The following is a 42,486-nucleotide window of genomic DNA, read 5'->3' on the forward strand; positions in this document are numbered from 1 at the left end:
CCGCAGCAGCCACCACCTCCGTGATGATGATCGTGATCATGGTGTCCACCGCCACATCCACAACTATGACTTCCTGCAATAATGCCTGTTAAAATTTCATCTTCGCTAGCTGGTCTAACATCTACAATGTTAAGTGAAAAGAGTAAATCTCTTCCAGCATAAGGATGATTATAATCAACAACAACATCGTTTTCATTAATTTCTTTAACACTTACGCGAACGGTTTCACCATTTTCACCTTCACCAAAAAGTTCCATACCTATTTTCAAATCAATTCCGGCAAATTGCTCTTTAGGTAATGTTTGAATAGCGTTAGCATCGTATTCACCCAAACCCTTTTCTTTTTTAATTAAAACATCACTATTGCTTGGACAATCAAGCTTCATAATTTCTTCTTCTAAGCTTTCTAAAATCTGTCCTTTTCCGACTATAAAAGAAATAGGTTGAGCGTATAAATTTGATTCTAAAACTTCTTGAGTATTGGCATCTTTGAGTTCATAAAACATTGAAACAACATTATTTTTTTCTATTGACATTTTTTTCCTTTTTTATTTTCTATTTGGCGAAGCTTTTGCTTCAGGTGTATTTGGATAATTTTTCTTTAGAGCCTTGTAAAATCCATTGGCTGTTTTTGTATTACCTACTTTATCTAGTGAAATTGCAGTGTGGTATAAAAGCTTTGGAAAATAATCCCCCTTAGAGCTGATAGCAGAACTTTTTTTGTAAAAAGCAATGGCATTGTTATAATTTTTTTGTTTATATTCTACCTCTCCTAGCCAAAAATTTGCTCTTGCCGGTTTATATTTTTGTGCTATAAGATAGTTTAATTTGGTTTTGCATTCTTCATATAAATCTTTATGGAGATCTTGTATCGCTAAATCTAAAATTTCATTATTTTTCTTCTTTTTCCATGAATCATCTATAGTTTTATTTGCATCCTGAATTTGTATATTAGTTGTGATATTATCATCTTTTTTTTCATTTAAAGTATTATCAGTGTTTTTATGTGAAGTGTTTGATGAAATGTTATTTATGCTTAAATTTATATCTTTAAGTTCTTCTTTTGATACATAATTTGCATTAATAGAATCAACTAAAGAACTAAGTTCTGTTAAGATTTTTTTAAATTGCTTATTATTAGCTTCTTGAATTTTTCTACTTTCTTCAACATATTTTTTTAAATTTTGAATTTCTATGGTTAAGTTATTTTCTAGACTATCATTATTTGCTTCCAATTGGGTTAATCTAGAATTAGATTTAGCATATTGAGAATTAATACCTTCCAAAGTGCTTTGCAAACCTTCAATTCTTTCTTGCATTTCGTCAATTCTTGCGTTTGTTTGAGAATTGCTATTGCTTAAAGAATCAAGCTTTTCTTTGAGTAATCTTTCGCTTGAGCTTAGACCATAGGCACTATTGCTAGTTATATCTCCTGCACCAAAAGCCGAGTTTTCAGCATGAAGTAAAGTAGCTCCCATAAGAAGAGCTACTGAAAGTATTTTTTTCATAGATTATTTTGATAGTTTAAATTCAGCACGTCTGTTTTGTGCGTCGCAAGCTTTTGTTTTTTCTGTACAAACTGGATTTGTTTCACCATAGCTTTTAATAGAAATTCTATCTGAATTTACTCCTTGAGCCACTAAAGCTTCTTTAACAGCTTTTGCTCTTTTTAAACCTAAAGCTTGATTATATTCATCAGTTCCCCATTCATCGCAATTACCTTCAACTGTGATATTAACTCCACTTACTTCGGTATTAAAGATATTTGCGTTGTTATTGATAACATTTTGCATATCTGGGCGAATATTAAATTTATCAAAATCAAAATATACTTTATTTAAAGTATCATTAAGTTGAGAAATTCTTGAATCAATATCCCAATTATCTCTTCCGTTTGAACCTCTGTTAGAATCTACACTAGTATCGCTACTTACGCTAGTGCTTTTTGTGCTACATCCACTAATGATCACTGCAAATGCGGCAATCGAACTAAAAAGAATTTTTTTCATTTCCGACCTTTCCAATATGAATAGATTTGAGCGTATTATATCTAAATTTTTTATTAATTGCAACTCATAATGCTAACTTCACCAATCAATAGATTGAATTTTTCCAAGCTTTAAAGGAAAATAAAAAGTTTTGTTTGCATTGACTCTTATAACACCTAAAGCACTTTGTGCGCCGAGGTATTTAATAAAAACTATACTGCCTCCATCACTAGAAAATCTAGGGAATAAATTTTTTCCATTAGCTGTAAGCTGTCTTACATCATTGCCATTAATTGATGTTAAATAAATATTAAAAACTCCATATTGATTAGCCTCCCTACTAGAATACACTAAGAAATCCTTATAAGTAGAAACCGCTGAGTTATTTTTTCCATGAAAAACAGCTTGTTCAGCACCACTAGAACTATCTAAATTTTGTAAGAATATATTTGGATAGCCTAAACGATCGCTAACAAAAACCATCTTATCATCATTACTTCCTATAAAATTACCATTAACATCGATACCAGAATAATTTGTAAGTTGGGTTAATTTTTTACTGTTTAGATCATATAGATAAATATCAGGTTGATCTTTTGGAGCCATGGTAATAAGTAGTTTATTTCCATCTGAACTTACATCGCTAGCCACAACCATACCACCACTGGATAGAATTTTATAGGCTTTATTGGAATTTAAATTGTAGCGATAAAGTGTAGGCATATTGTTATCATAAGCTGTGTAATAAAATATAGTTTGTTCTTTATTGCCCCATTTTGGAAATAAATTTAAACCACCATCAATAAGAACTTTTTGGTACGTTAAAGTATAATCAGCCATGATAATTTGACTTCTTTTAGAACTTGAATTTCTAGCTATTAAAATTTTATGATCCATCCATTCAACTGGAGGTAAGCCTAAAGCATTAACAGAAGCTTTGATACTCTTATGTGCTAGAAAAGGATATTGTTCAATACTATTTAAAGTATAAGTTTGATTTGATTTTTCAATTCCTCCGGCTTTAATTTTAACATTTAAATTTAAGCTATTTCCATTTTGACTTAGAGTATATTCAAAAACATAATTACTTTTTTCAGCAGCATCACTTACAACATCAAAATTTGAACTCACTTTTAAATCATTGACGATTATATTATAAAAACTACGTTTTAAAGCGATATCGCTTATATTAGAATTATCTTTAACGATAATTTTTGGTAAAACTACACCTGAATTAACAACTGTAATCGTTGGATCTTCAGCCCAAAGGACACCCAAAAAGAGCAAGAAAATGGTAAAAAATTTTTTCATTTTTTCTCCTAAATTATTGTTGATTTTTTATTTCGTCTTTTAAATTCATAATTATACTTATGCTTTTATTTTGTGGAGGATAAGTTATAAATTTCCCTTTTTGACTTTCTAAAAATTCCGCCACTTTAGCATCGTATAAAGAATCACCACTTTTTTCCACTGAAGTATAACCAAATTTCCCATTTTCATCAATAAAGATTTTTACCTTTACACTGATTTCTTTATTATTAGGATAGTATTGTTTCCATCTTTGGGTAATAACACGCACAACTTTGCCTAAAAATTCATCATAAACACCCATTTTTTGAGTTTTAGTACTTTCACCTTGAGTGAGATTTTCTTCTTCTATCAAGCTATCATTAAGTTTTTTGATAAGTTCTGAAGCTTGAGGTTTAGGAGTTGTTGAACTTGCTGATTGAGCGTTTGCTTGTATTTTTGTTGTTTTTGCATCTTGTATTTCTTCTATATTGCCAAAAAGTTCATTAAAATTATTTGCTTGTTGATCTATATCTTCGGTTTTAACACTTTGGTTTGTTGTTTGTGCAAAAAGTTTATTGATATCAACTTGATCATTTGGTTTTTGTAAATTTTTTGGAGTATTTGGATTAACGGTTGTTTGTTTAGAAGGCTCTGAAAGTTCAATATCGATAAAACTATCTTTTAAATCTGTGTATTGTATGGCAGGGGCAACTTGAGTTACAAGTCTAAAAAAAACAAAAGCAATAACAATTAAATAAACCGCTAAAGCCAATAAGAAAGAATTTAAATTACTTAAGCCGTATTTTTTCATATTTTTATTCTGTTTGTAATGCAACTTTAGTAAAACCTAGGTTTTTAATACTTCTTAAGACATAAATAACATCATCATATTTTAAATTTTTATCAGCTCTGATAAAAACAGGTTCATCGGTATTAAATTGTGATTTTTTTTGTGCTAAATTATCAGCAAAACTTACAAAATTATATTTTTCTTGATTTAAGAAAATTTCTTTTTTAGAATTGATGCTTACAATTAAGCTTTTTACAGTCGGAGCACTTGTGGATTTTTGACTTCCCTGTGGAAGATTTATCTTTTCTTCATAGGTGATGCTTGGAGCTGTAACCATCAATATGGCAAGTAAAACAAGCATAATATCCACTAGAGGCGTAATATTAAGTTCTGGTTTGTGTTCTTCAAATAGCATTGTAAAGCCTTAGTGATTATTGGATAAAACTTTAATTTCACTATCAATAATGCTTAAAAGTTCAAAAGCTCTAGCTTTAATAATAAGATGAAAAGTATAAGCAGGAATAGCAACTAAAATTCCACAACCTGTTGCAACCAAAGCCTCGCTAATTTGTGGTGCAATAATGCTTAAAGAATTTTGATTTCCAAGACCTCCAAAGGTTTCTAATATAGAAATAACCGTCCCAAAAAGACCTATAAAAGGAGAAGTTGAAGCAACAATACTAAGCCAAGTCAAGCCACCTGAAGCGCGACGAGTGGCTAAATTTTTATAAATTTCTAAGTGATTAAGACTTGTGTCGGTGCATTTTCTTAAAATAGAATCTGTGCGACTTAAATCTTTTTCTCCTAAAAGCAAAGTTTCTAAACTTTCTTTTTCTTTATTTTTCCAAGTTGCTATATAGCTGATTCTTGAAAAAAAAATAGAAAATGAAAGAATGAAATACAAAGAAAGCCAAATAAGAACTACATAGGTAATAATACTCGAATTACCAAAAAAATTAAATATTGCTTCAAAATTCATTTATTAACCTTTTAGATTGTCTATTTTAGAAAAAGTGGCAGCTAAAGCAACGCTATCTGAACTCATTGATTTGATCAAGTCTTTAGCTTTAGAAAGGTTTTTTTCTATTTCACTTTCACTAGATCCTGAAATCCAAACCGCTCCTTTTGCCAAAACACTGGTTTTATCTTCATCTACTTTAACATGCCCTGCATCAATTGCAATTAATTCATGACTTAAATCTTCTTTTTCTATATCAATAATGCCTGATCTTAATGAAGAAACTAAGGCTGCATGATTTTTTAATACGCCAAATTCTCCTTCACTTCCTGGCAAAGTGACTGATTTTATATCACCTTCGTAAATTACACCCATAGGTGTGATAATTTCAATTTTAAATAAATTATCCATTATTAACCTTTGATTTTATCAGCCTTTGCAATTGCTTCTTCAATATTACCAACCATATAGAAAGCATTTTCTGGTAAATGATCATATTTACCTTCTAAAATTCCTTCAAAACCTGCTATGGTTTCTTCAAGAGAAATGTATTTTCCTGGGCTGCCAGTAAAGACTTCAGCAACGAAGAAAGGTTGAGATAAGAATTTTTCTATTTTTCTTGCTCTTTCAACGATAAGTTTATCTTCTTCGCTAAGTTCATCCATACCTAAAATAGCAATAATGTCTTGTAAATCTTTATATTTTTGAAGAACAGATTGTACTCCACGTGCTACTTTATAGTGTTTTTCTCCAATAATATTTGGATCAAGCATTCTTGAAGTAGAATCCAATGGATCAACCGCTGGATAAATCCCTTTTTCAGCAATAGCTCTATTTAAAACAGTTGTTGCATCTAAGTGAGCAAACACAGTAGCAGGAGCTGGATCGGTTAGGTCATCAGCTGGAACATATACAGCCTGTACTGAAGTAATAGAGCCTTTTTTGGTTGAGGTGATTCTTTCTTGAAATTTACCCATTTCACTTGCTAAGGTTGGTTGATAACCAACAGCTGAAGGAATTCTTCCTAAAAGAGCTGACATTTCAGAACCTGATTGAGAAAATCTAAAGATATTATCAATAAACATTAATACATCAAGTCCCATTTCATCTCTAAAATATTCTGCCATTGTAAGACCTGTTAAAGCGATACGATTTCTTGCCCCTGGTGGTTCATTCATTTGTCCGTAACACAAGGCAACTTTATCTAAAACGTTACTTTCTTTCATTTCATTATAAAGATCGTTTCCTTCACGAGTTCTTTCACCAACACCAGCAAAAACTGAATATCCGCTATGTTTAAAGGCAACATTGTGGATAAGTTCCATAATAATAACTGTTTTACCAACACCAGCACCGCCAAAAAGTCCTACTTTACCACCTTTTGCATAAGGAGCTAATAAATCAACAACTTTAATACCCGTTTCAAAAATTTCACTTTTAGTGCTTTGATCTTCAAAAGCTGGTGGATCTCTGTGAATTGCCCATTTTTTATCAAAAGCAACTTCTTCACCTTCGTCTATCAAATCACCTGTAACATTGAAAATTCTTCCTAAAACTTTTTCACCAACAGGTACGCTAATAGGAGTTCCTAAAGCTTGAGCTTCCATTCCTCTAACTAAACCATCTGTCATATCCATAGCGATGGTTCTAACTCTGTTATCTCCTAAATGTGCAGCTACTTCTAAAACAAGTTTATGTTTTTTTCCTTCGCTTTCAAAATTAACGACAATGGCTTCATTGATTTGAGGTAAATAGTTATTAAAATCTACATCAACAACCGGACCTAATATCTGTGAAATAAATCCTTGCATTATTAATACTCTCCTTAAAAATTTACTATTTCATTGATTCAACACCACTGATAATTTCTATAAGTTCAGTGGTAATGGATTCTTGTCTTGCCTTGTTGTAAGCAAGATTAAGCTGTTTTACTCTAGCTTTGGCATTATTGGTTGCATTATCCATCGCTTGCATTCTAGCACTATGTTCAGCTGCTAAAGAATCAATTAATGCATAATATATATTATATTCTAAATAAGTTTTCATTAAATCTTCTAGCAAACCAACATTATCCGGTTCAAGTTCTAAAAGAGAACTTGGTTCTGTTTCAATTTTTTCAGGTTCAACTGGAATAAGATGAGAAACTTTTAACTCTTGAGTGATCATATTTTTATATCCATTATGGATTAAGATAACTTCATCTGTAATTCCATCAACATAATCATTAACAGAAGAATGGATAATCGAACAAGCTTTTTCATAATTTGGCGTAGAGCTTAATCTAATATGTTTTTCAAATAATTCTATTCTTTGGAAACTAAAATATTCAATACCTGTTTTACCTATGGCTTTTAGACGCACATTAATATTTTTTGCTTTATAGTCTTTTAATAATTCATTGACAGCTTTTAAAGTTTTGATATTAAATCCGCCACATAATCCTTTATCCGCTGTAATAAAAATTAAATCAACATTTTGAATTTTATTTCTTTTATGAAATAAAGCAAATCTTGAATCATCTTCATTGTAAATGATTTTATTGATTTGAAATGAAATTTCACTTAGCATTTCATCAATTTTTTCAGCGTATATTTTTGATTTTCTAGCTGCTTCTTCAGCTTTTTTTAGTTTAGCTGTAGAAACAAGCTTCATAGCATTAGTCGTTTTTTGTGTGTTATAAACGCTTTTTATTTTTCTTTTAATTTCTTTTAAATTAGACATAAAAGACCTTATAGCTGATTTGATTTAAACTCATTAATGGCTTTAGTTAATTTTTCTTCTAATTCTGCATCTAGAGCTTTTTTGGAACGAATTTGTTCAAAAATATCTGGATATTTTGTTTCAATAAATGAATAAATTCCACTTTCAAATTCTTGAATTTTTGAAACAGGTATGTTGTCTAAATGTCCTTTAGCGCCAGCAAAAATTGAAACGATTTGTTTTTCTATGCTAATTGGTGCATAAGGAGGTTGTTTTAAAAGCTCTACCATTCTTTGACCGCGTTCAAGTTGTTTTCTACTTGCTTCATCAAGATCGCTAGCAAATTGGGCAAAAGCTTGGAGTTCTCTATATTGTGCAAGATCTAATCTTAGAGTTCCCGATACTTGTTTAGTTGCTTTAATTTGTGCAGCACCGCCAACCCTAGAAACTGATAAACCAACATTGATTGCAGGACGAATGCCAGAGTTAAATAAATCTGTTTCTAAGAAAATTTGTCCATCGGTAATGGAAATAACGTTGGTTGGAATATAAGCTGAAACGTCTCCCGCTTGTGTTTCTATAATCGGTAAAGCAGTAAGAGAGCCTGCGCCCAACTCATCACTTAATTTACTTGCTCTTTCTAGAAGTCTTGAGTGAAGATAAAATACATCACCAGGATAAGCTTCACGACCAGGAGGACGACGTAAAATCAAAGACATTTCACGATAAGCTACAGCATGTTTGCTTAGATCATCATAAACAATTAAAGCGTGTTTAGCATTGTCTCTAAAAAATTCTCCCATGGTAACACCAGTATAAGGTGCGATATATTGAAGAGATGCTGGATCACTTGCACCAGCATTAACTACTATAGTATAATCCATTGCCCCATGCTCCTCAAGTTTTTTTACAACTTGAGCAACTGTACTTTGTTTTTGTCCAATGGCAACATAAATACAAATAACATCTTGTCCTTTTTGAGCTATAATAGTATCAATAGCTACAGTAGTTTTTCCTGTTTGTCTATCACCGATAATAAGCTCTCTTTGACCGCGACCAATTGGAACAAGAGCGTCTATCGCTTTAATTCCGGTTTGTAAAGGTTCATGAACGCTTTTTCTTGCCATAATACCTTTAGCTTTTTCTTCTACGCAACGAAATTCATTGCTATCAATAGGACCTTTAGCGTCAATTGGTTCTCCTAGGGCATTGACGACTCTTCCAATTAAAGCATTACCTACTGGAACTTTAAGAAGTTTTTTTAAGCGTTTTACTGAAGAGCCTTCTTTTAAACCTTCACCTTTTCCAAGTATGATAATACCTACGCTACTTTCTTCAAGATTAAGAGCCATACCTTTATCGCCGTTTTCAAATTCGACCATTTCTCCGGCCATAATATTTTTCAATCCATAAGCTTTAGCAACTCCATCAGCTATGGAAATGATTTTTCCTGTTTCTTCAATTTCAAGATCTAAATCAAAATTTTCGATTTTTTCTTTTATAATAGAACTGATTTCATCAGCTTTAAAATTCATACATATTCTCCTTAAATAATTTTAAGTATATATTCACTTATTTTATTTTGAAAAGCTTTCATTGAAAAAGCAATTTCACAGCCTAATTCTTCTAAGTAAATTTTAACACCATCGTTTTGACCTATTTCATTTTTTAGTTTGATTTTTGTATTTAGTTTCAAATTAAGCTTATTTTCAAGTTCTTTTATTTTATCATCACTCAAGGCTTCTTTTGAATATACAACGCCTTGGCATATATTTTCTTTAAGAGCCTTTTGTCTTTGGAGTTCCTTGAAAATTTGCGGAATATAATCAAGTCTTGAATTTCTTAATAATATTTTTAAAAAATTGATGAAATTCGGATTTGCTTTTTCAAAAAAAGAATTCAATAAATCCAATTTTCTATCTTTTTGAATTTGGCTAGAATTGACAATATCCTTAAATTTAGGCATACAAAAAGCAGAATTTAAAACAGATAAACGATGGTAAAAATCTTCCATATCTGTTCTTTCAATGATAGCTTTTGCGTATTTTTTTGCAATTAAATTATCCATGTTAAGACACTTTCTTTGATATAATATCTATAATTTCATTTTGTTTTAAGCTTATATTTGGATCTTCAAAAATTTCTTGCAAGACAGATGAAACAACCTCTTTTTTCATTTTTCTTAATTCGTATTTTTTTTGTTCTTCAAAATTTTGCTCAAGTAAAGCAATTTCACTTTGAGCTTCTTCTTTGATTTTTTGAGCATGAGCATCTGCTTCTTTTTTAGCCATAGATATAGCTGCTACAGAATTAGCCTTTGCCTCTTCGATTTTTTTCATTATATCGATTTTTTTCGCTTTACTTTCTAAGAGATTTTTTTGAATTTCATCAATTTTAGAAGAAATTTTTATAATACGATTTTTATAAAAATTCTTAAAAAAATTTGCTGAAAAATAATATAAAATGGCTATAAAAATTAAAAAATTAATAGTTCTAGGAACAATATCATACTCAGTTGCAGCCATTGCATATATAGGGCTTAATAAAATGAGACTGTAAAAAATTTTCATTCTTTTATTCCTATTTTTTTAATATTGTTTTGCAAAGTTTGCTTTAAATCTGGCAAATATTGATCCAAATTTGCTTTAAATTCTTTTTTTTGATTTTCGAGTTCCAAATAAAAATTACTCATCCTTCGCTCTAATTCTTCTTTTTTGGCCTTAACAACTTGCTCCGCCTCTTCTTTAGCAGCATTGATAGCTTGCTGCTTGATCTTAAAAACTTCTTCTCTAGCATTAGCATAAATTGCTTCAACTTCATCATTTGCACTTGATATATCTTGAGAATATTGTTTTGCTTTATTTTCATCATTTTTAATAGAATCATTTCTTTCATCTATAGATTTTAAAAGAGGTTTATATAGCATAGTATTTAAAATGACTATCATAGCCAAAAAGATAGCCATAGTAGCAAACATTATAGATGGATGCATATCTTCAAACATAAAAATTTCCCTTTTTTGCTATAATTCCTAAAAAAACTTTTTATTCTAACATATAAAACATAAGAATTGCGTTAAATTAATTAAAAATTTTAATCAATTTATTAATTTCAGCGATATTTTCTAAATGAATAATAAAATTATTTTTCTTATGAGTGCAAGAGAAGCCAAATTTACCTAGAGTTTGCTTTAAATTTTGCATGGAATTTTCAAATTCCACATCTTCTTTTTCTTCGATTTTTTCTTTATTTTTTAACTTTTGAACAATTTTTTCTGTTTCTCTTACATTGAGTTTTTGACCTATGATGCTATCAACGAGCATTTTTTCATCTTTTTCATTTAAGCCAACTAAAACTTTAGCATGGCCTTGAGAGATTTTACCTTCAATGATAAGTTTTTGAGTTCGGCTGTCTAAATTTAAAAGTCTTAGAGTGTTGGTGATTTGCGTTCTGCTTTTATGAATGAGTTCGGCTAAATTTTCTTGAGTGATATTATGCACTTCGATTAAATCTCTATAAGAATGAGCAAGTTCTATAGGATTTAAATTCTCTCTTTGTATATTTTCTATAAGAGCAAGTTCTCTAAGTTTGATTTCATCTCTATCGGATACAAAAGCTAATATATTTTCTTCGCCTAAAATTTGAGTAGCCCTTAGTCTTCTTTCTCCTGCGACTAAAATAAATTTATCCTCTTTTTGTAATACAATAATAGGTTGTATTAATCCGTATTCTTTGATGGAATTTGCAAGTTCATTTAAAGCTGTTTCATCAAAAACTTTTCTTGGTTGGAAGGGATTTGGGATAATTTTTTCAATTTCGATAAGCTTGACCTGATTTTTATCAAGTCCAAGTTCTCTAGTATATACCTCTTCTACATTTCCCATAAGGCTTTTTAAGCCTCTGTCTTTATTTAATCCCATTTTTTATCCTAAAATTGAATAAGCTAAATTTTGATAAGCTAAAGATCCAGGCGATTTTATATCATAAAGTATGATAGGTTTGCCAAAACTAGGGCTTTCTGCCAATTTAACATTGCGTGGAATAACAATAAAATCATCTTCATTGCCATTGATTGTAAAAAGCTGTTTTTTGAAATTTTGCTTTAAATCCTCTACTACATCTTTAGAAAGATTGTTTTGAGAGCTATACATGGTTGGCAAGAAACCTCTTACTTTAAGTTTTGGATTGAGTGTTTTTTTGATGATTTTAATGGTGTTTAAAACCATGGCAACACCTTCAAGTGCGTAAAATTCACATTGTATAGGAATAATAACACTATCACTTGCTGCAAAAGCATTTATAGTGATACTTCCAAGTGCTGGAGGAGAATCTATAATGATAAAATCATATTCATCCAAAACTTCTTGAATTTGATTTTTTAATACGGTTTTCTTTTCATTATTTTCGCCCTTAGCAAGTTCTTGCTCTATACCTACAAGTCCAATATTTGATGGGGCTAAATGAAGTTGTGGTAATTCTGTTTTTAAAATAATATCAGAAAGTTTTTTCCTACCTATAAAAACATGATAAATATTATATTCATAATTATTGCGGTTAAAGCCAAGTCCTGTTGTAGCATTGGCTTGAGGATCGACATCAATCAAAAGCACTTTTTTTTCTGCTACCGCTAAAGAAGCTGCTAAATTTACAGCTGTTGTTGTTTTGCCTACGCCACCTTTTTGATTTGCTATTGTGATAATCTCGCTCATCTTAAACTATATACCCTTTTATTGTCTAATAAAATTGATCCATCTTGATACAAACAAGCATCTTTAAGTGAAAAAATTTTGCCTTCATAATGGATGCTAAAATGTCTTGATTTTTCAAATTCTAACATATACTTGCTAAAAATATTCTTCCATAAAATTTTTTTTTCTAGCTTTTTTATAAACTCTTTAACTAAATTTTCAATGGAAATTTTAATATCGCATAAAGCTCTATTTTCTGGAGCAAAAGTGATATTTAATCCCACTCCTCCGATGATAAAATCAGAAATTTTTGTACTCATAACTCCACCCGCTTTTTTATCATCTAAATACAAATCATTTGGCCATTTAAGCCATATTTTAGAACCCTTATCTGCTAAAATTTCTTTGATCAAATAGGCAAAATAAATACTAACAGAAGCTAAAGGTAAATCTTTAGGTAAATTTTCTTCTTTTAAGCAAAAAGAAAGATGCAAATTTCCTTTCGAGCTTTGCCATGAATTTTCTCTACTTCCTATTCCTTGAGTTTGTTCTAGGGCATATAAAGCGGTATTTTTTGTTATTTTTCCACTGCGAATTTGCTCACATAAAAAAAGATGGGTTGAATTTATACTTTCAATGCAAATAATCTCCAACTTTTAACCTCTTTCCATTTAAATAAGTACGCCCATCAAGGACTTTTTTTCCACTTTCTTGCAATTTTTTTATACGCAAAATACCTTGCTTACAAGATAGTAAAAAACTTTCTTTGTCTAATTCTAGAATTTCTCCTTCCTGTTTAAATATTTTATTTTCATCTACAAGTTCTAATTCTAAAAATTTCAAACCATTAGCTAAAAAAATATTTGGCCAAGGGGTAAAAGCGAGATATTTTTGATAAATTTCTCTTGCGTTGTTGAATGTAATCATCCCATCTTCTTTTTTTATTTTTGTACATTGAGTTGCTAAATTTTCATCTTGTTTTTTAGGGGCTAAATTTTCAAAATTTAAAAGAGTGGAAATGATAAGCTTTGCAGCTAGATTAGCCAATATTTCAAAAACTTCGCTTGAATTTTTATCTTTAATATCACATTCTAAACTTTCAAGTATAGCACCTGTATCAAGCCCTTCTTCCATAAGCATAGTGCAAACCCCACTTTTTTCATCGCCATTTAAAATCGCGCTTTGAATAGGGCTAGCACCGCGATATTTTGGCAATAAAGAAGCATGTAAATTTACACAAGGAGCTATATCTAAAATGGCTTTAGGTAAAATTTTTCCATAAGCAGCCACTACGATAAAATCGGGTTTTAAGTCGCTAATTTGCTTAATGGTTGCCTCATCTTTTAATGATTTAGGCGTAAAAATTGGAATGCAAGAAGAATGACTGCTTAAAAAAGCTTTTGTATGGCTTGGAGTTAAAATTTGTTTTCTACCTACTGCTTTATCGGGTTGGGTAAAAAGTGCCACGATGTTAAAATTCTCATTTTCTAAAAGAGCTTTTAAAATGCAAGTTGCATAAGCTGGGGTTCCCATAAAAATTATTTTTTTCATTAGATCCATCTTGATATTTTTTTTGAAATGGTATCTAATTTGAATTTAAAAATGCTTTATCTTTAATCATTACTTTATTTTTTATCATTTTAAAAATGTTATAATAAAAATTATTTGGAGTTAAAAAAATGTCTTTTATTGTTGAAATGCTTAAAAATAATAAGTTAAAATTTTTATCCTTTTTGTTTTTTTCTTTTATAACGAGTATTGTAGGGGTTTTTACTCTAATTTTTATCAATGATTATTTGCTTAAAAGTGTGCAAAATATACCTATTTTTTATTTTCTAATTTTACTTTTAGTTTTTTTTGCAAGTTCGACTATAGTAGAACTTGGATTGAGTATTTTTGGACAAAATTTTATTTTTAAAATGCAAAAGCGTATTGTAAAGCAAATTTTAGACACTCCTTTGCTTCGAGTGGCTAAGGTAGGAAAAGCAAGAATTTTAGCATCTTTAGGATCTGATGTTAGAAATATATCTTTTGGGCTTTTGCGTTTGCCTGATTTTTTGCAATCAAGCATTTTGATTTTTTGCACGAGTGTTTATTTGTGCTATCTTTCTGTTGAAATTTTTATTTTTTGTGCGGTTTGGATCGCAATTGTTTTTATAACAAATCATTTTTTAATGATGAAAGTTTATTATTATTTTCGTAAGGCTAGAGAAAATGATGATGCTTTGCAAAACAATTATCAAAATATACTTGATGGCCATAAAGAACTTTTAATCAATCAAGATAGAGCTAAGCTTTATTATGAGTTTGAATTTGAAAATAATGCAAAAGCAAAAAAGATAAATAGCACTTTAGGTAATCTTTTTAATAATTTATCAAACAATTGGACAAATGTAACGCTTTTAGCTTTAGTGGGTATGGAGTTTTTTTTAGCTTTAAAATATAATCTAGCAAGTGTAAATGAGGCAACCACTATAGCTCTTTCTATTTTATTTTTAAGAACTCCTTTGGTTTCTATGATCTCTTCTTTTCCTACCTTGCTTTTAGCAAAAATCGCTTTGGATAAAATCGAAAAATTAGAATTAGATGAATATAAAGAAGGTTTTAAAAAGATAGATTATATTAAAGATTGGAAACAAATTTCTTTTAAAAATGTTTCTTTTTCTTATGAAGAGAATTTCAGCTTAAATCCTGTAAGTATTGATATAAAAAAAGGAGAACTTATATTTTTAATCGGCAAAAATGGAAGTGGAAAATCAACTTTTTGTATGCTTTTAGCAGGACTTTTTAAACCAAGTGATGGCGAAATTTATGTGGATAATATGCGAATTGATGATGAAAAAAGCTTAAAAAAATACAGATCGCTTATTTCTGCAGTTTTTAGTGATTTTCATCTTTTTAGCAAAACCTTAAGTAAAAATGGTTTTGCAAGCGAAGAAAAAATTGCTTTTTGGCTTAATTTTTTAGAGCTTGAAAATAAAACAAGTGTTGTGGATAATGAATTAACTTTTACCAAGCTTTCTACAGGGCAAAAAAAGCGTTTAGCTATGCTTATAGCTTTGCTAGAACAAAGGGATGTTTTAATTCTTGATGAATGGGCAGCAGATCAAGATCCGGTATTTAGAAAATTTTTCTATAAAAAACTTTTACCTTTATTAAAAGAACAAGGTAAAACTATTTTTGCTATTACCCATGATGATGCTTATTTTGATAGTGCTGATCGAATTTTACTTGCACAAGAAGGCAATATAAGTGAGTTAAAAGGCGAAAATGTCAAAGAAAAAGCTAAAAGTTTGATTGCTGAATTTGAGTGAAATTTTACGATAATTTTAAATTTAAATAACAAAATACTTTTTTGTAGAATTTAAAAATTGAAATTGCAAAACTAGTTAAGGTTTTGTATATAAAAATTTAATTGATTTGCTAATCTTTAAAAAAATTAATTTGACGATTTATTTTTCATAATTTGACTTTTTATTACATTTTTCAATTTCATTTGGCTTTTAACTTAGCAATATTGTTTAAATACAGTTTTGCCTATTTGCTTAAATTTTTAATATTTATAATTTAAGCAAATAATGTTTTATTATATAGAATTATTTTGTTCTATATCGATATAAAATTTAGCTATTTTATTATAAGCAACTTCCCAAGCTTTAAGAGTGGTTTCATCTGGATTTAAAAGATTTTTTATGGCTTTTAAAAGACAAGCACCAACTATAGGATAATGTTCTTCTTTAACTCCTAAATTTACATGAGTTATAGCGACTTTATCAACAAAAGACCTCATTTTTTCTAAATCATCTATATTTTTAGCCGCGATTAAAATTGCCATCGCTAAAGCTTTTGGCTGCTCTCCTGAAATTTGTTTTTCCATATTAAACATAGGCTTGACCTCAGGATAATCATTAAACATAATTTTATAAAATTCTTTTGTTAAATCCTCTCCATTTTTTTGTAAAATAGGGACACAATCTTTAATGATTTGAATTTGTTCTTGAGTCATATTTTTCCTTCGATATATTTTTGATAGCAAGGCAATTATATATAAAATCAAAGGATAAAAAAATAACCTATGTTAATTTTTCAAATCATTAAAAAAATCTCCCATAAGCATAGCTAAACCTCTATAAAAATCGCTTTTTGCTGTTTTTTCCAAGTCATCGTTCCAAGTATTAAACCAAGTGAAAAACTCTTTTTCTAAAAATTCTTTCAAGGTTTTTTTGTCATCATTTTTTAGCAATTCTTTGATAAATAAAAGTTCATTAATCAAGCTATCTTGAGGTTCATTTTCTAAAAAATTTAAAAAATTGTATTTTAAAAAGATATTTTTGACTTTTTCAGAATTACTTGAGTAAATTTCTTTATCTTTATCAAGATAAAAAGAAGCATAAGGCGGAGCTTTGACAAAATCAATATCGCTTAAAAAAAGACAAGTAAAATCATATCCTATTGCCTTTTCATCTTCTTTAGAATGACTTAGTAGCCTTAAAGCTTCTTTTTGTAAAGGATTTTCATTTTTTAAAAACCACCTTTGCCAGAGTTGTTCTTCTTGAATTTTCTCTAGCAAATCTTGTTTAGGTGGATTTTTTAAAAAAGTAATGAAAATATCTATTGCTAGATGTTTCATTAAGAGTGTCCTAGCATAATTTGTGTGCTTATTAGACCATAAAATAGCATTCTAGTGATAAATACTCCTATAAAAGCACACAATAGAGCAAAATAGGTAAAAAATTTACTTTGGAATTTTTCATAAAGATAGTTATTTAAATACCAACAAGTGATGCTTAATCCCAAAAATGCAAAAGATGATCCTATAAACCAAATATAAGTTCCCCCTAAAAGCTCAAAAGGATTGACAAGTCCCATAATCCAAGTTTGTCCTACGTGCAAGGTTTGTAAAACAATAGCCGTACTTAATAATCCTATACCAATAAGCCCTGCAAAAAAAGACATTTTTCTTTCGTGTTCACCTTCTTCAAAGAAACAATAATAAAGAATAGAACCCAAAAAAATCGCACTAGCAAAAAAATAAAGCAAAGTGATTTTAAAATTCCAAGTCGGCACACTTTTTTGCATAGAACCATAAGCGCCACTCATAAAGAAAATTCCTAAAATTCCGCATAGCAATGTTAGAAAAAAGATCCATTTTTTATTTTTAAAATAAAGTAAAAAGCCAAAAACACAAACAAGAGAAGAGAATAAAATTTCATTATTCATCCAACCTACATACCATTGATTATTAGCATAAAAAAATCCAAGTCGGTTAAGAACATTAAAAATATGTGTTATGTCATTTAAGTGAAAAAAAGAAGGTATAAAAGCTACGATCATAGCTATACCTAAAAAAAGCCCAAAAGATTTTAAATGAGTAAAATTTTTATAGCCATTTAAAAAAGCAGGAGCATAGACAAAGCTAAGCCCGATAAAGGCTTGTGCGAGTATGGTAAAAAGCACTAAAGGCATTTCGCTAAAAATATGATTAAAGGATGTCATTTTTTACTCCTTGATAATTTTGTGGCAAATGAAAGATTGCGCTTTTATTTCCTGAAGGTAAGCTATGTTTTTCAGGCACTATACATAAATTTGGATGCGTGATACTTGCATCAGGCAAAGGAGTGATTGAAGCTAAATTTCCATGTTTTTCTCTTAATTTAGCGATATCTCCAGCCTTTAAAGCTCTAAAAGGACAAGAATCCACACAAATTGGATTTTTTCCTTCTTTGAGTCTATCATAGCAACCATCACATTTACTCATGTGTCCGCTTTCGTGATTAAATTGTGGAGCGCCATAAGGACAAGCCATAGCACAGGCTTTACATCCTATACACATACTATCTTCAACCTTCACTATACCCCATTTTACCTTCATAGTTGCACCCGTAGGACAAGCTTTTAAACAAGCCGGATTAGAGCAGTGATTGCAAGATATAGAAGTATAATAAGCAAAAACGTTTTGCTCTACACTTCCATCTTCTTCTTTACAAGTCCAATTACCTCCTTCTGTTTCAAAAACACGGCGAAAATTTACTCCCACAGGCATATTTTTATAATCTTTACAAGATAAAGAACAAGTTCTACAGCCTACGCATTTGCTTTGATCAAGCATAAAACCAAATTGTGAGTTTTCTTCTAAATTCATTTTATCTCCTTAAACTTTTGCAATTTGCACTAAAATGGAATGTTGTCCGTTGCCTTTTGAAATAGCAGTTGGCACTATACTTGCTAAAGAATTAACGCAAGTTCCTACATCGATACCATTTTCATATTTAGCCCACGCTCCTTGAGGGGTGACCGCACAACCTGGTATGATTTTTGGTGTTACTTTAGCCATTCCTTGGATAATACCTAAGTCATTTCTAACTTGGATCATATCTCCTGTTTTAATATCTCTTTCTTTAGCATCTATTGGATTGATCCAAATTTCTTGAGGGTTTGTTTCTCTAATTTGCGGAATTTCCCAAAAACTAGAATGGGTTCTTCCTTTGTAATGATATCCGTAAAATTGCAAAGGATATTTTTCTTTTAAAGGATCAAGTATGCCTTCTCTTTGACTTTCAAATACAGGAATAGGAACGATTTGTTGCCCCTCTCTTAATTTCCAAGTTTTTTGCATTTTAGCAAGTTCATTGCTATAAATTTCAATTTTACCGCTTGGGGTTTTTAAAGGATGATTGATAGGATCTTTTATAAAATCTTCAAGTGCGACAACAGGTTTAACCGGATCAAATTTTACAAGTCCTTTTTCGCACATTTCTTCAAAACTTGGCAAGAGTGGATTTTTTTTCATACTTTCTTCATAAAGATATTTTAACCAGTCTTTTTGAGTTTTTCCTTCACTAAATTCTTGTTCTATACCTAATCTTTTGGCAAGTTCGATACACATTTCATAAATAGGTTTTGCCTCGCCCACAGGCTCTATAGCTTTTTGACAATAGATAATATAAGGCCTATCGCTATAATACCCCGCACTAGGCCTAATAAAATCTTCTTGTTCTAGCATAGTTGCATCAGGCAAAATATAATCAGCATAATTATTAGAGGGTGTTCTTGTAACATTGATATCAACGATGCATTCACACAAACTTTCATCGCTTAAAATACGATCGACTTCTTTAATGGTACTGTGCTGATTGGTTAAACAATTTCCTGCTGTATTGAAGATAAATTTGATATTTTGTTTGAGTTGTTTTGTTCCACGCACCCCATCACTAAGATCTGTCATTTCTTTACCGCGATAAATAGCATCGGTATATAAGAAACAAGGAATAGAATCTTTAATAGGATTTTTATAAGGCATTCCCATAATATCGTAAGTTTTACTTGATCCGGTGCGACAACCTGTATTGCCTCCTTTTATTCCTATACTTCCTATCATGCAAGCTAAAGTTGCAATAGCTCTTGCATTTTGCTCCCCATTAGAATGTCTTTGTACTCCCCAGCCTTGTTCGATAAAACAAGGTTTGGTTAAAGCGATTTCTCTTGCAAGTTGAGTGATGCGACGAGATGGAATTTTTGTGATTTTGCTCGCCCATTCGGGAGTTTTTTCTATACCATCATAAGTTCCTAAAACATAACTTTCATAACTTGAATTTTTAGGTGCATCGCTTGGTAGGGTATTTTCACTAAAACCTATAGTATAGGTATCGAGGAATTTTCTATCTAGTAAATTTTCTTTAATCATCACATAGGCTAAAGCTGCGATTAAAGCTGCGTCCGTTCCAGGAGCTATTGGAATCCATTCATCACAATGCCCTATGCAAGAATCATTATATCTTGGATCAATATGGATAATCTTACAACCACTTTCTTCTAAAGCTTTATGATAAGCATAGCCTATGCCACCTCCGCCCATTCTAGTTTCTACATGATTAGCACCAAAAAAGATAGCGAGTTTTGCAGAACGTAGAGTCGCGATATCGCTTGCAGGAGATCCTCCATAAAAATAATTCATTGCATTTGTAATTTGCGCTGTTGAGTAAGAATTATAATAATTTAGATAACCTCCATATAGACTTAAAAGTCTTGCCCAAGGGCCTGAAGTGCAGCGATTGATAATAGTTCCGGTGGTTCCTGTAGCATAGGTGATAAAAAATGCTTCATTTCCGTATTTTTCTTTTACCTCTTTCATTTTTGAAGCGATTTCATCGAAAGCTTGCTCCCAAGAAATAGGCATAAATTTACCTTCTCCTCTTTTACCTACTCTTTTTAAAGGCCTTTTAAGTCGATTGGCATTATAAACCTTATATCTTGAACTTCTTCCTCTAACACAAGCTCTAGCTTGACGTGTGTCAAACTCATCTTCTCCTTCATTGTCCGTGCTAACGTATTTTACAACCCCATCTTGAGTATGAACCTTAATAGGACATTTTGTTCCACAATTTACATTACATCCTGCCCATTTTGTTACTATGGGCGAGGTTTTTAATAAATTCGAACTTAACTGCATAGGAGTTAAAGCTAAACCACCAAATAAAGAACTCCATTTTAAAAAATCTCTACGATTTTGCTGCATGTATGCTCCTTTGTATTTTGTTACAAAATATTTAATCATTATATTCCAAAAAAATATAAAATTCAAGTAAAATTAAGACTAAAAATATCTTAAAATAGGGGTTTGATTGTATAATTTTGATATTTAATCAATATTTATATTTATTTTAGTTTTTATAAATATTTAAATTTTGTAATGTAAAAATTTTATATTGATTTATCCCCTCTAGGGGCTTGTGGCTTGTTTGGTTTTATTTTATAATTAAATAAATACAATTTTTAAGGAAAAAGATGTTTAGATTTTGGATTTTTATCTTAGTTTTGTTTGTGAATTTACAAGCAAAGATTCCAAAAGATACTTTAATCATCGCAGTGGAAAATGAAATTTCAAGGATAAATCCTGCGTATAGTGAAGATCATGATGTGCTTATTAATCTTATTTTTTCAGGACTTGTTTATTTTGATCAGGATATGAATTTAAAGCCGGATTTAGCAAAGTCTTGGAAAATCAGTAAAAATGGTTTAGTTTATGATATTTTTTTAAGGGATGATGTTTTGTGGCATGATGGAGTAAAATTTAGCGCCCAAGATGTTAAATTCAGTATAGATGCTTTTAAAAATTCGAAAAATAATTCTCCATTGTATGTTAATTTTGACAATGTAAAAAAAATAGAAATAATCAATCCTTATCACATAAAAATTACGCTTTTTGAACCTTATCCGGCTTTTTTGGATGCTTTAAGTATAGGAATACTGCCAAAACATTTGCTTGAAAATAAAGATCTAAATACAGCTTCTTTTAATGAACATCCCATAGGAACAGGAGCTTATAAATTTGTTGAGTGGAAAAAAGGAGAATATGTAAAATTAGAAGCTAATGATAAATTTTATCGAGCTAAGGTTAAAACTCCAAAATTAATCATAAAGCATATTTTTGATCCTTTAATTGCGAGTATGGAACTTCAAAATGGCACTATAGATGCTGCTTTGATCGACAATTCCTTATTAAATATCTTTAAAAATAATCCAAAATTTAAGATTTTAAGAGAAAAATCGGTTGATTATAGAGCTTTAATGTTTAATTTAAATAATGAATTTTTAAAAGATGTAAGAGTAAGAAAAGCGTTAAATTATGCCGTAGATAGAGAAAGTATAGTGAAAAATCTCTTGCATGGATATGGCATGGTTGCCTTTCATCCTTTGCAAAATTCTTGGGCAAATCCTAAACATTTTAATTCTTTTAATTATGATGCGTTAAAGGCAGAAAAATTGCTTTTGGATGCTGGTTTTACTAAAAATAAAGATGGAATTTTTCAAAAAAATGGAAAAGAATTGAAATTTCAAATTTATGCTATGAGTAATGATCCTTTAAGGGTAAGTTTAGCAGGAATTTTGCAAAGTGAATTTAGAAAAATTGGGGTTTTAACGCAGATTGTAGCAAAGCCGGCTGGTAGTTTTGATTATTCTAAGGCTGATAGTTTTGTTATTGGTTGGGGGAGTCCTTTTGATCCTGACTTTCATACTTTTAGAGTTTTTGAAAGCTCTCAAGATAGTGATTTAAATGAACAAGGTTGGAATTTTGGGCATTATCATAATAAAAAAGTTGATGATTCTTTATTTAGGGCTAGAAATACTTTTGATCTAAATGAACGCAAAAAATATTATAAAGAATTTATTGATGCCTTATATGATGATCCTCCTTTTATTTTTCTTGTTTATTTAGATTTTGCTTTAGTTTATGATGCTAAGATTAAAGGCATTGAGTCTAGAATTTTGGGTCATCATGGTGTAGGCTTTACTTCAAATATTTATGAATGGGTTAAGCTCTAGTGCTTTCGCGTTTATTTTTTGGTATTTTAGTAGCTTTTTTAAGTACCTTTTTATGCTTTATAATGTTACATTTTAGCAAAGCCAATATAAGCTATGCTAATGGTAGCAATACTCAAAGTAAAGAATTTGTTAAAAGAGTGGAAAAAAATTTAGGACTCGATAGACCTTTATTGATTCAATATAGAAATTGGATTTTTAAAGCTTTAAAGGGGGATTTTGGTGTATCTTTTTTAAGCGGAGAAAGGGTGTTAAAGATTATAAAAGAAAGGTTTTTAAATACTTTGATTTTAAGTTTTAGCGCCCTAGGTATTTTATTTTTTTTGAGTATTTTTTTGGCTTTTGTGGAGTATCATTTTAAAAATAGTTTTATAGAAAAAATCATTACTTTTGTAACATTAAATTTTTTCGCCCTGCCTCCTTTGGTGATCGCATTGATTTTTATATTTATTTTTAGCTTTTTTGGCCATTTTTTATCAATCGGTGATATAGAATTTGAAAATGACTTTTTTAGTCGTTTAAAGCATCTTATTTTTCCTATTTTGGTTCTTGTTTTATCTCATTTGGCTTTATATTTAAGAATAGCAAGAAATCTTATCCATGAGAGTTTTTCTCAAATTTTTATACAAAATCTTTATGCTAGAGCTTTAAAACAAAGTGATATTAATCGTTTGGTTTTAAAATATTGTTTAGGTTCGATTATCTCTTATTTTGGAGCTACTGCTTTAAATTTCATCATGGGAACTTATATTGTAGAAAATATTTTTAATTTTAGTGGGATTGGATTTTTATTGATTCAAAGCATTATTTATAAAGATTTTCCTGTGGTTTTGGCTTTATTGTTCTTAAGTGTTCTTTTTGCGACATTGCTAAGTTTTTTAAGTGATATAATTTCTCAAATTTTAAATCCAAAGTTAAGAAAGTTTTCTTTTGTTTAAGATTTTTATTTATCTTTCACCCTTAATCGTTTTATCTATATTGGCTTTATTAGCGCCATTTTTAGCTTCGTTTGATATTTTATCAATACATTTGCAAAATGCTTATCAAGCTCCAAATCAAATTTATATTTTAGGTACGGATTTTTTAGGTAGAGACTTGTATTCTCGTTTGCTTTTTGCTTTGAGAAATTCTTTATTAATAGGAGTTTTTGGTTCATTTTTATCCATTTTTTTTGCGATTTTTTATCTTTTTTTGGCACGTTTATTTTTTTATACTTTTTGGGTGAGAATATTAGATCTTTTTTTAGCCTTTCCTGCTTTTTTATTATTGATGTTTTTTCAAAATTTTATGAGTGTAAATATGCTACTCATGAGTGTATTAATCGCTTTAATACATTGGTGCTTCGTCGCTAGGATGCTTGAGAGTGAATTAAAAAAATTAGAGAGTTTGGAATTTTATAAAGCAAGTATAGTTTTAGGAAGAACTCCTTTGAAAATTTTTTTAAAAGATCTTTTGCCGGCTTTAAAATCATTGATTTTTACACTTTTTGTTTTTAATATTATCCATGCTATTGCTACAGAATCCACTTTAAGTTTTTTTGGGCTTGGCATGGGGTTTGAAATTCCAACTTTGGGAATTTTGTTAAATGATTTTTCAAAAGCAGTTTTTGTAGGAGCTTGGTGGGTAATATTTTTTCCACTTTTAACTCTTATATTACTTTTTTTACCGCTTTTATGGTTGGGTAATTTTTTACAGGATCGCTGGGGAGTGAGATCTTGAGAGTTAAAAATTTAAATATAAGTTTTAAAAATAAAATTTTACTAAAAAATATTAGCTTTGAGTTAAAAAAAGGTCAAGCTTTAACGGTGCTAGGAGAAAGTGGAGTAGGAAAAAGTTTATTAAGTAAAGCTTTAGTGAGGCTTTTGGATTCTAAATTTAGTTTAACTGCTGATGAATTTAGTTTCAATGGAGTTGAAATTTTAAAGCTAAAGAAAAATCAACTTAGAGAATTTAGATCTAAAGTCGCATTAGTGTTGCAAGATAGCGAGTTAAGTTTATATCCTTATATGGACTTAGGAAAATTATGCTCTTTTATTTTAAAAACTCATACAAATTTAAATCAAAAAGAGTATAAAAAATATGTTTTTTCTTATTTTGAAAAATTGGGTTTTGAAAATTTGGATTTATTATGGCATTCTTATCCTCATGAGTTAAGTGTAGGGATGGCTAGGAGAGTAAGTTTAGCTTTAGCTTTATTGCACAAGCCAGAAATTTTAATTTGTGATGAGGTAAATGCTTCATTGGATGAAAAAAATAATCAAAAAATCATTCAAATTTTAAAAGAGTTAAAAAAAGATATTGCTTTGGTTTGTATCACTCATGATTTGCATTTAGTACATTCTTTGGCTGATGAAATTCTTCTCATAGAAAAAGATAAAACTAAACTTTATACTTTGGATCAATTTTTAGGAAATATGAATGCTTAAAGTGCATCATTTGAGTAAATTTTATGAGATAAAAAAACATTGGTATTTAAAAAAAGAAAGATATACAGTTTTTAAAAATATTAATTTTTCTCTAGAAAAAGGTGAAAATTTAATGATTTTAGGGCAAAGTGGTTGTGGAAAAACGACTTTGGCAAAAATACTTTGTTTTTTAGAAGATCCAAATGAGGGTGAAGTTTTATATCAAAATCACAATGTACATAAGATCAACAAAGAAAAACAAAGAGTTTTAAGAAAAGAAATACAATATTGCTTTCAAGATCAAAAAATGGCTTTAAATCCCTATAAAAAAATTAAGAATTTAATACAGGATGGTTTGGAAAATTTTAATTTAGAAAAGAATGATGAGGTGATTTTTGATTTTTTTGATCGTTTTGGCTTAAAGCGACAAATTTTAGAATGCAAACCTTATGAATTAAGCGGCGGAGAAGCTTCTCGTATAGGACTTATCCGTGCTTTAATTTTAAAACCTAAATTATTGATTTTAGATGAAATAACTTCAATGCTTGATACAAAAAATTCTAACGAAATTCTTTGTTTTTTAAATCAATACCAGCAAAAACGCAATATTTCTTATATTTTTATAACCCATCATAAAAATTTATTTGATAAATTCAAGTATAAAAAAATCCAATTTTAATATAAAATTAACACAAATTTTTTTATTCTAAGTTTTAATATAGAAATTTTAGAGTAAAATATTATCTTTGCGGGATAAAATTTTATTGCAAGACAATAAAAAATGTTTAAATTTAAAGAAGGAGAGCAAATGTCTCATATAGATGTGGCACACCCTTATTTTGGTATCTTTTTAATGATAGTGCTTGCTAGTGTAATCTTTTTTGGATTGGTTTTTCTAGCTTCAAAAATCGGCAATAATTTTGCCTCAAAAAATCGAAAAAGACTAGGACTTGGAATTTATGAATGTGGTCCTATACCTGTTAAACAAGCAAATAAAATTAATTCTCAATTTTTTATTGTCGCTTTGATATTTATTCTTTTAGATATTGAAGTCGTATTTTTATTTCCTTGGGCTTTGATTTTTAAAATCCTAGGATGGTTTGGACTTTTAGAAGTGTTAATTTTTATTTTACTTTTAGGAGTAGGTTTTTTATATGCATATAAAAAAGGAGCGTTTGCATGGCAGAGCATCAAATAAATTATGCTAGCGGTTTACCAGTAGTTTTAACTAGTGTTGATAAGCTTGTTCAATGGGGTAGAAGTAATTCTTTATGGGCTTTATCTTATGGTTTGGCGTGCTGTGCTATAGAAATGATGGCAGCAGGAGGTTCAAGATACGATTTTGACCGCTTTGGAACTATTTTTAGAGCTTCTCCTCGTCATAGCGAAGTGATGATTATCGCAGGAACTTTGAGTAAAAAACACGCTGAATTTACAAGAAGACTTTACGATATGATGCCTGAACCTAAGTGGGTTATTTCAATGGGAAGTTGTGCAAATACCGGAGGAATGTTTAATACTTATTCTACGGTACAAGGAGTGGATCGTATTATACCGGTAGATATTTATGTACCAGGTTGCTCTCCTCGTCCTGAAAGTTTTCAATTTGCTTTGATGATTTTACAAAAAAGAATTCGTAAAGAAAAAGCAAGTCGTAAAATTGCACCAAAAAGGTTGGTATAAAGATGAGAAAATATAGTGATAAAAAAGATGTTCAATTAAAAAATTATTATAAAGATAGATTTTATCATGCTCCATATACAGCTAAGATCAATGTTGATGAGAGTGAATTTAAACAAGATTATGAAATTTTAAAAGAGCAAATTGGAATTTTAGATTCTTTTATAGAGCTTGATTTTTGGGTGATTCAAATCAATAAAGAAGATAATATTAAAACCTTGCAAATTCTTAAAAATCTAGGCTATGTATCTTTCACTGAAGCAAGTGCTATTGATTTTGTTGCTTCTAGAAATGGTTTTGAGGTTTTTTATCAGCTTTTAAATATCGATAAAAAATTAAGAGTAAGAGTTAAAACTTTTGTAGGCGTTAAAGAAAGATTGCAAAGCGTTACTAGCGTTTTTAAAGGAGCCAATTGGAGCGAGAGAGAAATTTATGATATGTATGGAATATTTATCATCAATCATCCAAATTTAAAACGTATTTTGATGCCTGATGATTGGTATGGTCACCCTCTTTTAAAAACCTATCCTTTAAAAGGAGATGAGTTTGCACAATGGTATGAAATTGATAGAATTTTTGGAAAAGAATATCGTGAAGTTGTTGGACCTGAACAAAGAGATTCTGGCTTTGTGGATGATAAAGATACTCTTAATTTTGCAAGAATTTATCATGAAACCGCTAAAGGAGCTAATCCTAAAGAAATATCTTTCAAACAAGAATATCAAGAAGAAGAGGGCGTTGCTTTTGTGAAAAAAGTCAAACGCGATCAAGCAAAAATTTTAGAGAAAAGGCGTTAAAATGCAAATTCCTAGCAAGTTAAAACCTTATTATGAAAATATAGCTTTTGAACAAGAAGATTCAAAAATGATTATCAATTTAGGGCCTCAACACCCTTCAGCACACGGAAATTTACGTCTTATTTTAGAGCTTGATGGGGAACAGGTCGTGAAGGCACGTCCAACTATAGGTTATATGCATCGCGGTATGGAGAAAATGGCTGAAAATATGATCTATCAAGAATTTATTCCTACAACCGATAGAATGGATTATGTTGCAGCTTCTTCAAATAACTATGCTTATTGTGCTGCAGTTGAAAAATTATGTGGTTTGGAAATTCCACGCAGAGCCCAAGTGATTCGTATGATATTATTAGAACTTAATCGTATAGGATCGCATTTGCTTTGGCTTGCAACTCACGCACTTGATATCGGAGCTATGACTGTATTTTTATATTGTTTTAGAGAAAGAGAATATGTTTTAGATTTGATTGAAAAGTATTGTGGAGCGAGACTTACACATTCTTCAATGAGAATTGGAGGAGTGATGCTTGATTTGCCTGAAGGCTTTTTACAAGAACTTTTAGCTTTTTGCGATAAATTTCCTAAAGATATCGCTGATTATGAAGCTTTATTAGATGATAATCGAATTTGGCGTTTAAGAACTGAAAATGTTGGCGTGGTAACTAAAGAACAAGTTTTAAATTGGGGTTGTAGTGGAGTACTTTTAAGAGGAAGCGGAATTTGCTATGATATACGCAAAGAAGAACCTTATTTGCTATATAATGAAGTGGATTTTGGTGTGCCTTATGCAACTCAAGGTGATTCTTATGCAAGATATAAAGTTTATATGCAAGAATTTAGAGAAAGTCTTAAAATTTTAAGACAATGTGCAGCCCTTTATAAGGATACGCCGCCTGAAATTTTAGCTAACCATCCAGAATATGTTAGTGCTTCAAAAGAGCAAATTTTGACACAAAATTATTCACTCATGCAACATTTTGTTTTAGTTACTCAAGGCTTAAAGCCTCCAAAAGGTGAAGTTTATGTGCCTACTGAAAGTCCAAAAGGCGAGTTAGGATTTTTTATCCATAGTGATGGAAGCGGAAGACCTTATCGTTTAAAAGCTAGAACTCCTAGTTATTGGCATTGTTCTTTTTTTGAAGAAATGTTAGTGGGAACGTATTTAGCGGATGTGGTTGCGATCATGGGTAATGTAAATATAGTTTTAGGTGAGATTGATCGATGAGAAGAGTAGATTTAAGAAAGAGCAAAGCGCTCTTTGAGGATTTAGCACAGACTATTAAAGAGGCTAAGGTAGGGGAAGTATTGGTGATTCTTTTTGAAATCGGTGATTTTTCTGCTGTAGAAAAAAGTTTTTCTTTTGTAAAAGAAAATGGATGCGAACTTCTTAATTCTTTAAAATTTAATCAAGTCGATTGGACTATCGTTATCAAAAAGGAAAGTGTATGATTTATGAAAAGGCACTTTGTTTTTTAGATATGCCAAGCATTAAAAATAAAGATTTATGCACAAGAATTCAGGGTGAGAATGTTAATATTTCTTGTTTAGAGGATAAGTTTTTAAAAGCTAAATTTTATAAATGTGAAATTGCAAGTTTGAGTTTTGTTTTAGCCTTGCTTTGTAAAATGAGTGATGAAAATACTTTTAAAGATTTAGATGAAGGTTATTTAAGTGCTGAATCTTGTTTTGGGGAAGAAGAAGCAAGCGATACATTGAATTTTTTAAAAACGGCAAAATATTTAATCATAGATAAAAATATTGATTTATACAAAGACAGTGAAAATATAAAATATTTTTTAAATTTTTTAAGCCAAAAGTATCAGCTTAAAATTTTAGACAGCAATGAAAAAGAATGCCATTTTGAAAATGCAAAATTTAATCCTTTAAAAGAATTGGATAATTACGATGGATTAGTGCTTTTTAAGGCTGATTTGGATGACAATAATTTACATTGCTCAAAGCAATTTTTACAAATTTCAAAATGCAAAGATCAAAGCGAAGTAGAAATTTTAGCCAAAGATTTCAATCTTAAAACCACACTTTGTTTAGATGAAAATTTACAAGGCACTATTGGTTTTTTAAATCATGAAAATTTTGGTTTTGATTTTACTCAAATTCGCATAAAGGAAGCAAAATGACAGTTAAAATAAATGGTATAGATTGCGCCTTTGAAGAAGGCGAATATATCCTTAATATAGCAAGAAGAAATGATATTTTTATTCCTGCAATTTGTTATTTGACCGGTTGTAGCCCTACTTTAGCGTGTCGTATGTGTATGGTAGAGGCTGATGGTAAAAAGGTTTATTCTTGCAATACCAAAGCAAAAGACGGTATGGTTGTAGAAAGTGATTTGCAAAATTTATGGGATGAGAGAAATGAGATCATGCAAGCTTATTGTATCAATCACCCATTAGAATGTGGAGTTTGTGATAAATCCGGTGAATGTGAGCTTCAAAATTTCACACACAAAACAAGAGTGAATGTACAAAGACATTGGATAAAAGACACTCATAAACCACATAAACATTGGGGGATGATCAATTATGATCCAGCTCTTTGTATAGTTTGCGAACGCTGTGTCACAGTTTGTAAGGATAAGATCGGCGAAAGTGCTTTAAAAACTGTTCCACGTGGAGGAGATGCTGTAGATGCTGGTTTTAAAGAAACAATGGGCAAAGATGCTTATGCAATTTGGACAAAATTCCAAAAAAGTTTAATCGGCCCATCCAATGGTGAAAGTCTAAATTGTTCCTTTTGTGGAGAATGTACAAGTGTATGCCCAACGGGAGCTTTGATCGGATCAAAATTTCAATACAGCTCTAATGCTTGGGAGCTTACAAGAATTCCAGCAGCAAATCCTCATTCTAGTGATTGTGAGCTTATGTATTATGATATCAAACAAAGTGGAATTAGCGATCAAAAGCCTAAAATTTATCGCGTGAGTAATGATTTTGCTTTTGCAACTTTAAATAAAGCAGCAAGATTTGGTTTTGATACGCAAAATGAAGCTACTAAAGACGAAAAAGCTTTTAATGAACTTGTAGCACTTTTTGAAAAAAATGAAATTAAAAATATTAAATTCAATAGCTTTATAACCAATGAAGAAGCTTTGATTTTGCAAAATTTAAAGCATAAGTTTAATCTCAATCTTATTAATGAAGAGGCTTTAAAATTTAAAGAATTTCTTAATGAATTTATAGAAAATTCAGGAGAAATGTATAATGCCGTAAGTGATGATATCACCAAGAGCGATTTTTTGGTAGTTTTAGGAACTTTATTAAGATATGATGCGCCAACTCTAAGTTACAAAGTTAATAATTCTTTAGTAATGAATAAAGGAGCAGGGCTTTATTTTCATCCTATAGGGGATTTGGGTGTTGAAAAATATTCTAAGAATTTTCTTTCATGTATCCATAAAAGTGGAGATGAAGAGCAAATTTTATATTTCTTGCTTCAAAAATTTACAACAGATGAAAGCATTAAGGCTCATTTAGCTGAATTTTTTGTTAAAGAAAATAAAGAAATTGAAGAAACGATCAATGAAGAAGTGATTGAAAAAGTTGTAGAAAAAGACGAAGAAGGCAATGAGATCGAAAAAGAAGCGAAAAAACTTGTTCCAAAAAAAGTAAAAAAGAATATAGAAGTGCAACGTTCTGTTTTTGCTAAAAATTTAGGTTTGGATGAAGATAAGCTTGAGGATTTATTGCTTAAAAAGTCTAAATTTACTCTTGTGGTTGGTAGCGATTTTTACTTCCACCATGATGCTAAAAAACTTGCTAAGTTATTAGCACTAATACAAACAAGCACTCCTTTTAAAGTTTTTCTAAATCCTACGCATACTAATACTTTGGGTGTAGCGATGATTTGTGATTTAAGCGCTGATAAAGCAGAAGGTAAAACTTTGGGTTATAATGAAAAAGGAGATTTTACATTTTCTTATGAAGAGCACGCTGATTTGGCGAGTTCTAGTTTAAATCAGCAAGAAGGAACATTTTTAAATTATGATAAAAGAGTAGTTCCAACAAATGCTGCTTTAGAATTTGGCGGATATTATTTAAATGATTTATCTAATGCTTTAGGATTTGATCAAGAATATACCATTGATTATACAAAGAGACTTCCTATGGATAAAGGTTTTTCTCCTATTGAATTTGATAATTTGGAAAATTATTACACCAATGGCGGAGAATGCAAAAGGGGCTATCAGCTTAATTTAGATTGTTTTAAGAAAAACGCTAAGAAAGAATTTTTAGCTCCAAATTCTAATACTTTAGAGCCAAAAGATAATGATATTTTGCTTTATAGTGCAAATCCTAGTTATCAATTTGGTAGATTTTCAAATCGTGCAAGTGCGATCAATGAAGCAATATTTATTGGAATCAGTGAAAATTTAGCCAATGAAAGAAATTTAAAAGATAAAGACTTAGTAAAAATTACAATAAATAATAAAGAAATAAGCTTAAGTGTGCGTGTGGATAAGGATCTAAAAAACGGAGCTTATTTACCATATTTTGATGAAAAGATAGATACTTTGAGCTTTTTTGATCAAAGATTTATTTTAGCACAAATACAAAAAATAGGAGCAAACAATGAGTGATTTTGCTTTTTTTGTTTTAGTAACTTTAATAAAATGCGTTATTGTGGTTGCATTTTTTGCGACTTTAGCAGGACTTGCAACCTATGCTGAAAGAAAAGTTTTGGCGTATTTTCAACGTCGTATAGGGCCTGATATGGTCGGTCCTTTTGGTTTGATTCAGCTTGTTGCTGATATGATCAAGCTTTTCACAAAAGAGGATATTATTCCTTATAATTCTCAAAAAATTATTTTTGCAATAGCACCTCTTTTGTCTGCTATTTGCGCCTTTGTTTCTTTAGCAGCTATTCCAATGTTGCCCGAATTTACACTCTTTGGGCATATTATCCAGCCTTTAATTTCTGATATTAATGTAGCTTTACTTTTTGTTATAGGAACTTCTGGACTTTGTTTTTATGCTGTATTTTTAGGTGGGCTTTCAAGTAATAACAAATGGTCTATTTTGGGCGCTGCAAGAGGGCTTGTAGCTATCATTTCTTATGAAAGCGTTGGAGCTTTGGCTTTAATGGCTATTGTGATGCTTGTGGGTTCTTTTTCTTTGGTGGATATTAATAATTATCAAAACGATGGAATTTTGTCTTGGCTTATTTTTAAACAACCTTTAGCTTTTATACTTTTTGTTATAGCTCTTTTTATCGAAACCAATAGAACTCCGCTTTGTCTAACAGAAAACGATGCTGAAATTGTTGCTGGTTATGGAACAGAATATTCCGGACTTCGTTGGGGTATGTTTTTCATCGGTGAATATGCTAGTATGATAGCGGGTGCTATTTTAATTTCTTTGCTATTTTTAGGAGGTTTTAATAGCTTTTGGATTATTCCTGGTTGGATTATGATGATATTAAAATCAGTATTTATTTTCTTTTGGTATTTTTGGGCTAGAGCCGCTTTTCCTCAATTGCGTCCTGATCAGGTAATGAGGATGTGTTATTTAATTTTAATTCCTTTGGCAGTTTTAAATCTTTTAATTACAGCCTTAGCAGTGCTTTTATAGGAGTTTAAATGAAAAATTATTATTTGGTTGATGAAAAAAGAAAAACGCCCGTTACGACGTGGCAAAAAATTTTACAAGCCTTAAAAAGAAGTATCAAACTTGAGCTTTTTGTGGGTTTATGGGTGGTGATGCGTGAAATGCTTAAAAGAAATAATAGTGCAACCATAAAATATCCTTTAGAAAAACTCCAACTTGATAATCGTTATCGTGCAGTGCATAGGCTTATGCGTTTTATAGAAAGTGAAAATGAAAGATGTATAGGTTGTGGGCTTTGTGAAAAAATTTGCATCAGTAATTGTATAAGAATGGAGACCTCCCTAGATAAAGATGGACGCAAAAAAGTAAATAATTATAGTATTAATTTGGGGCGTTGTATTTATTGTGGATTTTGTGCTGAAGTATGTCCAGAACTTGCTATAGTTCATGGTTTAGAATATGAAAATGCAGCAGAGCAAAGATCTTATTTTGGCTATAAGCAAGATTTTTTAACTCCTATTGACAAATTAAAACAGCAAGTAGAATTTGAAGGAGCTGGAAGTCTAAGAAAAGATGCTGATTTATTGGTTAAGAAAACTCCAAATTATTATGATGCAATGCAAAATAAAGCCTTAGAAACTCAAGATCAAAATTCACAAGGAGAAGTCAAATGATAGAAACTTTAGCCTTTGTATTTTTTAGCATATTTGTCTTAGGATTTTTTTTAATAGCGGTTTTAAGCAAAACTATGCTTTATTCTCTTTCAGCTTTAGCTGGAGGAATGGTATTTTTATCAGGATTTTATTTTTTATTAGATGCAGATTTTCTAGGTGCGATACAAATCATCGTTTATGGTGGAGCTGTGCTTGGAATTTATAGCTTTGCTATGATGTTTTTTGATGCTTCTAAAGAATTTAAAGAAAAGATTAAAGCTAAAAAAAGTTTTTTTGTTTTGATATTTTTAAGTGCCATTTTTCTTTTATTTGCTATCTTAGGTTTTAAATATCAAAATGTAAAAACAGATCTACCTTTGCAAGATTTAACTTTATTTAATAATAATCAGCAACTTGCTTTACAGGTTTTCTCAAAATATCTTTTAGGCTTTGAATTGATAGCTATATTACTCTTGATTGCTCTTGTTTGTGCCATAGTACTTACTCACAAAGAGCTTTTAAAGGAAAAACAATGATAGAAAAATATTTTTTTATAGCCATTTTAATGTTTGTGATTGGACTTATTGGAATTTTAAAAAGACAAAATCTCATTATGTTATTTATTTCAAGTGAAATTTTGCTCAATGCTGCAAATTTAGCTTTAGTAGCTGCTTCAAAAATGCATCAAGATTTAAATGGTCAAGTTTTTGCACTTTTTATCATAGGTATTGCAGCTTGTGAAGTGGCTGTTGGAGTAGCTTTATGTGTGCTTTGGTATAGAAAAAATGGCACATTAGAATTAAAAAGTTTAAAAGAGGAGGCTTAGTATGCAAAATTTAGTTTTAGTTTCACTATTGAGTCCTTTTATATCCTTTTTATTTGCAAGTTGTTTTTCTTTAAGCCAAAGAAAGATTTTTGTAGGTTATATATGCGGGATACTTATAGCCATTGGAACTTTTTGTTCTTTGTACTTGCTTTTTAATAATTTTAGCGGTAATATAAGTTTTTTTGAATGGTTTATAGGGGTTAATTTTGGTTTTAATATAGACTCTATCTCACTTACAATGATGTGTGTTGTCGGTATTGTGGCTACTTGTGTGCATTTTTATAGCATTTTTTATATGGCACACGATGAGGGATTTAACAAATTTTTTGCCTACTTAGGACTTTTTGTTTTTTCCATGCTTTTTTTAATCACAAGTGATAACTTTTTAGGTCTTTTTGTAGGTTGGGAAGGTGTTGGACTTTGTTCTTGGCTTTTAATAGGCTTTTGGTATAAAAATAATACCTATTCTTTTGCGGCTAATGAAGCTTTTATTATGAATAGAATTGCTGATTTGGGTATGCTTTTAGGAATTTTTTGGCTTTATATCCAAGTGGGAACTTTAAATTATGATGAAGTTTTTTCCAAGGTGCAAAACCTTGATCATAATGCTTTGATTTTAATAGCAAGCTGTTTATTTATAGGTGCTATGGGAAAATCTGCACAATTTCCTTTTCATACTTGGCTTGCTGATGCGATGGCGGGACCTACTCCAGTTTCAGCTTTAATCCATGCTGCAACCATGGTTACAGCTGGGGTTTATTTGGTTATTAGAGCAGGAGAAATTTATTCTTTGGTTCCTGAAGTTTCTTATTTTATAGCTATTCTTGGAGCTTTTGTGGCTATATTTGCCGCTTCTATGGCTTTGGTGGCAAGGGATTTAAAACGTATCATAGCGTATTCTACTTTATCTCAACTTGGATATATGTTTGTAGCGGCTGGACTTGGAGCTTATGGTATAGCTTTGTTTCATTTGGCAACCCATGCTTTTTTCAAATCTTTATTATTTTTAGGTGCTGGAAACGTAATGCATGCTATGAATGATAACTTAGATATTAAAAAAATGGGTGGATTATTTAAACCTTTAAAAATCACGGCTATTTTTATGACTATAGGATCTTTAGCTTTGGTAGGAATTTATCCTTTTGCAGGATTTTTCTCAAAAGATTTGATTTTAGGATATTCTTTTATAATTCATAATCATGGAATATTTTTAGTGCTTTTAATTGCAGCTTTTATGACAGCTTTTTATAGTTTTAGGCTTTTAATGCTTGTATTTTTTACCAATTCAAGACACGATGCACACCCACATGAAGCAAGTAAAATAGCACTTTTAGCCATGACTCCTTTGATGATTTTGGCAATTGTTTCAGGATTTTTTGAACACAGCTTTTTTAAATATATTAGCTCTAAGCTTGTATTTATAGATGCTCAAGATCATATCGTGATGATTTGTGCCAGTGCAGCAGGAATTTTAGGGATACTTTTGGCTATCATTGCGTATAAATTTTCTTGGTTTAAACCAAGCATAGAAGAAAACAAAATACACAAACTTTTAAGTAATGATTATTTTATACCACATTTTTATCATAAATTTATAGTAAATAAATACGAAAGTTTATGTGCAATTATGAAACATTGCGATGTTTTTATTTTTGATGCAATTGTTGAAAAAATTTCTTTTTATGCTAATTTAATTTCTAAAAAAATGATTATGCCAAATAGCTTAAATTTAATGCTTAGATTTTTGGTGGCTGGTTTTGTGATTTTACTTATTTTGGCAAGGATGGTGTAAAATGCTAAATTATTTAATTTTATTTCCTCTAGCCGCTGGTTTGATTGCTCTTATTTTAAACCGTGGCGGAGTAAAGATTTTTAGCGTTTTGGCGAGTTTAATTATACTTGCTTTAAATGCTAAATTTTTCTTTGATGGAATTAATGGGGTTGATTTTGAATACAAACTCCCTTTTAAAATAGCTAATTTATTTGAATATCATGTTGGAGTAGATAGTATTTCTTTAGTCTTGATGCTTTTGAGCTCTTTAATGATATTTTTAAGTTTTTTATTTTTAAAAATTGAAAAAAAGGCAATTGTTTCTTGTATTTTCTTTTTAGAATTTGCCATTATGGGGCTATTTTCTTCACTTGATGGTTTATTGTTTTATGTATTTTGGGAATTTTCTCTTTTACCTTTGCTGTATATCATGGGTGTTTACGGCAAGGATTATAGACCAGGTATTAAATTTTTCATTTATGCCTTTGCCGGTTCTATTTTAATGCTCTTAGCCTTAATTTATCAAGCGTATGCTACTTATAAACTTTTAAATGTTTTCACATTTGATTTAGAAATTTGGAAAAATAATGCCTCTGCATTTAGTTTCAATGAACAACTTTTACTTTTTGGAGCATTTTTCATTGCTTTTGCTATTAAAGCACCTCTTTTTCCATTGCACACATGGGCACCAAAAGTTTATGCAAATTCGCCAATTTTAGTTTCTATGATGCTAGTTGCTTTTAAAATGGCTCCTTTTGGTTTTTTACATTTTTGTTTGCCACTTTTTCCGGATGCGAGTGTTTATTTTATACCTTTAATTGCAGCTTTATGTATCGTAAGTATTATTTATAATGCTTTAATTGCCTATCGTGCCTCAAATTTAAAAGAATTGATCGCTTATAGTTCCATTTCTCATATTGGAGTTATGGTTTTAGGGATTTTTTCTTTAAATATTTTAGGAATCACAGGAGCTGTATTTTATATGTTTGCACATGGTTTAGTTACTGGAAGTTTGTTTTTAATGGCTGAACTTTTATATAAAAAATATGGAACTTTAGAGATTTCACATTATCATTCCTTAGCACGCAAGGCGCCTTTATTTACTATCTTTTTTGCTTTGATTTTGCTAGCGAGTATTTCTTTACCTTTAACCATATCTTTTGTAGGAGAATTTTTAGCTCTTTTAGGTATTGCTAAAGTAAGTTTGCTTTATGCGTTTTTAGCGGGATTTGTGATCATACTTGGAGCGATTTATATGCTTGCTGTATTTAGAAAAATGTTTTTTATGCAACAAGATACAAATCTTGAAAGTTTTTCTTTACATACAAGAGAAATTATTACTCTTGTTATGGTAGCTTTTTTAATTTTTTCTTTGGGTTTAGCTCCAAAAATTTTCTTAAATCCACTAGAAAAAAATGTTAATTCTCTTGTTGAATTAATGAAAACAAGAGCCATAAATCAAGAAAATATAAATTTTTTAAATCATATTAAAGGAGAAAACAATGTTAGATTTAGATAATATCAGTAATTTAAATATCTCCTTATCTTATCCTTTTTTGTTTTTAATTGCTATTGCTATTATTCTTTTATTGTGCTCGGCTTTTGGAAAATTTCATAGGACATTTTATATAGGCACTTGTGCTTTATCTTTGATCGTTAGTACTTTTTTAATTTTAAGTAATGTATCTTCTTCTGGTTTAGGTGCATCAAAGGCATTTTTAGGAACTTTAAATAATGATATCTTTTCTTTTTATAGTTCTTTAATCATTTTATGTTTTTCATTTTTATATCTTTTAATGCAAAAAGATGAAAATAAAGGTGAATTTTATAGTTTGTTTATGTTTATGATTTCTAGTTTATTGCTTATGGTATCGAGTTCAAATTTAGTTTTAATTTTCATAGGACTTGAATCATCATCTTTGGCTCTTTATACTCTTATAGCAATGCGTGGAACTCATAATGCTGTTTCGAGTGCTATCAAATATTTTAGTGTTGCTGCTGTAGGTTCTGGATTTTTCGTAATGGCTTCAGCTTTGATTTATATGAAAACAGGAACTTTAGACTTAGATGCAAAATTGGCATTAGAAAAAGATCCTATACTTTTAACCGCGGGAGTGATGATTTTTGTTTTATGTGCTGTAAAACTTTCTTTAGCTCCTTTTCATTTTTGGTTAAAAGATGTATATTTTGCAACTTATTCAAATTTGGCAGCTTTTATTTCAGTAGTGCCAAAAATAGCTATGTTTGTGGTAGTATTAAGACTTTTTGGATTTTTTGATCATATTGGATTTGAAAATATTATCAGTATATTGGCAGTGTTTTCTATGTTAGTCGCTGCAATTGCCGCATTAAGTCAAAAAGATGTGAAAAAAATGTTCGCTTATAGTTCTGTGGTGCATTCTAGTTTTGTTTTGGCTGCTTGTATTCCTTTATTTGATACTAAAGAAGGGGTTTTAAATCCTATATTTATTTATTGGGCCTTGTTTAGTTTTTCTAATTATGGTGTGTTTTTAATTTTAAGTAATTTCCGTTTCACTTCATTTGAAAATCTCAATGCTTTATTGACCAAAAAACCTTTAATCGCTTTGTCACTTGCTTTTTGTGTGCTTTCACTTGCAGGAATTCCACCTTTTGGAGCTTTTTGGGGAAAAGTTATTGTTCTAAAAACCTTAATTATTGAAGATTATTGGTATTTGGCTGTATTTATGGCTTTAGCTTCAGTATTTATGCTTTATTCTTATTTAAAAGTAATTATTCACGCTCTTTTTGTTAAGAGTAGTTCTGAAGCTTCTTATGTGCAATTTAATTTTATACAAGGTTTTGTTTTAGCTATTTGTGTATTAATAAGCATTTTTGGTGTTATTTTTATAAAAATATAATATAATTATTTTATGAGAATTATATTTTTACTTTTATTGAATGTTTATATTCTTTTTGCTTTTGAATTAACTTTAAATACTGGCCGCGAAAATAAGCAAAATTTCGCGGTTTTACATGTTCAAAATGATTTAGATTTTACTTGTCAAAAATTTGTAACTGAAAATAAAATACATTTTGAATGTATTATTCCAGGTATTGTCGATACTCCTTTAAATAATCAAAATTTTGCAACATTTGATTTGAAATTTTTCAAAGAAACTCAAAAAATTAAAATGGTTATATTGCCTAAAACAGACGCAAGAATGTTTGATTTATCTCAAAATATATATATTGATAAAGAATTAAGCAATTCCACTTCTCATAAAAGCAAGGGCTTTACTTTTGTCTTCACTGATAATTTAATCAGAAAAAGAGATTATGATGGGCTTAATTTTGGTATTAATTTTCCGTATGAAAGCTTACCTTATGTAGGAGCACTTGATTTAAATTCTAATCCCGTTGTTATTCCTCAAAGTGCGGATATTAATACTTATTTACGCATTAAAGATGAATATGATAAAGCAAATTATCAACAAGTAGCTATTGATGCTGATAATGCAATAAAGCGTTACGCAAAGAGTATTTTTATGAGCGAATTTATTCTTTATAAATTAAGAGCTGAAAATCAACTTTATACTCAAGATCCTAGCTTTAGGGACAGAAAAATTTTAGAAAAAATGATTGCAGATGCTAAAAATTGGACTCGAACTTTTACAAGTGATAGAAATTTTTTCGAAGTATCTTATATAATGCTAAGAGCTTACATTGCTTTATCTAAGAATTCTGATATTAATTATATGATGTCAATTTTAAATAATCAACCTAATAATTATTTTTCTCAATTAGCAAAGCTTGATTATGCCGATTATCTTTATAGCTTAAGAGAAAGAAGTAAAGCTATGGATATTTATGAAGATATTTATCTAAATACCAAGAATTTAGATTTAGCTGCTAGAGCGGCGATGGCTTTGGCTAAAGATAGCATTTTAAATAATAACATAAATAAAGCAATGGAGTACGCAAATACGATTTTAAAAGCTAATCCGCAGTATTTTGGAAAAGATAGATTTAGATCTTTAGATCTTGCCAAACTTTTTGATCAAAATAAGCAATACGGTATCAGCTCTAATATTTATCAAAATATTTTTAATAAAATGTCAAGAGTGAGTCAAAAATATGAGGAAGTTTTAAAAGACTTAGCTTTAAGTTTGTCTCGAGTAGGAAAAGTGAATGAAGCTAAAAAATATATTAATTTATATTTAAATGAGTATTTAGACGACGGTAAATATTTAGATGAGATTAGAAAAGCTAGAGATGAGTTGTTTTTTGCGATGGATGATGAAAATTCTACACTTTCACATAAACATTATGCCATGCTTATAAAAGAATATGCTCAAAAAGATGAAAATATAGTTAATAAAGCTTTAGATAAAGATATGCAGCTTTATTATAAAGAAGGAAATTTTAGTGCTATTTTGGGATATAAAAAACAAATAGAAGAAAGAAAACTTCCTAATTCTTTAAAATTATTACAGCAAGCCGTGGTTGATCTTTTAAATAGCAAATTAAAATCTGATAATTGTATCGAAGCAACGGCTATTTTTGCACAATTTAAATCTTATGAAATAGGGCAAAAAATAAATGATAAAAAACATATGTTAGATTGTTTTATCAGAACTTCTAAAGTTGAAGAAGCTATGGATTATACGGATAAAAATTATAATGAAGATCCTATATTTTTTGGATTAAAAAAAGCATCAATGCTTTATGATAACAAGCAGTATAGGCAAGTTTTAAAAATTGCCAAAGAAATAGCCGAGTCAAAAATTTTAAAAAGTGATGAGGAGAATTTTAAAGCTTACTATTTGCAATTTTTATCTTATTTAAAAATGGATGATTATAATAAGGCTATTAGTGTATTAAAAATTTTAGAGACTTTTCCAATGAATTTCAATATGGTAGAAGCCTATGATACTTTATTATCTTATGCAGATGATCATAAGATGCAAACAACGATTCTTACTTATGCTCCTAAGGCTATTGATTATCAAAATTTAAAAGGAATTAATCTTTATAGTCCAAATCTTGAATTTATTTATCTAGACACTTTAGCTAAAGTGAATGAAAATGAAAAGTCTTTAGCTGTTTTAACTGATTTATTAAAATTAAAACTTTCTGATGATGATAGAGCAAGGGCTTTGTATATACAAAGTTTAACCTATGAGAGAATGAAAAATACTCAAGCTGAAAAAGAAAGTTTGCAACAATGTTTAAAATTAAAACCTTCAAATTGGCAAAATTTATGTCGCGATAAAAATCAAATTTTAAAATAGTTTTTAATTATTTTGTATTTTATATTAAAGCTTTAAAGAGTTTTTTTAAAGCTATATCTTTTTTGCTTAAACAATTTTTATTAATTTATTAACTTTATTTTCAAGCACATTTAGCTCACATTTCACATTCGCTTCATTTTATTCTTTTATTATTAGGTGTTTCATATTTAGAATATTAAAACCAATTTTCTAAATGAATAAAAATATTTTAGGAGAAAAAATGAAAGAAAAAACAAAATCTTTTGGCGTATCGTTAAAATTAACTTTTTATATAGGTGTTTTGATAGTTATTATATTAGCTATCACAAGTGCTATTAGCTATTTTGAATCTAAAAATAACACTTTTGAATTACTTAAAAGCACTCAACTAAAAACCGTAGAAGATGTTGCAATGACATTTGATAATTATGGAAAAAGCAGACGAGTTGCAATGGAGGTTTTGGCTAAAGAAATTGAAAAAGTATTAGATAAAGGCAACGATGAAGAAATCTTTAGTTTGTTAGAATCTTTCAAAGAAGCTTTTGGCTTTAAACTTGTTTTTTTAGGTTTTGAAAATTCTGGAAGAGTTCTTTTGTCAGATAGAAAAATATTGGATTCTAAATCTTTTGCTCTCAAAAATTTAACATGGTATCAAGAAGCTAAAAAGACAACAAAATCAAGTGTATATGGTCCTTATCAATCTTTGATGAACAATAATCATATTTTAACCTACGCAATGCCTATTTATAAAAATGGGAAGCTTATGGGAGTTGTCGGAGGAGATTGTACTCTAGAGCAATTTTCCAAAGATGTTTTAGCTTA

Annotated in this window: 45 protein-coding genes; 22 read left to right on the forward strand and 23 right to left on the reverse strand. The window is 29.8% G+C overall.

All coding sequences use genetic code 11. The features are described 5' to 3' along the window. From H2279_RS05415 to fmt, 18 genes are all read right to left on the reverse strand, one after another. The coding region (locus tag H2279_RS05415; protein ID WP_337195843.1) for an FKBP-type peptidyl-prolyl cis-trans isomerase at positions 1–536 on the reverse strand (536 nt) is incomplete at its 3' end. Positions 537–548: 12 nt separating this feature from the next. Continuing rightward, a complete protein-coding gene (locus H2279_RS05420; RefSeq protein WP_337195844.1) occupies positions 549–1,508 on the reverse strand; it encodes a tetratricopeptide repeat protein in 960 nt (319 codons plus the stop codon). A 3-nt stretch (positions 1,509–1,511) separates the two neighbouring features. Beyond that, positions 1,512–2,009, reverse strand: coding sequence for a peptidoglycan-associated lipoprotein Pal (gene pal, locus H2279_RS05425; RefSeq protein ID WP_137624045.1), 498 nt, complete (start codon positions 2,007–2,009; stop codon positions 1,512–1,514). Between the two features lie 78 nt (positions 2,010–2,087). Next, positions 2,088–3,299 carry a Tol-Pal system protein TolB gene (tolB, locus tag H2279_RS05430; RefSeq protein ID WP_337195845.1) on the reverse strand — a complete coding sequence of 404 codons (1,212 nt, stop codon included), beginning with the start codon at positions 3,297–3,299 and terminating at the stop codon, positions 2,088–2,090. A gap of 13 nt (positions 3,300–3,312) precedes the next feature. Further along, on the reverse strand, positions 3,313–4,089 hold the full coding sequence (locus tag H2279_RS05435; protein WP_337195869.1) for a TonB C-terminal domain-containing protein: 777 nt from the start codon (positions 4,087–4,089) through the stop codon (positions 3,313–3,315). A 4-nt stretch (positions 4,090–4,093) separates the two neighbouring features. Then, positions 4,094–4,483: an ExbD/TolR family protein gene (locus H2279_RS05440; protein WP_200279813.1), complete on the reverse strand. Its 390-nt coding sequence runs from the start codon at positions 4,481–4,483 to the stop codon at positions 4,094–4,096. 9 nt (positions 4,484–4,492) lie between these two features. Beyond that, complete coding sequence (locus H2279_RS05445; protein ID WP_137624041.1) at positions 4,493–5,047, reverse strand: MotA/TolQ/ExbB proton channel family protein; 555 nt, start codon at positions 5,045–5,047, stop codon at positions 4,493–4,495. Between the two features lie 3 nt (positions 5,048–5,050). Continuing rightward, positions 5,051–5,437, reverse strand: a complete 387-nt coding sequence (gene atpC, locus H2279_RS05450) for an ATP synthase F1 subunit epsilon (protein ID WP_337195846.1) — start codon at positions 5,435–5,437, stop codon at positions 5,051–5,053. 2 nt (positions 5,438–5,439) lie between these two features. Beyond that, positions 5,440–6,837 (reverse strand): F0F1 ATP synthase subunit beta, encoded by a 1,398-nt coding sequence (atpD, locus tag H2279_RS05455; protein ID WP_137624039.1) that lies wholly within the window; start codon positions 6,835–6,837, stop codon positions 5,440–5,442. A gap of 25 nt (positions 6,838–6,862) precedes the next feature. Continuing rightward, positions 6,863–7,747: an ATP synthase F1 subunit gamma gene (atpG, locus tag H2279_RS05460; protein WP_337195847.1), complete on the reverse strand. Its 885-nt coding sequence runs from the start codon at positions 7,745–7,747 to the stop codon at positions 6,863–6,865. A gap of 8 nt (positions 7,748–7,755) precedes the next feature. Beyond that, positions 7,756–9,261, reverse strand: coding sequence for a F0F1 ATP synthase subunit alpha (atpA, locus tag H2279_RS05465; RefSeq protein WP_137624037.1), 1,506 nt, complete (start codon positions 9,259–9,261; stop codon positions 7,756–7,758). An 11-nt stretch (positions 9,262–9,272) separates the two neighbouring features. Further along, positions 9,273–9,794, reverse strand: a complete 522-nt coding sequence (locus H2279_RS05470; RefSeq protein ID WP_337195848.1) for a F0F1 ATP synthase subunit delta — start codon at positions 9,792–9,794, stop codon at positions 9,273–9,275. 1 nt (position 9,795) lies between these two features. After that, positions 9,796–10,296 carry a F0F1 ATP synthase subunit B gene (locus H2279_RS05475; protein WP_137624035.1) on the reverse strand — a complete coding sequence of 167 codons (501 nt, stop codon included), beginning with the start codon at positions 10,294–10,296 and terminating at the stop codon, positions 9,796–9,798. Further along, positions 10,293–10,730: a FoF1 ATP synthase subunit B' gene (locus H2279_RS05480; protein ID WP_137624034.1), complete on the reverse strand. Its 438-nt coding sequence runs from the start codon at positions 10,728–10,730 to the stop codon at positions 10,293–10,295. The genes H2279_RS05475 and H2279_RS05480 overlap by 4 nt, the downstream gene beginning before the upstream one ends. A gap of 76 nt (positions 10,731–10,806) precedes the next feature. Further along, positions 10,807–11,646, reverse strand: coding sequence for a ParB/RepB/Spo0J family partition protein (locus tag H2279_RS05485; RefSeq protein ID WP_337195849.1), 840 nt, complete (start codon positions 11,644–11,646; stop codon positions 10,807–10,809). 3 nt (positions 11,647–11,649) lie between these two features. Continuing rightward, positions 11,650–12,435: a ParA family protein gene (locus tag H2279_RS05490; RefSeq protein WP_137624032.1), complete on the reverse strand. Its 786-nt coding sequence runs from the start codon at positions 12,433–12,435 to the stop codon at positions 11,650–11,652. Continuing rightward, positions 12,432–13,067 carry a biotin--[acetyl-CoA-carboxylase] ligase gene (locus H2279_RS05495; protein ID WP_137624031.1) on the reverse strand — a complete coding sequence of 212 codons (636 nt, stop codon included), beginning with the start codon at positions 13,065–13,067 and terminating at the stop codon, positions 12,432–12,434. The genes H2279_RS05490 and H2279_RS05495 overlap by 4 nt, the downstream gene beginning before the upstream one ends. Further along, positions 13,048–13,965: a methionyl-tRNA formyltransferase gene (gene fmt / locus H2279_RS05500; protein ID WP_337195850.1), complete on the reverse strand. Its 918-nt coding sequence runs from the start codon at positions 13,963–13,965 to the stop codon at positions 13,048–13,050. The genes H2279_RS05495 and fmt overlap by 20 nt, the downstream gene beginning before the upstream one ends. A gap of 128 nt (positions 13,966–14,093) precedes the next feature. Here fmt and H2279_RS05505 point away from each other — a divergent pair, with 128 nt between their 5' ends. Next, positions 14,094–15,728, forward strand: coding sequence for a multidrug ABC transporter permease/ATP-binding protein (locus tag H2279_RS05505; RefSeq protein ID WP_337195851.1), 1,635 nt, complete (start codon positions 14,094–14,096; stop codon positions 15,726–15,728). A 272-nt stretch (positions 15,729–16,000) separates the two neighbouring features. Here H2279_RS05505 and cgb read toward each other — a convergent pair whose 3' ends face one another. From cgb to H2279_RS05530, 5 genes are all read right to left on the reverse strand, one after another. Beyond that, positions 16,001–16,420, reverse strand: coding sequence for a single-domain globin Cgb (cgb, locus tag H2279_RS05510; protein WP_137624028.1), 420 nt, complete (start codon positions 16,418–16,420; stop codon positions 16,001–16,003). 72 nt (positions 16,421–16,492) lie between these two features. Next, entirely contained in the window at positions 16,493–17,044 is a 552-nt protein-coding gene (locus H2279_RS05515) for a TorD/DmsD family molecular chaperone (protein ID WP_337195852.1), read from the reverse strand. Further along, positions 17,044–17,910, reverse strand: coding sequence for a dimethyl sulfoxide reductase anchor subunit family protein (locus H2279_RS05520; protein WP_337195853.1), 867 nt, complete (start codon positions 17,908–17,910; stop codon positions 17,044–17,046). Before H2279_RS05520 ends, H2279_RS05515 begins: the two co-directional genes overlap by 1 nt. After that, complete coding sequence (locus H2279_RS05525) at positions 17,897–18,556, reverse strand: DMSO/selenate family reductase complex B subunit (protein WP_337195854.1); 660 nt, start codon at positions 18,554–18,556, stop codon at positions 17,897–17,899. Before H2279_RS05525 ends, H2279_RS05520 begins: the two co-directional genes overlap by 14 nt. Before the next feature lie 9 nt (positions 18,557–18,565). Next, positions 18,566–20,929 (reverse strand): DMSO/selenate family reductase complex A subunit, encoded by a 2,364-nt coding sequence (locus H2279_RS05530; RefSeq protein WP_337195855.1) that lies wholly within the window; start codon positions 20,927–20,929, stop codon positions 18,566–18,568. Positions 20,930–21,198: 269 nt separating this feature from the next. On the opposite strand from H2279_RS05530, the gene H2279_RS05535 reads away from it, so the two are divergent. The 21 genes from H2279_RS05535 to H2279_RS05635 all read left to right on the forward strand — a co-directional run. After that, positions 21,199–22,737, forward strand: a complete 1,539-nt coding sequence (locus H2279_RS05535; RefSeq protein ID WP_337195856.1) for an ABC transporter substrate-binding protein — start codon at positions 21,199–21,201, stop codon at positions 22,735–22,737. Continuing rightward, entirely contained in the window at positions 22,737–23,672 is a 936-nt protein-coding gene (locus H2279_RS05540; RefSeq protein WP_337195857.1) for an ABC transporter permease, read from the forward strand. The genes H2279_RS05535 and H2279_RS05540 overlap by 1 nt, the downstream gene beginning before the upstream one ends. After that, entirely contained in the window at positions 23,665–24,453 is a 789-nt protein-coding gene (locus H2279_RS05545) for an ABC transporter permease (protein ID WP_337195858.1), read from the forward strand. The genes H2279_RS05540 and H2279_RS05545 overlap by 8 nt, the downstream gene beginning before the upstream one ends. Continuing rightward, on the forward strand, positions 24,450–25,160 hold the full coding sequence (locus tag H2279_RS05550) for an ATP-binding cassette domain-containing protein (RefSeq protein ID WP_337195859.1): 711 nt from the start codon (positions 24,450–24,452) through the stop codon (positions 25,158–25,160). The genes H2279_RS05545 and H2279_RS05550 overlap by 4 nt, the downstream gene beginning before the upstream one ends. Beyond that, a complete protein-coding gene (locus H2279_RS05555) occupies positions 25,153–25,818 on the forward strand; it encodes an ATP-binding cassette domain-containing protein (RefSeq protein ID WP_337195860.1) in 666 nt (221 codons plus the stop codon). Before H2279_RS05550 ends, H2279_RS05555 begins: the two co-directional genes overlap by 8 nt. A gap of 129 nt (positions 25,819–25,947) precedes the next feature. Beyond that, positions 25,948–26,337, forward strand: a complete 390-nt coding sequence (locus H2279_RS05560) for an NAD(P)H-quinone oxidoreductase subunit 3 (RefSeq protein ID WP_137624020.1) — start codon at positions 25,948–25,950, stop codon at positions 26,335–26,337. Continuing rightward, positions 26,319–26,822: a NuoB/complex I 20 kDa subunit family protein gene (locus H2279_RS05565; RefSeq protein WP_137624019.1), complete on the forward strand. Its 504-nt coding sequence runs from the start codon at positions 26,319–26,321 to the stop codon at positions 26,820–26,822. Before H2279_RS05560 ends, H2279_RS05565 begins: the two co-directional genes overlap by 19 nt. Positions 26,823–26,824: 2 nt before the next feature. Further along, entirely contained in the window at positions 26,825–27,616 is a 792-nt protein-coding gene (locus H2279_RS05570; protein ID WP_337195861.1) for an NADH-quinone oxidoreductase subunit C, read from the forward strand. Position 27,617: 1 nt separating this feature from the next. Next, the gene (gene nuoD, locus H2279_RS05575; RefSeq protein WP_137624017.1) at positions 27,618–28,844 is read left to right on the forward strand and encodes an NADH dehydrogenase (quinone) subunit D; all 1,227 of its coding nucleotides are present in this window, start codon (positions 27,618–27,620) and stop codon (positions 28,842–28,844) included. Continuing rightward, positions 28,841–29,068 (forward strand): NADH-ubiquinone oxidoreductase subunit E family protein, encoded by a 228-nt coding sequence (locus H2279_RS05580; RefSeq protein WP_137624016.1) that lies wholly within the window; start codon positions 28,841–28,843, stop codon positions 29,066–29,068. The genes nuoD and H2279_RS05580 overlap by 4 nt, the downstream gene beginning before the upstream one ends. Then, positions 29,065–29,757, forward strand: coding sequence for a hypothetical protein (locus H2279_RS05585; RefSeq protein ID WP_337195862.1), 693 nt, complete (start codon positions 29,065–29,067; stop codon positions 29,755–29,757). The genes H2279_RS05580 and H2279_RS05585 overlap by 4 nt, the downstream gene beginning before the upstream one ends. Beyond that, on the forward strand, positions 29,754–32,216 hold the full coding sequence (locus H2279_RS05590) for an NADH-quinone oxidoreductase subunit G (RefSeq protein ID WP_337195863.1): 2,463 nt from the start codon (positions 29,754–29,756) through the stop codon (positions 32,214–32,216). Before H2279_RS05585 ends, H2279_RS05590 begins: the two co-directional genes overlap by 4 nt. Continuing rightward, a complete protein-coding gene (gene nuoH / locus H2279_RS05595; protein WP_137624013.1) occupies positions 32,209–33,207 on the forward strand; it encodes an NADH-quinone oxidoreductase subunit NuoH in 999 nt (332 codons plus the stop codon). Before H2279_RS05590 ends, nuoH begins: the two co-directional genes overlap by 8 nt. 8 nt (positions 33,208–33,215) lie before the next feature. Continuing rightward, entirely contained in the window at positions 33,216–33,857 is a 642-nt protein-coding gene (nuoI, locus tag H2279_RS05600; protein WP_137624012.1) for an NADH-quinone oxidoreductase subunit NuoI, read from the forward strand. Continuing rightward, positions 33,854–34,372 carry an NADH-quinone oxidoreductase subunit J gene (locus tag H2279_RS05605; RefSeq protein WP_337195864.1) on the forward strand — a complete coding sequence of 173 codons (519 nt, stop codon included), beginning with the start codon at positions 33,854–33,856 and terminating at the stop codon, positions 34,370–34,372. Before nuoI ends, H2279_RS05605 begins: the two co-directional genes overlap by 4 nt. Then, the gene (gene nuoK, locus H2279_RS05610; protein ID WP_137624010.1) at positions 34,369–34,662 is read left to right on the forward strand and encodes an NADH-quinone oxidoreductase subunit NuoK; all 294 of its coding nucleotides are present in this window, start codon (positions 34,369–34,371) and stop codon (positions 34,660–34,662) included. The genes H2279_RS05605 and nuoK overlap by 4 nt, the downstream gene beginning before the upstream one ends. Position 34,663: 1 nt before the next feature. Then, positions 34,664–36,454 (forward strand): NADH-quinone oxidoreductase subunit L, encoded by a 1,791-nt coding sequence (gene nuoL, locus H2279_RS05615; RefSeq protein WP_137624009.1) that lies wholly within the window; start codon positions 34,664–34,666, stop codon positions 36,452–36,454. A 1-nt stretch (position 36,455) separates the two neighbouring features. Next, a complete protein-coding gene (locus tag H2279_RS05620; RefSeq protein WP_337195865.1) occupies positions 36,456–37,952 on the forward strand; it encodes an NADH-quinone oxidoreductase subunit M in 1,497 nt (498 codons plus the stop codon). Then, complete coding sequence (locus H2279_RS05625; protein WP_337195866.1) at positions 37,936–39,312, forward strand: NADH-quinone oxidoreductase subunit N; 1,377 nt, start codon at positions 37,936–37,938, stop codon at positions 39,310–39,312. Before H2279_RS05620 ends, H2279_RS05625 begins: the two co-directional genes overlap by 17 nt. A gap of 12 nt (positions 39,313–39,324) precedes the next feature. Further along, a complete protein-coding gene (locus H2279_RS05630) occupies positions 39,325–41,685 on the forward strand; it encodes a tetratricopeptide repeat protein (protein ID WP_337195867.1) in 2,361 nt (786 codons plus the stop codon). Positions 41,686–41,905: 220 nt separating this feature from the next. Further along, on the forward strand, positions 41,906–42,486 hold a 581-nt coding region (locus tag H2279_RS05635; RefSeq protein WP_337195868.1), incomplete at its 3' end, for a PDC sensor domain-containing protein.

Origin of the sequence: Campylobacter sp. B0100352/1, from assembly GCF_020135855.1 — a bacterium.
GTDB lineage: Bacteria > Campylobacterota > Campylobacteria > Campylobacterales > Campylobacteraceae > Campylobacter_D > Campylobacter_D taeniopygiae.

Bases quoted from the DNA above. Each gene is read 5' to 3' on its own strand.
- H2279_RS05475 (WP_137624035.1), bottom strand. From the start codon at position 10,296: ATGAAAATTTTTTACAGTCTCATTTTATTAAGCCCTATATATGCAATG.
- H2279_RS05590 (WP_337195863.1), top strand. From the start codon at position 29,754: ATGACAGTTAAAATAAATGGTATAGATTGCGCCTTTGAAGAAGGCGAA.
- atpC (WP_337195846.1), bottom strand. From the start codon at position 5,437: ATGGATAATTTATTTAAAATTGAAATTATCACACCTATGGGTGTAATT.
- H2279_RS05625 (WP_337195866.1), top strand. From the start codon at position 37,936: ATGTTAGATTTAGATAATATCAGTAATTTAAATATCTCCTTATCTTAT.
- H2279_RS05530 (WP_337195855.1), bottom strand. From the start codon at position 20,929: ATGCAGCAAAATCGTAGAGATTTTTTAAAATGGAGTTCTTTATTTGGT.
- H2279_RS05515 (WP_337195852.1), bottom strand. From the start codon at position 17,044: ATGAAACATCTAGCAATAGATATTTTCATTACTTTTTTAAAAAATCCA.
- cgb (WP_137624028.1), bottom strand. From the start codon at position 16,420: ATGACTCAAGAACAAATTCAAATCATTAAAGATTGTGTCCCTATTTTA.
- H2279_RS05620 (WP_337195865.1), top strand. From the start codon at position 36,456: ATGCTAAATTATTTAATTTTATTTCCTCTAGCCGCTGGTTTGATTGCT.
- H2279_RS05585 (WP_337195862.1), top strand. From the start codon at position 29,065: ATGATTTATGAAAAGGCACTTTGTTTTTTAGATATGCCAAGCATTAAA.
- pal (WP_137624045.1), bottom strand. From the start codon at position 2,009: ATGAAAAAAATTCTTTTTAGTTCGATTGCCGCATTTGCAGTGATCATT.
- H2279_RS05525 (WP_337195854.1), bottom strand. From the start codon at position 18,556: ATGAATTTAGAAGAAAACTCACAATTTGGTTTTATGCTTGATCAAAGC.
- nuoL (WP_137624009.1), top strand. From the start codon at position 34,664: ATGCAAAATTTAGTTTTAGTTTCACTATTGAGTCCTTTTATATCCTTT.
- H2279_RS05580 (WP_137624016.1), top strand. From the start codon at position 28,841: ATGAGAAGAGTAGATTTAAGAAAGAGCAAAGCGCTCTTTGAGGATTTA.
- H2279_RS05490 (WP_137624032.1), bottom strand. From the start codon at position 12,435: ATGAGCGAGATTATCACAATAGCAAATCAAAAAGGTGGCGTAGGCAAA.
- nuoD (WP_137624017.1), top strand. From the start codon at position 27,618: ATGCAAATTCCTAGCAAGTTAAAACCTTATTATGAAAATATAGCTTTT.
- H2279_RS05485 (WP_337195849.1), bottom strand. From the start codon at position 11,646: ATGGGATTAAATAAAGACAGAGGCTTAAAAAGCCTTATGGGAAATGTA.
- H2279_RS05470 (WP_337195848.1), bottom strand. From the start codon at position 9,794: ATGGATAATTTAATTGCAAAAAAATACGCAAAAGCTATCATTGAAAGA.
- fmt (WP_337195850.1), bottom strand. From the start codon at position 13,965: ATGAAAAAAATAATTTTTATGGGAACCCCAGCTTATGCAACTTGCATT.
- H2279_RS05445 (WP_137624041.1), bottom strand. From the start codon at position 5,047: ATGAATTTTGAAGCAATATTTAATTTTTTTGGTAATTCGAGTATTATT.
- H2279_RS05605 (WP_337195864.1), top strand. From the start codon at position 33,854: ATGATAGAAACTTTAGCCTTTGTATTTTTTAGCATATTTGTCTTAGGA.
- H2279_RS05505 (WP_337195851.1), top strand. From the start codon at position 14,094: ATGTCTTTTATTGTTGAAATGCTTAAAAATAATAAGTTAAAATTTTTA.
- H2279_RS05630 (WP_337195867.1), top strand. From the start codon at position 39,325: ATGAGAATTATATTTTTACTTTTATTGAATGTTTATATTCTTTTTGCT.
- H2279_RS05480 (WP_137624034.1), bottom strand. From the start codon at position 10,730: ATGTTTGAAGATATGCATCCATCTATAATGTTTGCTACTATGGCTATC.
- tolB (WP_337195845.1), bottom strand. From the start codon at position 3,299: ATGAAAAAATTTTTTACCATTTTCTTGCTCTTTTTGGGTGTCCTTTGG.
- H2279_RS05435 (WP_337195869.1), bottom strand. From the start codon at position 4,089: ATGAAAAAATACGGCTTAAGTAATTTAAATTCTTTCTTATTGGCTTTA.
- H2279_RS05520 (WP_337195853.1), bottom strand. From the start codon at position 17,910: ATGACATCCTTTAATCATATTTTTAGCGAAATGCCTTTAGTGCTTTTT.
- H2279_RS05555 (WP_337195860.1), top strand. From the start codon at position 25,153: ATGCTTAAAGTGCATCATTTGAGTAAATTTTATGAGATAAAAAAACAT.
- H2279_RS05565 (WP_137624019.1), top strand. From the start codon at position 26,319: ATGGCAGAGCATCAAATAAATTATGCTAGCGGTTTACCAGTAGTTTTA.
- nuoI (WP_137624012.1), top strand. From the start codon at position 33,216: ATGAAAAATTATTATTTGGTTGATGAAAAAAGAAAAACGCCCGTTACG.
- H2279_RS05535 (WP_337195856.1), top strand. From the start codon at position 21,199: ATGTTTAGATTTTGGATTTTTATCTTAGTTTTGTTTGTGAATTTACAA.
- atpG (WP_337195847.1), bottom strand. From the start codon at position 7,747: ATGTCTAATTTAAAAGAAATTAAAAGAAAAATAAAAAGCGTTTATAAC.
- nuoK (WP_137624010.1), top strand. From the start codon at position 34,369: ATGATAGAAAAATATTTTTTTATAGCCATTTTAATGTTTGTGATTGGA.
- nuoH (WP_137624013.1), top strand. From the start codon at position 32,209: ATGAGTGATTTTGCTTTTTTTGTTTTAGTAACTTTAATAAAATGCGTT.
- atpA (WP_137624037.1), bottom strand. From the start codon at position 9,261: ATGAATTTTAAAGCTGATGAAATCAGTTCTATTATAAAAGAAAAAATC.
- H2279_RS05420 (WP_337195844.1), bottom strand. From the start codon at position 1,508: ATGAAAAAAATACTTTCAGTAGCTCTTCTTATGGGAGCTACTTTACTT.
- H2279_RS05560 (WP_137624020.1), top strand. From the start codon at position 25,948: ATGTCTCATATAGATGTGGCACACCCTTATTTTGGTATCTTTTTAATG.
- H2279_RS05440 (WP_200279813.1), bottom strand. From the start codon at position 4,483: ATGCTATTTGAAGAACACAAACCAGAACTTAATATTACGCCTCTAGTG.
- H2279_RS05570 (WP_337195861.1), top strand. From the start codon at position 26,825: ATGAGAAAATATAGTGATAAAAAAGATGTTCAATTAAAAAATTATTAT.
- atpD (WP_137624039.1), bottom strand. From the start codon at position 6,837: ATGCAAGGATTTATTTCACAGATATTAGGTCCGGTTGTTGATGTAGAT.